The organism is Pedobacter sp. T50_32 (assembly GCF_057652195.1).
The window spans coordinates 922,745-980,415 of record NZ_JBYFBY010000002.1 but is presented as its reverse complement, the minus strand read 5'-3'; the positions used below and the strand labels follow the sequence as shown (position 1 = coordinate 980,415).

General features: G+C 38.0%; 53 protein-coding genes and 1 pseudogene (2 of these 54 running past the window's edge). 30 read left to right on the top strand and 24 right to left on the bottom strand.

What is annotated here, in order from left to right; genetic code table 11:
* The 5 genes from AC23ME_RS09575 to folP form a co-directional block, all read right to left on the bottom strand.
* Positions 1–1,264, bottom strand: the 5' portion of a protein-coding gene (locus tag AC23ME_RS09575; protein ID WP_487727536.1) for an ABC-F family ATP-binding cassette domain-containing protein. Its footprint begins 362 nt before the window's first position; 1,264 of the gene's 1,626 nt are visible here — the first part of the coding sequence; the start codon lies at positions 1,262–1,264; its stop codon lies off the left edge, out of view.
* 232 nt (positions 1,265–1,496) lie between these two features.
* Complete coding sequence (locus AC23ME_RS09570) at positions 1,497–2,237, bottom strand: EcsC family protein (RefSeq protein WP_487727535.1); 741 nt, start codon at positions 2,235–2,237, stop codon at positions 1,497–1,499.
* Positions 2,238–2,395: 158 nt separating this feature from the next.
* Positions 2,396–4,909: a YfhO family protein gene (locus AC23ME_RS09565; RefSeq protein WP_487727534.1), complete on the bottom strand. Its 2,514-nt coding sequence runs from the start codon at positions 4,907–4,909 to the stop codon at positions 2,396–2,398.
* Between the two features lie 242 nt (positions 4,910–5,151).
* Complete coding sequence (gene cdaA, locus AC23ME_RS09560; protein ID WP_487727533.1) at positions 5,152–5,943, bottom strand: diadenylate cyclase CdaA; 792 nt, start codon at positions 5,941–5,943, stop codon at positions 5,152–5,154.
* Positions 5,944–5,994: 51 nt separating this feature from the next.
* The gene (folP, locus tag AC23ME_RS09555) at positions 5,995–6,846 is read right to left on the bottom strand and encodes a dihydropteroate synthase (RefSeq protein ID WP_487727532.1); all 852 of its coding nucleotides are present in this window, start codon (positions 6,844–6,846) and stop codon (positions 5,995–5,997) included.
* Positions 6,847–7,016: 170 nt separating this feature from the next.
* Here folP and AC23ME_RS09550 point away from each other — a divergent pair, with 170 nt between their 5' ends.
* The 6 genes and pseudogenes from AC23ME_RS09550 (at position 7,017) to AC23ME_RS09525 (ending at position 11,731) form a co-directional block, all read left to right on the top strand.
* Positions 7,017–7,559, top strand: coding sequence for a DUF1599 domain-containing protein (locus tag AC23ME_RS09550; RefSeq protein WP_487727531.1), 543 nt, complete (start codon positions 7,017–7,019; stop codon positions 7,557–7,559).
* Positions 7,560–7,585: 26 nt separating this feature from the next.
* Entirely contained in the window at positions 7,586–8,332 is a 747-nt protein-coding gene (locus tag AC23ME_RS09545; RefSeq protein WP_487727530.1) for a phytanoyl-CoA dioxygenase family protein, read from the top strand.
* Between the two features lie 147 nt (positions 8,333–8,479).
* Positions 8,480–9,631, top strand: coding sequence for a BT_3928 family protein (locus AC23ME_RS09540; RefSeq protein ID WP_487727529.1), 1,152 nt, complete (start codon positions 8,480–8,482; stop codon positions 9,629–9,631).
* A complete protein-coding gene (locus AC23ME_RS09535; protein ID WP_487727528.1) occupies positions 9,631–10,686 on the top strand; it encodes an ABC transporter permease in 1,056 nt (351 codons plus the stop codon). Before AC23ME_RS09540 ends, AC23ME_RS09535 begins: the two co-directional genes overlap by 1 nt.
* 168 nt (positions 10,687–10,854) lie before the next feature.
* Positions 10,855–11,169 (top strand): annotated as a pseudogene (locus tag AC23ME_RS09530) (four helix bundle protein); the annotation flags it as partial.
* 55 nt (positions 11,170–11,224) lie between these two features.
* Complete coding sequence (locus AC23ME_RS09525; RefSeq protein WP_487727527.1) at positions 11,225–11,731, top strand: shikimate kinase; 507 nt, start codon at positions 11,225–11,227, stop codon at positions 11,729–11,731.
* 121 nt (positions 11,732–11,852) lie between these two features.
* On the opposite strand, the gene AC23ME_RS09520 is transcribed toward AC23ME_RS09525, so the two are convergent.
* The 4 genes from AC23ME_RS09520 to AC23ME_RS09505 all read right to left on the bottom strand — a co-directional run bounded on the left by AC23ME_RS09520 (position 11,853) and on the right by AC23ME_RS09505 (position 17,050).
* On the bottom strand, positions 11,853–12,248 hold the full coding sequence (locus AC23ME_RS09520; protein WP_487727526.1) for an acyl-CoA thioesterase: 396 nt from the start codon (positions 12,246–12,248) through the stop codon (positions 11,853–11,855).
* A gap of 256 nt (positions 12,249–12,504) precedes the next feature.
* On the bottom strand, positions 12,505–13,491 hold the full coding sequence (locus tag AC23ME_RS09515; protein WP_487727525.1) for a metallophosphoesterase family protein: 987 nt from the start codon (positions 13,489–13,491) through the stop codon (positions 12,505–12,507).
* Between the two features lie 345 nt (positions 13,492–13,836).
* Positions 13,837–15,195 carry a tetratricopeptide repeat protein gene (locus AC23ME_RS09510; RefSeq protein WP_487727524.1) on the bottom strand — a complete coding sequence of 453 codons (1,359 nt, stop codon included), beginning with the start codon at positions 15,193–15,195 and terminating at the stop codon, positions 13,837–13,839.
* Positions 15,196–15,343: 148 nt separating this feature from the next.
* The gene (locus tag AC23ME_RS09505) at positions 15,344–17,050 is read right to left on the bottom strand and encodes a M28 family peptidase (RefSeq protein ID WP_487727523.1); all 1,707 of its coding nucleotides are present in this window, start codon (positions 17,048–17,050) and stop codon (positions 15,344–15,346) included.
* A gap of 759 nt (positions 17,051–17,809) precedes the next feature.
* On the opposite strand from AC23ME_RS09505, the gene AC23ME_RS09500 reads away from it, so the two are divergent.
* Both AC23ME_RS09500 and AC23ME_RS09495 read left to right on the top strand, forming a co-directional pair.
* Complete coding sequence (locus AC23ME_RS09500) at positions 17,810–20,401, top strand: AsmA-like C-terminal region-containing protein (protein ID WP_487727522.1); 2,592 nt, start codon at positions 17,810–17,812, stop codon at positions 20,399–20,401.
* Between the two features lie 345 nt (positions 20,402–20,746).
* Complete coding sequence (locus tag AC23ME_RS09495; RefSeq protein WP_487727521.1) at positions 20,747–21,775, top strand: quinone-dependent dihydroorotate dehydrogenase; 1,029 nt, start codon at positions 20,747–20,749, stop codon at positions 21,773–21,775.
* Here the strand turns inward: AC23ME_RS09495 and AC23ME_RS09490 are convergent.
* Positions 21,772–22,209, bottom strand: a complete 438-nt coding sequence (locus AC23ME_RS09490) for an SRPBCC family protein (protein WP_487727520.1) — start codon at positions 22,207–22,209, stop codon at positions 21,772–21,774. The two genes, AC23ME_RS09495 and AC23ME_RS09490, sit on opposite strands and share 4 nt — an antisense overlap.
* Positions 22,210–22,380: 171 nt before the next feature.
* Here AC23ME_RS09490 and AC23ME_RS09485 point away from each other — a divergent pair, with 171 nt between their 5' ends.
* Positions 22,381–22,701 carry a hypothetical protein gene (locus AC23ME_RS09485; RefSeq protein WP_487727519.1) on the top strand — a complete coding sequence of 107 codons (321 nt, stop codon included), beginning with the start codon at positions 22,381–22,383 and terminating at the stop codon, positions 22,699–22,701.
* Positions 22,702–22,789: 88 nt separating this feature from the next.
* On the opposite strand, the gene AC23ME_RS09480 is transcribed toward AC23ME_RS09485, so the two are convergent.
* Positions 22,790–23,344, bottom strand: coding sequence for a hypothetical protein (locus tag AC23ME_RS09480; RefSeq protein ID WP_487727518.1), 555 nt, complete (start codon positions 23,342–23,344; stop codon positions 22,790–22,792).
* 257 nt (positions 23,345–23,601) lie between these two features.
* Between AC23ME_RS09480 and AC23ME_RS09475 the strand changes: the two genes are divergently transcribed.
* Both AC23ME_RS09475 and AC23ME_RS09470 read left to right on the top strand, forming a co-directional pair.
* Positions 23,602–25,083, top strand: a complete 1,482-nt coding sequence (locus AC23ME_RS09475; protein WP_487727517.1) for a hypothetical protein — start codon at positions 23,602–23,604, stop codon at positions 25,081–25,083.
* 71 nt (positions 25,084–25,154) lie between these two features.
* Positions 25,155–26,540, top strand: coding sequence for an exonuclease domain-containing protein (locus AC23ME_RS09470; protein ID WP_487727516.1), 1,386 nt, complete (start codon positions 25,155–25,157; stop codon positions 26,538–26,540).
* 213 nt (positions 26,541–26,753) lie between these two features.
* Here the strand turns inward: AC23ME_RS09470 and AC23ME_RS09465 are convergent, their stop codons facing one another.
* The 4 genes from AC23ME_RS09465 to AC23ME_RS09450 all read right to left on the bottom strand — a co-directional run bounded on the left by AC23ME_RS09465 (position 26,754) and on the right by AC23ME_RS09450 (position 28,289).
* A complete protein-coding gene (locus AC23ME_RS09465; RefSeq protein WP_487727515.1) occupies positions 26,754–26,963 on the bottom strand; it encodes a hypothetical protein in 210 nt (69 codons plus the stop codon).
* Between the two features lie 26 nt (positions 26,964–26,989).
* Positions 26,990–27,175 carry a YtxH domain-containing protein gene (locus AC23ME_RS09460; RefSeq protein WP_487727514.1) on the bottom strand — a complete coding sequence of 62 codons (186 nt, stop codon included), beginning with the start codon at positions 27,173–27,175 and terminating at the stop codon, positions 26,990–26,992.
* A gap of 136 nt (positions 27,176–27,311) precedes the next feature.
* Complete coding sequence (locus tag AC23ME_RS09455) at positions 27,312–27,752, bottom strand: DoxX family protein (RefSeq protein ID WP_487727513.1); 441 nt, start codon at positions 27,750–27,752, stop codon at positions 27,312–27,314.
* A 99-nt stretch (positions 27,753–27,851) separates the two neighbouring features.
* Positions 27,852–28,289 carry a hypothetical protein gene (locus AC23ME_RS09450; RefSeq protein WP_487727512.1) on the bottom strand — a complete coding sequence of 146 codons (438 nt, stop codon included), beginning with the start codon at positions 28,287–28,289 and terminating at the stop codon, positions 27,852–27,854.
* A 95-nt stretch (positions 28,290–28,384) separates the two neighbouring features.
* Between AC23ME_RS09450 and AC23ME_RS09445 the strand changes: the two genes are divergently transcribed.
* From AC23ME_RS09445 to AC23ME_RS09435, 3 genes are all read left to right on the top strand, one after another.
* The gene (locus AC23ME_RS09445; protein ID WP_487727511.1) at positions 28,385–29,383 is read left to right on the top strand and encodes a fumarylacetoacetate hydrolase family protein; all 999 of its coding nucleotides are present in this window, start codon (positions 28,385–28,387) and stop codon (positions 29,381–29,383) included.
* Between the two features lie 59 nt (positions 29,384–29,442).
* A complete protein-coding gene (locus tag AC23ME_RS09440; protein WP_487727510.1) occupies positions 29,443–29,841 on the top strand; it encodes a four helix bundle protein in 399 nt (132 codons plus the stop codon).
* A gap of 63 nt (positions 29,842–29,904) precedes the next feature.
* The gene (locus tag AC23ME_RS09435; RefSeq protein WP_487727509.1) at positions 29,905–30,792 is read left to right on the top strand and encodes a flavin reductase family protein; all 888 of its coding nucleotides are present in this window, start codon (positions 29,905–29,907) and stop codon (positions 30,790–30,792) included.
* A gap of 147 nt (positions 30,793–30,939) precedes the next feature.
* Here the strand turns inward: AC23ME_RS09435 and AC23ME_RS09430 are convergent, their stop codons facing one another.
* The 4 genes from AC23ME_RS09430 to AC23ME_RS09415 form a co-directional block, all read right to left on the bottom strand.
* On the bottom strand, positions 30,940–31,476 hold the full coding sequence (locus AC23ME_RS09430; RefSeq protein ID WP_487727508.1) for a C40 family peptidase: 537 nt from the start codon (positions 31,474–31,476) through the stop codon (positions 30,940–30,942).
* Positions 31,477–31,615: 139 nt separating this feature from the next.
* Positions 31,616–32,317 carry an SDR family oxidoreductase gene (locus AC23ME_RS09425; protein ID WP_487727507.1) on the bottom strand — a complete coding sequence of 234 codons (702 nt, stop codon included), beginning with the start codon at positions 32,315–32,317 and terminating at the stop codon, positions 31,616–31,618.
* Positions 32,318–32,353: 36 nt separating this feature from the next.
* Complete coding sequence (locus AC23ME_RS09420; RefSeq protein ID WP_487727506.1) at positions 32,354–33,088, bottom strand: hypothetical protein; 735 nt, start codon at positions 33,086–33,088, stop codon at positions 32,354–32,356.
* Between the two features lie 65 nt (positions 33,089–33,153).
* Entirely contained in the window at positions 33,154–33,324 is a 171-nt protein-coding gene (locus AC23ME_RS09415) for a hypothetical protein (RefSeq protein WP_487727505.1), read from the bottom strand.
* A 137-nt stretch (positions 33,325–33,461) separates the two neighbouring features.
* Between AC23ME_RS09415 and AC23ME_RS09410 the strand changes: the two genes are divergently transcribed.
* Positions 33,462–34,016 carry a PhnA domain-containing protein gene (locus tag AC23ME_RS09410; RefSeq protein WP_487727504.1) on the top strand — a complete coding sequence of 185 codons (555 nt, stop codon included), beginning with the start codon at positions 33,462–33,464 and terminating at the stop codon, positions 34,014–34,016.
* 105 nt (positions 34,017–34,121) lie between these two features.
* On the opposite strand, the gene AC23ME_RS09405 is transcribed toward AC23ME_RS09410, so the two are convergent.
* The 3 genes from AC23ME_RS09405 to AC23ME_RS09395 all read right to left on the bottom strand — a co-directional run bounded on the left by AC23ME_RS09405 (position 34,122) and on the right by AC23ME_RS09395 (position 37,809).
* The gene (locus AC23ME_RS09405) at positions 34,122–35,906 is read right to left on the bottom strand and encodes an aromatic amino acid hydroxylase (protein WP_487727503.1); all 1,785 of its coding nucleotides are present in this window, start codon (positions 35,904–35,906) and stop codon (positions 34,122–34,124) included.
* 271 nt (positions 35,907–36,177) lie between these two features.
* Positions 36,178–36,657 (bottom strand): GtrA family protein, encoded by a 480-nt coding sequence (locus tag AC23ME_RS09400; RefSeq protein WP_487727502.1) that lies wholly within the window; start codon positions 36,655–36,657, stop codon positions 36,178–36,180.
* A 66-nt stretch (positions 36,658–36,723) separates the two neighbouring features.
* The gene (locus tag AC23ME_RS09395) at positions 36,724–37,809 is read right to left on the bottom strand and encodes a calcium:cation antiporter (RefSeq protein WP_487727501.1); all 1,086 of its coding nucleotides are present in this window, start codon (positions 37,807–37,809) and stop codon (positions 36,724–36,726) included.
* 161 nt (positions 37,810–37,970) lie between these two features.
* On the opposite strand from AC23ME_RS09395, the gene AC23ME_RS09390 reads away from it, so the two are divergent.
* Together AC23ME_RS09390 and AC23ME_RS09385 are read left to right on the top strand one after the other, a co-directional pair.
* Complete coding sequence (locus tag AC23ME_RS09390; protein WP_487727500.1) at positions 37,971–39,173, top strand: C40 family peptidase; 1,203 nt, start codon at positions 37,971–37,973, stop codon at positions 39,171–39,173.
* The gene (locus AC23ME_RS09385) at positions 39,173–39,517 is read left to right on the top strand and encodes an arsenate reductase family protein (RefSeq protein ID WP_487727499.1); all 345 of its coding nucleotides are present in this window, start codon (positions 39,173–39,175) and stop codon (positions 39,515–39,517) included. Before AC23ME_RS09390 ends, AC23ME_RS09385 begins: the two co-directional genes overlap by 1 nt.
* 35 nt (positions 39,518–39,552) lie before the next feature.
* Here the strand turns inward: AC23ME_RS09385 and AC23ME_RS09380 are convergent, their stop codons facing one another.
* Positions 39,553–41,037, bottom strand: a complete 1,485-nt coding sequence (locus AC23ME_RS09380; protein WP_487727498.1) for a glycine--tRNA ligase — start codon at positions 41,035–41,037, stop codon at positions 39,553–39,555.
* Positions 41,038–41,522: 485 nt separating this feature from the next.
* On the opposite strand from AC23ME_RS09380, the gene AC23ME_RS09375 reads away from it, so the two are divergent.
* The 11 genes from AC23ME_RS09375 to AC23ME_RS09325 all read left to right on the top strand — a co-directional run bounded on the left by AC23ME_RS09375 (position 41,523) and on the right by AC23ME_RS09325 (position 51,547).
* A complete protein-coding gene (locus AC23ME_RS09375; RefSeq protein WP_487727497.1) occupies positions 41,523–42,572 on the top strand; it encodes a patatin-like phospholipase family protein in 1,050 nt (349 codons plus the stop codon).
* Positions 42,573–42,648: 76 nt separating this feature from the next.
* Positions 42,649–43,569: a glycerophosphodiester phosphodiesterase family protein gene (locus AC23ME_RS09370; protein WP_487727496.1), complete on the top strand. Its 921-nt coding sequence runs from the start codon at positions 42,649–42,651 to the stop codon at positions 43,567–43,569.
* Positions 43,570–43,571: 2 nt separating this feature from the next.
* The gene (locus AC23ME_RS09365) at positions 43,572–44,279 is read left to right on the top strand and encodes an ATP-binding cassette domain-containing protein (RefSeq protein WP_487727495.1); all 708 of its coding nucleotides are present in this window, start codon (positions 43,572–43,574) and stop codon (positions 44,277–44,279) included.
* A gap of 64 nt (positions 44,280–44,343) precedes the next feature.
* The gene (locus AC23ME_RS09360; protein WP_487727494.1) at positions 44,344–44,886 is read left to right on the top strand and encodes a hypothetical protein; all 543 of its coding nucleotides are present in this window, start codon (positions 44,344–44,346) and stop codon (positions 44,884–44,886) included.
* 133 nt (positions 44,887–45,019) lie between these two features.
* Positions 45,020–45,544, top strand: coding sequence for an outer membrane beta-barrel protein (locus AC23ME_RS09355; RefSeq protein ID WP_487727493.1), 525 nt, complete (start codon positions 45,020–45,022; stop codon positions 45,542–45,544).
* 82 nt (positions 45,545–45,626) lie between these two features.
* Positions 45,627–46,268 (top strand): porin family protein, encoded by a 642-nt coding sequence (locus tag AC23ME_RS09350; protein ID WP_487727492.1) that lies wholly within the window; start codon positions 45,627–45,629, stop codon positions 46,266–46,268.
* A gap of 93 nt (positions 46,269–46,361) precedes the next feature.
* Positions 46,362–47,090: a gliding motility-associated ABC transporter permease subunit GldF gene (gldF, locus tag AC23ME_RS09345; protein ID WP_487727491.1), complete on the top strand. Its 729-nt coding sequence runs from the start codon at positions 46,362–46,364 to the stop codon at positions 47,088–47,090.
* A gap of 17 nt (positions 47,091–47,107) precedes the next feature.
* Positions 47,108–48,766, top strand: a complete 1,659-nt coding sequence (gene gldG, locus AC23ME_RS09340) for a gliding motility-associated ABC transporter substrate-binding protein GldG (RefSeq protein ID WP_487727490.1) — start codon at positions 47,108–47,110, stop codon at positions 48,764–48,766.
* 34 nt (positions 48,767–48,800) lie between these two features.
* Positions 48,801–49,925: a DNA polymerase III subunit beta gene (dnaN, locus tag AC23ME_RS09335; protein ID WP_487727489.1), complete on the top strand. Its 1,125-nt coding sequence runs from the start codon at positions 48,801–48,803 to the stop codon at positions 49,923–49,925.
* A gap of 215 nt (positions 49,926–50,140) precedes the next feature.
* The gene (locus AC23ME_RS09330) at positions 50,141–50,824 is read left to right on the top strand and encodes a VTT domain-containing protein (RefSeq protein WP_487727488.1); all 684 of its coding nucleotides are present in this window, start codon (positions 50,141–50,143) and stop codon (positions 50,822–50,824) included.
* A 96-nt stretch (positions 50,825–50,920) separates the two neighbouring features.
* Positions 50,921–51,547 (top strand): hypothetical protein, encoded by a 627-nt coding sequence (locus AC23ME_RS09325; protein ID WP_487727487.1) that lies wholly within the window; start codon positions 50,921–50,923, stop codon positions 51,545–51,547.
* Positions 51,548–51,616: 69 nt separating this feature from the next.
* On the opposite strand, the gene AC23ME_RS09320 is transcribed toward AC23ME_RS09325, so the two are convergent.
* Positions 51,617–52,573 (bottom strand): zinc dependent phospholipase C family protein, encoded by a 957-nt coding sequence (locus tag AC23ME_RS09320; RefSeq protein WP_487727486.1) that lies wholly within the window; start codon positions 52,571–52,573, stop codon positions 51,617–51,619.
* A gap of 135 nt (positions 52,574–52,708) precedes the next feature.
* On the opposite strand from AC23ME_RS09320, the gene AC23ME_RS09315 reads away from it, so the two are divergent.
* The gene (locus AC23ME_RS09315; protein ID WP_487727485.1) at positions 52,709–54,079 is read left to right on the top strand and encodes a dipeptidase; all 1,371 of its coding nucleotides are present in this window, start codon (positions 52,709–52,711) and stop codon (positions 54,077–54,079) included.
* A 401-nt stretch (positions 54,080–54,480) separates the two neighbouring features.
* Positions 54,481–57,671, top strand: the 5' portion of a protein-coding gene (locus AC23ME_RS09310; RefSeq protein WP_487727484.1) for a SusC/RagA family TonB-linked outer membrane protein. Its footprint extends 16 nt past the window's final position; the window shows 3,191 of its 3,207 coding nt (coding positions 1–3,191); it begins with the start codon at positions 54,481–54,483; the stop codon falls past the right edge of the window.

Below are 57,671 nucleotides of genomic sequence, written 5' to 3'. Positions count from 1 at the left end.
GCACAAATTGCTCATCAGCATCAGTTCCAGAATACTCACGTAACCAATCTACCAAGTTCTCATCTTTGTTGGCAAAAAACTCAGTGTTGTCGTTAGGAATATCAGCTATGCTAATTGTTACACCAAATTTGAACTCACCAGTGTAATCTTTATCTGTACCATTTAATACATCGTAAAATGCTGCCGTAGCTAAGCTGTTTTGAGAAAGCACCGCAATTTTGTCGCCTTTGTTCACCATGAAACTAATGTTGTTAAACATTACTTCACCATTTAGCGTTTTACCTAATTTTTCTACTTGTAAAATTTGGTCTCCAGCCTCACGAGCGCCATTATTGTTGAACATAATAGCTGGGTATTTGCGGCTAGATGCTTTAATCTCAGAAATATCGATTTTATCTAACGCTTTCTTACGCGAAGTTGCTTGCTTAGATTTAGAAGCATTGGCGCTAAACCTGCGGATAAATTCCTGCAATTCTTTTACCTTATCTTCTAGTTTCTTGTTTTGGTCAGAGCGTTGTTTCAAAGCCAACTGAGAACTTTCGTACCAGAAACTATAGTTACCGGTGTAAATGCTCATTTTGCTGAAATCGATATCCACGATGTGTGTACAAACCGCATCTAAAAAGTGCCTATCGTGACTTACCACCAATACAATGTTTTGGTAATCGGCCAAGAAGTTTTCTAACCAAGCAATCGTGTCTATATCCAAATCGTTGGTAGGCTCATCCAGCAATAAAATATCAGGATTACCAAATAAAGCTTGTGCCAATAACACTCGTACTTTTTGGTTACCATCTAGTTCTTTCAGTAATTTATGGTGAAATTCTTCCTTAATACCAAGGTTACTCAACATAGTAGCAGCATTGCTTTCCATGTTCCAGCCATCCATTTCGGCAAAAAGATTTTCCAGCTCACCAGCACGTTCACCATCTTTTTCCGTAAAATCTTCCTTCATGTAGATGGCGTCTTTTTCTTTCATGATGTCGTACAATTGCTTGTGTCCCATCATTACCGTTTCAATTACCGGAAACTCGTCGAACTCGTAGTGGTTTTGCTTAAGCACAGCCATACGTTCGCCCGGTGTAAAAGCTACCGTACCGCTAGTTTGCTGCACATCGCCAGATAATATCTTCATGAAAGTAGACTTACCTGCGCCATTTGCGCCAATTACGCCATAGCAATTGCCATGCGTAAATTTTAGGTTAACATCCTCGAAAAGTGTACGTTTTCCGTAACGTAGCGATAGGTTTGAAACTGAAATCATGTTGCTGAAAAATAAGCCGCAAAGGTACGCAAAAAAGGTGGAAGCTGAAAGAATTAAGGTAGACGGTGTTTTTTTGGAAAACAGAACTTGTAGCACTTGGCAGTTGTAGCCCCGCTTTTCGCTACTCCCGATGAAAAATCGGGATCCGCTTCAATCGGGTTTAATTAACAAAGGCACTACTTTAAATTGATGCAATTAACAAAGTTTAGTGCTAGATTGTCAAGTTATTACACTATCGAATTAAACCACCCTCGGTTTTAAGTTTTCGCATTCTATAGCACATCATGGCAGTTTTACCAAGCTTTTTAATGAGGTGATAATTGGCGACAGCACCAACAGCGGCACCAACAACAGGAAGTAATTGCGCTAGTTTCGCCAAATCTATATAATCACGATATTCCTGCTGGAAAGTTTGCCAATCGAAGCCATCTCCTCTTTCGGGTAGTAAAAAGAGTTTGTCTTCCCAGTTTTCCATTTGTGCCAATACTTTCTGGCTACCTACTTGGCTAGAAAAAGCCATTTGAAAAATATGCAGAATGTATAAACGTTCTCTAAAATCGCTAGTGTCAAAACCATAAAGTGCAGCAATTTCATAAAGTAGTTTAACCTTGATGGCAATTAATATCGGGAAATCTGCCATGCTCATTAGGAAGCCGCCAGCACCAGTAATGCCACCTTCGGCTGCGCCAGTTTTACAATAACTGTCAATTTTTGCCTTCACTAAAGCTTCCCTATGAATTAAACTCATTTCTGCGGGAGGCATGTTAGAGCTGGTAATTTCTGAACCAAAAAGTACTGCTTTCACCATCTGTTTAATGGCAACGGTAATTGCTTTATGTATTTTCTGCGGAATATAGCTGTTGATTTTCCCCTGAACTTTTGTGGCAATATTTCCCATCAGCGACGGTTTTTTCATCACTTCAAGTTTCCAGAATTGGAGCTCTAACTCTATTTGCTGATGGTAGTTGTTCATGGTGGTTAATTTACAACAGCTTAGAGGTTAAAAAGTTGGTGAATGTTACAGTTAACCACAAAACATTCAAGAAGTAGTTACTATGAGCAGTGTAATAAGTCGGGAACAAAAAAGCCCTCCGATAAAAATCGGAGGGCTTTAGCTCTATATAAAGTGTTTTATGCTGCTTTTTTCTTTTTGGTTTCGCTGTAGCCCGCAAAGCCTAAGCAAAGCACCAATAAAATAGTTCCAGCTAATGAAATTTTCTCGCCTGTATAGTAAGATTTAGGCTCAAATTTAAATTCTACTTTGTGGTTTCCGGCAGGTAATTGAGCAGCTCTAAGCACGTAATCAGCTCTGAAATATGGTTTTTGTTCGCCATCAATATACATGTTCCAGCCTTTATCGTAGTAAACTTCAGAAAAGACTGCAATTACATCTCTAGGCGCACTGTAGCTATATTCCATGTGATCTGGATGGTATTTCTCTAACTTGATAAATGCAGTTGGATCAGCACCTAAACGAGTAGTATCTAACAGTTTTTTGTACTGTTCATCAACAATAGCTTCCTGTTTTGGATCGAAACTGCTGATGGCTCTCATCTCTTCATCAGCATTTTTTACGAATTGTACACTTTTAACTATCCAAGCATTGCCCAAAGCGGTTGCGTTCCTATTCATCTTGTACGAACCATTTTGAGGGTCTTGCGTAATGAAATATCTGGTATTCAACATATCCAGCACATCTTGGTTTACGCTCTTAGAGAATTGATGCTGAATTAATTCATCGTATCTTTTAAGTTTTGCAGCATGGTAACCTCCAATGGTTTTGTGGAAGTTAGAAATACTAGCATCACTGAAAGTATTTACTGTTTGATCGTAAACTCTATAATGAGGGTCTTTATCGCTCAAAATCAGATTATCTATATCTCTTGGTTGGAAATAATTCGCCAATGTAGATTTGCTTTCGAAATTATCTTTGTTTAAATATTTTCGGTCTACTTGCCACATATCAATTAAAACAGCCACGGCTAATAAGCCAAAAGCCAGATTTGCATTCAATTTTTTAGTAATGAAGGCCCAAACAATACCGTAACCAATTGCTATAAACAAGAAAGCACGGAAGGCATCTGCACGGGCAATTGCAGCACGATCTTCTACCAATGCGTTAGCCAGCTTTTGCGCTGCCGCAGCATTGTTTTGTAGTGTTTGTGTTAATGCCTGTACTATTTCAGCATGATTGTTTGTTTTGAAGCTGAAGAACAAAGTAGGGGCAATTGCTACAATTAGAGCGAAACCGCCGGTTATTGCTGCCGACCAAGTTAATTTTTTAATCAATTCTTTTTGCTCTAGTTTTCCTTCTTGCGCCTCTTTTAGAGCTAAGAATGCTAAAATCGGCACCATTAAACCAACTACTGCCAATATTGATTCTACCGCTCTAAATTTGTTGTAAAGTGGGAAGTAATCGTAAAATAAATCAGATACTAATGGGAAGTTTTTGCCGAATGAAAGTAAAATGAACAGCACGGTTGTTGCCAAAATCCACCATTTTAATCGGTTGCGGACTATAAACAATCCGAAGACGTATAAGAAACATACAATAGCTCCAAAGTAATATCCGCCAGAAGTTCCCGGTTTTTCGCCCCAGTATTCTTGCATGTTAAAGCCACCTGCGTATGGGCTTTGCGCCAATTGTTGTATAATTTGGACGGTTTGACCAGGATCGCCACCGGCAAAATCTGCTGAAACTGCTTTGAATAAGTTACTTTCTGGTTTTACTAGCTCGCTAATGCCGGTAGCGCCACCATATAAGTTAGGGATTAGGAAAGTAAAGCTTTCGCCTACGCCTTGACTCCAAGCGTAAGCATAATCTTTGCTCATACCAGCTTTTTCTTTTGTACCTGATTCCGTAGAAGTCAAGTTCGATTTGCCACGGTTAGTTTCTGCAGCATATTCTGAGGTTGTCCAAAGTAAACTGGCATTAATCATTACAGCAATTACTACTGAGCCAGCTAAATAACCAACAGCTTTACCAAAGGCTGGTAAAGTTTTGTTTTTGTAAGCTTGGTATAATTCTATCCCTACTAAAATTAATAACGAAAGGAATAGATAATAGGTCATTTGTACGTGGTTAGACCTAATTTCTAGCGCTAAAAACATTGCAGTCAAACTTGCGCCGAGCAAATATCTGCCACGCAAAGTCATCAAAATACCTGCAATTATTGGCGCAAAGAAACCGATAGCTAAAGCCTTGTTGCTATGCCCTGTAGCAATTAATACGAAATTATACGTGGTAAAAGCGAAGGCAATGGCACCAGCGGCTGCCAGCCAAGGGTTAACCTTTAAGGTAATGAAAAGAAAATAGGCGCCTACCAATAGCAACAACACAGTTCCAACTGGATTTGGTAAGGCTTTTGTGATTAATGCGATGCCGTAAGTTGCTCCATTGTAGGCATACTGTACCCAAATTTGATAAGTCGGCATACCGCCAAACATCTGATTGGTCCAAAGTGGTCCTTTGCCATCCTTATCTTTGTACTCCATGATTTCTTTTTGCATGGCTTTAGACTGGATAACATCGCTCTGCGCTGGTGCTTTACCCTGCAAAACTGGACTGAAATAGACGAAACAGATAACAACAAATGCTGCTAGAATGGCTAAATGGATGCCATTTTTATTGAACCAATTATTCATATTAAATTTTAACTCAGCCCAAAAATAGAAAATTGAAGGAGATTAAGAAGAAAAAGTTTGTGAAGGAGGGGGTGCAATTCCATTCATCTTCCGTCATTCCCGTGAAAACGGGAATCTTAAAGCATTTTACCTGTCTCTATCCTTGTTTATCGCATTACGATTCCGTATCAAGCAAGGAATGACTACATCATGTCTGGTTGTTGCAACTTTGAAACATTCCAACTTTCCAACATTTCAGTTACCTAAAAATCCTTATTCAGCAACTTCTCTAACTCCCCAAAAGAAACGTTCATGCGCACACGGCCTTGCTTGGCGTACGAAATTTCTCCAGTTTCTTCAGAAATAATTACAGCTACTGCATCTGTAGCCTCCGAAACGCCAATGCCAGCCCTATGTCTTAATCCGAATTGTGCAGGTAATTTGTTGTTATCGGTTAAGGGAAGGATGCAGCTTGCACTTTTGATTTTGTTTTCGGAAATTACCACTGCACCATCGTGTAAAGGACTGTGTTTTTGGAAAATACTTTCTAGCAGTCTTTTAGAAATCTTACTGTCAATTAACTCGCAGCTATTGGTAAAAAATTCGTCATCATAATATTTTACAAAAACCATTAAAGCACCAGTACGTGATTTCTTCATGCTTTTACAGGCATCGATAATAGGTTTGATACGTAAAAGGTTATCTTGCTCTGCACTTTTGTTGCCAAATAAATACCCCCACCAAGCTTTATTTTTTTGTAGAAAAGTTGTTTTGCCGAGGTGTAATAAGAAACGTCGTATTTCGGGTTGGAAGATAATGACCATGGCTAAAATACCAACGCTCATGAATTTATTGATGATGGCTTCCAGCAATTCCATGCGGAGGCCTTTTACAATATAATATACGAGTACGATGATCACCATACCCAATACCAAGTTAACCGCTAAGGTGTTACGTATGAGGCTATAAATGTAATAGATGAGAATGGCTACTAGAGCGATGTCTATGACGTTTATCCAGGTTATATTTAAAAAATCGAAGTCAAAAATTTCCATTGTTGTACAAGATAGGTATTCTCGGTTAATTGTTTAAACTGTTTGAATCGGTTAACCAAGCAATTTTACCAACTCCACGCATTCCTGGGCTTCCTTTACATCGTGTACTCGCAAAATGTTAGCACCTTTGAGTAGGGCAGTGGTATTAAGTACAGATGTTCCGTTTAAAGCATCTTCAGTTTTAATGTTTAGTGCTTTGGTAATCATAGATTTTCTGGAGAAACCAACCAATAAAGGCAATTCGAAGAAGTTGAGCATTTGCATATTCCTCAAAAGCTCGTAGTTATGATTTAAAGTTTTGGCAAAGCCGAAGCCCGGATCGAGGATAATGTCCTTTACACCCAAAGCACTTAAAGTTTTGATTTTTTCGCTGAAATAGCTGAAAACTTCCTTGGTTACATTTTCGTAGCTCGGACTGTCTTGCATGTTCTGTGGCGTGCCTTTCATGTGCATCATAATGTAAGGCACTTGGAGTTTTGCCACGGTTTCGAACATTTTGTCGTCTAAATTGCCAGCGGCGATGTCGTTAATGAGGTGTGCTCCTGCGTTAATGGCTTCTTCAGCAGCTTTTGCTCTAAAAGTATCTACTGAAATCAACGTTTCTGGGAATGCTCTGTTAATGGCTTCAACTATCGGAACCAAACGTTCAATTTCTTCAGTTTCACTCACATCGGCTGCACCTGGGCGAGAAGAATAAGCACCTACATCTATAAACTTTGCACCAGCTTCAATGAATTTTTCAGCTTGCGTTAAAGCTTCATCTACATTACTCACACGGCTTTTGTTATAGAACGAATCGGGAGTGATATTTAGGATAGCCATTACTGAAGGTTTGCTTATGTCGATAAGTTTGCCTTTGCAGTTTAGCGTTTGTTTTCGGTTTAAAAATGTATCTTTAGCCATCAGTTAACAACGGTTACGTAGAGATGTCTTAATAAGCGTTTCGTCATTTCGAACGTAGAGAGAAATCTGTTTTTAAGCCTTTCAATGTGCTAGATTTCTCCTCGTTCCTTGTCGAAATGACGCGATTTTTATCGCCTCTACGGTTTCCAAAATTAAATATTTTAATTGTTTTGGCAGCAAATACTTCTTTAGAATACGATCAGGTGATAGCGGTTTGCAAATCGCTTTTTATTAAGAAAACAAAAGATTACGGTACCGCTTGGCGCATTTTACGTCCGGCTTCTATTACAGACCAAATCTTTATCAAAGCGCAGCGCATTAGAACTTTGGAAGAGAAAAAAATCTCTAAAGTAGAAGAGGGAGTGGTTTCTGAATACATCGGGATTATCAACTATTGTGTAATGGCTATTTTGCAATTGGAGTTGGATAAAGATGAGCCCAATGAACTGGCGGTTGATGTAACTGAAGCTTATTACAACGAGCGTGTGCAAGAAACCAAAGATTTGATGATGGACAAAAATCATGATTATGGCGAAGCTTGGCGTGATATGCGTATCAGTTCTTTAACGGATTTAATTCTGATGAAGATTTTGAGAGTGAAGCAAATCGAAGATAACGATGGACAAACTCTAGCTTCTGAGGGGATTAAGGCTAATTACCAAGATATGCTGAACTACGCAGTTTTCGCGTTGATTAAATTGGGAGTGGGTTAATTAAGTTAAAAGCATAAAATCGAGAGTTGAAAGTCGAAAGTTCACATTCTTTAAAGCAAAACCATTTTTCAACTGCGAAATTTGAACTGGAAGAAACTGGATTTTCGGTGCTAAACAACGTCTATACTCCAAAAGAGGTAGAACAAATAATCGCGGTAATAGCTACCGCAGATAGTGATAAAGCTACCTTTAGAAAATCGGAAGATTTGTTTGCCATTAGGCAGTTCTTGAAAGAAATTCCAGCAGTTGAAAGCTTAGTTTTTAACGAAAAGTTGAAACAGTTGTTGGCAGAAGTATTTGGAGATAACGTTTTCGTCGTAAAGAGTATCTACTTTGACAAGCCCGAAAAATCAAATTGGTACGTGTCGTATCATCAAGATTTGACTATTTCAGTTGATAGAAAGGTAGAAATGGAAGGTTTCGGCCCTTGGACTGTGAAGCAGCAACAATTTGCAGTGCAACCTCCGTTGGCAATTCTGGAAAGAAATTTCACTATCAGAATTCATTTAGATGATACGAATAACGATAATGGAGCTTTAAAAGTTATTCCAAAATCGCATCTTAAAGGAATTTACAGACCTGAAACAATTGATTGGAATATAGAACAAGAAGTAGTTTGCGAGGTTGAAAGTGGAGGAGTGATGTTGATGAAACCTTTGATTTTGCATAGCTCTGGCAGAACCACCAACGGACAAAAAAGAAGAGTAATACACATAGAATTTTCAGACGTTGACTTGCCTAAGGGACTTCAGTGGTCGGAAAGATTAAATTGAAGTAGATACATAAGCAGCGTGTGCTTGCTTAATAAATTATCGTCATTTCGAACGAAGAGTAACGTAGTGAGAAATCTAGCAAAATGCTTAACGAATTGTTAGATTTCTCCTCATTCTTCGTTCGAAATGACGACAAAAGTAAAAAATATGAAAAAAGCACTTTTTCAGTTTTCTAAATGGTTTGTAGGCATTCTGTTTATTTTTTCAGGATTGATAAAAGCCAATGACCCCTTAGGTTTTGGGTACAAACTACAAGAGTATTTCGAGGTTTTCCATATCAGTTTCTTAAACGGCTGGGCAACTGGAATAGCGATATTGCTTTGCATACTAGAAATTCTATTTGGCGCACTTTTATTATTTGGTATTTTTAGAAATTTCGTAGTAAAAGGACTTTTAGCCACCATCATCTTTTTTACTTTTCTAACATTTGTTTCGGCGGCATTTAAGGTAGTTACGTCTTGCGGTTGCTTCGGAGATGCCATTCCGTTAACACCTTGGCAGTCCTTTTCAAAGGATGTGGTATTGCTAATTCTAATTGTGTTTATTTATCTCAACAGAAGTTTAATTAAACCTATTTCTGAAAAACCAGGCGTACAAAGTGGGATATTTGGTGGGGTTTTCACAGCATCTTTGTTGTTTAGCACTTTTACTTATACGAGATTGCCTATTATCGATTTTCTTCCTTACAAGGTTGGCTCTAGTATTCCTGAGAATATGAAAATTCCAGAAGGAGCACCAGTTGACGAGTACCTTATTATGTACGATTTGAAGCACAAGCAAACTGGGGAAACTAAAACCATGAGTGACAAAGATTATCTGGCGAAGGAAGTTTGGAAGGATGACAACTGGGAAGTAATAGGTTCTCCATCTAAAAAGCTCATTAAAAAAGGTTATGATGTAAAAATCAAAGACCTGATGATTACCGATGCTTCGGGAACAGATTACACGAAAGAGATTGTCGAAAATCCTTATTATAATTTAGTAGTTGTAGCCTATAATTTGAATGAGACTAACGAAGATGCGATTGCAGAAGCAAATGCTTTGGCTTTAAATGCGACGGAACAATTTAACATCCGTACAGTATTGTTAACCTCCAATTCGGCGAAAGATGCAGAACAATTTAGCAAACGAATGAAACTGTTTATGGAAGTTTTTTATGCTGATGCTGTGCCGCTGAAAAGTATGGTTCGTGCTAACCCGGGAGTGTTGTTGTTAAAAAATGGAGTGATTGTGAATAAATGGCACTACAATTCCTTACCTTCATTTGATAACTTCACTGAAAAATATTTCGCTAAATAATGGGCATCTACGCACTCAGAAAATTATTGTACGGATTGGCTGTAATGGCTGGTGTAGTTGCAGTAGTGTTTGTTTTGTTCAATATCCTGCCAGGAGACCCTGCTCGTATGACAATGGGGCAACGTTCTGATGTACAATCACTGGAAGCTGTGAGAAAAGAGTTCGGCTTGGATAAATCTAAACCAGTGCAGTTTTTCTTGTACGTGAACGATTTATCTCCAGTTAGCGTTCACGAAAATACGCCAGAAAATCAAGAGAAATATGGCTATGCGAAACTGTTTAGTATTGGAGATGATGCGTGGGTTTTAAAGAAGCCATACTTACGTCGTTCTTACCAAACCAAACGTGATGTTACTGCTGTTTTGGCCGAAACTGTTCCTAATACATTTGTTTTGGCGCTAACAGCGATGATTTTCGCAACAATTATTGGTGTGTTTTTAGGTGTGCTTTCCGCAGTTTACAAAGGCACTTGGATAGATAAAGCTGCCAATATGTTCGCCATTTTGGGAATATCAGCTCCTGCTTTCTTCGCTGGAATTATCATAGCTTGGTTCTTCGGTTTTGTACTATCCGATTATACGGGACTGAATATGAGTGGCAGTTTGTACAGTTACGACCCATTTGAGGGAGAAGTAATGACCTTGAGAAATTTATGGTTACCGATGATTACTTTAGGCTTACGGCCGCTGGCAATTATTGTGCAATTAACCCGCAGTGCGATGTTAGATGTGCTTTCTCAAGATTACATCCGCACTGCAAGAGCAAAGGGTTTATCTCGTAAAACGATAATTTATAAACATGCTTTAAAGAATGCCTTAAATCCGGTAATTACTGCAATTTCTGGATGGTTTGCTTCTCTGTTGGCGGGTTCGTTCTTTGTAGAATATATTTTTGGATACAATGGTTTAGGTAGAACTACAGTTTATGCGCTAGAAATGTCAGATTTCCCTGTGGTAATGGGCTCTATCTTGTTCATCGCCTTTGTATTTGTGGTGGTAAATATCTTGGTAGATTTGCTTTACGCTTGGATAGACCCGAGGGTGAAATTAGCATAGATGGGTGGGTTAATTGTTTAAACTGGTTAACTGGTTAATTGTTGATTTACGTTACGAATAATTGTTAAATTGCATTATACAGTTAACCAATTTCACAATTTAAACAGTTAACCCAAAATGCATATCTACTCTTTTGAAAAACTAGAAACTTGGTAAAAAGCCAGGGTATTTAGGAAGGAAATCTATCTCCTCACTAAAAAATTCCCTAGAGAAGAAATATTCGGATTAGGTAGCCAAATAAAACGTTCGGCAAGTAGCATTGGCGATTGCTTAGCTGAAGGCTCAACAAGAATTACAGCCAAAGATAAGGCTCATTTTATTACGATGTCTTATTCTAGTGCTATTGAAACCGTTAACCATATTGTTGGCGCATTTGATTTAGAATTTATTACGGAAGAGGAATATGAATACTTCAGATTGAAGTTAGATGAGATAACCAACAAGTTAAATGCATTAAAAAACTCAATACTAAAAAACGGCTAAGCTAATATTCAGGACACAATTAACCAGTTAACCAATTCAAACAATTAACCCAAAAATGAAGATTTTCCTAGTAGGATTTATGGGCTGCGGTAAAAGCACCAAAGCAAAACAGTTAGCAAATCTATTAGAATGCCCTGTAATTGATATCGATGCGGTAATAGTAGCTCAGCAGAATATGAGCATAGCTGATTATTTTGCAGCTAATGGCGAAACCGCTTTTCGTCAACTAGAGAATGAAATATTGAAGTCTTTTGATTATCCAGAAACCTGTGTGGTGGCGACTGGTGGTGGTTTGCCTTGTTATTTCGATAACATGGAATGGATGAACCAAAACGGTATCACGGTTTATTTGGAGATGACACCTCCGCAACTGGTTTCGCGTTTGCACAATAGAGAAAAGCGACCTTTGTTGAAAGGGATGGATGATGAACAGTTATTAGCGTTTATCATTGGTAAGTTGGACGAGAGAAATGTTTTTTATTACCAATCGCAAGTTGTTATCAATTCATTTGATTTAGAACCAAAAGCCTTGTTGGAGGAAATAGAGAAGCTGAAGAAATAGTTTATTCCTTTCAATTCGCTGTTCCTTTTTTAATGATAACATTTAGTGGATTTTCCACTTCCGTTGATATCGATTTTCTCTCCCTGTAGGGAGAGATGTTCAAAGGACAGAGAGGGTTCAACTACCCCAAATTCTCTAACTTCTCATCCATTTTCCGGATTTTTGTTTTGCCGTGAGGACTAGGTTCACTACGCTCATTTACATTTACAAAAACCATCTTATCAATAGTTAGGATTGCCATTTTGGTTATTTTATTTCTTACTTCACATTTTAGCGTAATCGATGTACGTCCAAACTCAGCGGCAGTCATTCCCATTTCTACAATGTCGCCCAGTTTTCCAGAAGAAACAAAGTTGATTTCGGAGATAAGTTTGGTTACTACACGTGGTGCTTCTAATTGGCACATCGCATAGATTGCGGCTTCTTCGTCAATCCATTTTAACAAGCTGCCTCCAAAAAGGCTACCATTTGGGTTTAAATCTTCGGGCTTAATCCATTTACGAGTGTGGAAATTCATTGTATGTTGTTTTTTGAGGCTAATTTAAGGTTTACTTATTTGATTTAAGAAGGCTGGATTAATAAACCTCTCTTTAAAGCTATCGCATGACAAATATTAATAAATACTATTTTCCTCCCCCTTAATCCCCCTCCAAAGCGGGATACATGACGCTTAGGCATTCTGTATATCCCCCTCTTCGAGGGGGCAGGGGGAGGAAAATCTGCTTACAAAACGTGATGATGTGAACATCTCCTCAAAAGACGAGAATTTAGGATTACAATTTTCTTGCTACATCTTTCCTCAAAACACCATTAAACCCTACAACGGTGTCGGGTAATTGAGAAAGTTCGATGGTTTTACCAGTATTAGGAATGTAGGTTTTATAAGTGAACTGTTTCGCATTATGAACCGGAACCTCGATAATGGTATAGGCTCTCGTTGCAGGTCGAGTATCTCCTAAAAGCGGTCGTGGCCCTTCGCCAATGCAGCCAGCATTCAATAATCTTAACTTATTAGAAGAGGCAGGGAAATAAGCATGTTGGTGACCGCTGATATACAAATCGATGCCATGCTTTTTGAAGAAATTGGCGGTATTTTCACTGTCGGCTAAAACTTCGCCTGGTTTGTTTTTGCTAGCCACAATAGCGTATAAAGGCAAATGACCTAACAGCACACGTAGTTTTGCTTTCTTTGCCGTCTTAGATTGCAGTTGTTTTTCCATCCAATCGAATACTTCTTGCGGTACTTTTGAGCCTGCAGCATCCCAACTAATAAAGAAAATATCGTTTTGCTGATAACTGAAATAGAAAGGGAAATGTGTTTTGTCGATATATTTTAACCCTAACTGATGTTGTCTGCTTAACCAAAATTCTTGTGCCAATTTGCGGTCTTGTTGGTAAGATGGCGAAGCATCGTGGTTGCCAACCGTGAAGCCAAAAGGCACTTTCATTTGTTGGATTGGTTTTAGCACGTTTTCATCGAAGCTGCTCCACATGGCTTGCGTTTGTTCTGCTGTAATTGATGCTTTTTGTCCAGCAACCATATCACCTCCACATAAAATGATGTCAGGTTTGATGCTGTCTAATTCTTTCAAAGTGGCATAAACATCTGGATTGTATTTGGTAGAGCCGTAACTAGAATTTAAATCGCTTATTACCGCAATTTTGATAGTCTTTTGTTTTGGTTTGTCTTGATGTGGCTGTTGCCAAGAGGAACAGATAAATGTAAGTAGGAGAAGAATGGTAAAGGTTGCGGCTTTCATTTAGCTAAGATAGGCAAATGCTAGGTTTTGTTGCAGTGCCGTACGATAATAAACCCAATTGCAGCGGTTATACTTTTTGCTGCGTCATTTCGACGAGGAACGAGGAGAAATCTGTTAGTTAATAGTGCTTGGCTGTAGATTTCTCTCTGCGTTCGAAATGACGGCAAAAGAACACAAAAAGATAAAAGCGAAAAGTGGGACTGCAATTGCCGATGCGGGAAAAAGCACCTTTTCAAAAACTATTTGCTATAACTACTCAGTTTACCAGCAATGCTTTTAATGGAAGTATCAAGCTCTTGTGCGGACTGTAAAAGTGCGCCTTCGGTTTCTAAATAGCTGGTGCATTTATCGTCGCTCATTTGTACCACGGTTAATTATGCCCAAAATGTTCGAAAGATGTTTTCGTACCTCGTGGGAGTTAATGAAAGACAGTTCATTATTAAGTTTGTCGTAAGCCAATTTATTGAACCTTTTGGTGGCCAAAACCGTTCTGTAGAGTAGAAATAGAGCTAAAATAATCATGGCACCAATGGTGATAGACAGCCACAAGTAGTTCTTTTTTACTTTTAAATCTTTTTCTACCGAAGCATACCTGTCCTTAATTTCATGATATTTTACAAAGGCAGTGATGTTGTCTGTTTTGAGCTGTTTTTCGGCGTATAAACTAACTTTTTCTGCATTTTTCTGGTAATACAAAGAGGCCGATTTGTAATCTCCTTCGCTGAGATAAATGTCGCTGAGCATTTTGTAGAGCTTGCTGCTCAATAGCGGTAGGTTCTTCAAATCTCCCGTGGCAAGCATTACTAAAATAAACTTCTTTGCACGTGGTATTTCACTAAATGTAACCAATGCTTTGGCGTAATGATAACCACTCATAAGCTCGTCATCGTCTTTTGGACTATTAATTACTTTTCTAATTTCTTCTATGGCCGCCGGATTTTTTGCTAGCAACAACTTCATGTAGTTTAACCGATGAAAAGCGATGGAACTATCAGCTAATTTTTCAGTTCCTGCGAAGGCTTTTTTTGTGTAATGATGTAGCGAGTCTGCGTTATTTAGGTAGAAGTAAACAATGGCCAAATTTTTATAGAGCAACGGTTTTACTAGCTTAGTTTTCTTCTTCTGGGCTAATAAAATGCCCTTGTTTAAAGATTTAATGGCTTCGTTATATAAGCCGGCTTTGAGGTATAAATCTGCCAAACCTATATAATTAATGATACTATTTTTATCGCTATTTTTTCTTTGCGCCAACAGTTTATCAATTACCTGATAGTTTTCTATAGCTACCGAATAGTTTTCTAGACCAGTTTCGATGTTGGCCAGAAGTGAAAGAAAACGCACAAGCATTTCTTCTGGAATTTGAGGCTCGTTTAAACCTTTTTGAACAAATGATTTGGCTTGGTTTAGATGGAGAAGATTTCTGGCACTATGTGCTTCTATCTCGTAAATTAAAGCTTGTTTATCTGGAATATCACTTTTTGAAAGTGCAGCAATTAGGATAGATTTATTTTTTGGAATACTATCAATGTTGGCATCAATAATATACTTAGTAGTGAGTTCATAAATCTGCTCGGCAGCTTCGTTGGCTGGTAGTTTTAGCGCAGAAGAAAGCTTAGAAGATAAGTTTTCGTTGGCCTGCGCCGAAGTTGACAATAGTAGAAAAACCACTATCGAAACAACAGATTTTACTGTAAAGGTATTCATGAGGGATGATTTTCATTGGTTAGTAGATGTAAAATAAAGAAATTTTTTAACCAACTGCAAATCAGTGCTTTTGTGCGGTTTTGTTTGTGCTGTAATAAAAAAGCGCCGTACATAAATGAATGCACAGCGCTTTTTACAAACAGAGAACTTACTTCGAGAGTTCTGCTAAATATTCTTGCGTTTGCTTCTCTACCGCCAAAGTAGCTACCTTAATGCTCGAACCTACTCTTGTTGTTTTTGGGTCTACCGCTAACTTGCCGATGGTAGCTAAGGCATCTACGTACCATTTGCCCCAAACTTCAATAATTTGCTTTTCATCTTTGGCAGATTTACCTTCTGCAATTGCTTTTTTACTTAACTCAAACTCAGTTTTTAAACGCACCAACGCATCTTCTTTAACTTGAGTAACAGTTGCTGATGCCGTATTTTCATCAGCAGTAATTAATGTGTAGGCTGCAGTTAATGCACTAACGCCAACGTTTTTCATCGTTTTGGCAGAAACCTTATCAATTCTATCGTTGTCTGTGTGGTAAAACACATCCGTAAAATGCCACATCAGCAAGCCGGGAATTTTATTCTGCAAGAAAGGCGTATGGTCGCTACCACCTTCAAAGGGATTAAACTTTACCGTCCAATTGGCAAATTTGCCTTGTTCTTTGCAAATGTCGAACACAAAATCGTTGAAATAATGCGGGAACAAATCCTTTTCTTTCACATCTCCAGCGCCCCATTCAGAGTGTTTGTCTTCGCCTCTGGTCCAAATTGCAGATGGGTCTGGCATTTTTTCTAGCAAGAAAGTACCGCCAGTTTTCTCGGTGTCTTCGCCCACCATATCCAAACTCATTCCCCACAAAATACCTTTTGCACGAGCGCTGTCTTCTACAATATAACGTTTGGTCGAAGTAATTTCATCGCCCCATAAAAAGGTTAAACTACGCTGAGGTTTTAACTTGCCGCCTTTCACTAATTGTGCGGTTAGGCGAGCCATTTCAGCTAAAGTCCCAACGCCCGATGCATTATCGTTAGCACCTGGTTCTTGTACGTGAGCACTGTAAACGAAACGTTCCTGTGGTTTTACGCTGCCACGAACATTTGCCACAATGGTTAATTCTTCGGCAGGGTAAGTTTTGGTAGTGATGTTCACTTTCAAATCTACTTTGCCTTTTAAGCAAGCTTCTTTCAGTTTTTCTTTAGATGCGTACGATAAAAACAAAGCCCAAATGCCTGCATTGGTCTGCATTGGACTGAACTGAATTGAAGTGGTATGTTTAGTAGGTTGGTTGTAAGTAGGAAGCGAAAAACCTAAAACACCAATAGCTCTAGCTTTAGCAGCTAAACTTACTAAACGTTGCGTAGGCATATCGCCAAATACGATTTTACCTTTCAAATCTTTGCCTTCTAAATCTTCTTTGCTGGCTTTGTTTATAAAAACCACTTCGGCGGTTACGCCTTCTGCAGCAGTAGAAACACAGTTAATAGGTATCATGTTTCTGTTGGTTTTGAACGACTGCAATGGCGCACTTTCGCCAACAATGCTGATGTTTGCGTCCACAGGCTCCCAAGCATCGCGTTTCATAGCTCTTTTTTCGATACGGTAGGTGAGAGGAGCTTCAAATTCGTCCTTCTTTTGCAGAACGTAGCCCGCTTTTTTCAAGATATCTTCTACTCGGTAAATACTGGCATCGAAACCTTTATTGCCCGGTAAACGGAAAAATTGCTCTACAAAAGCGGTAGTTTCGTAAGCGTTTTTCTCGTTAAAACCAGCTCTGGTTAATTTAAAATATTGTTCTTTTTGGTTCTGTGCCGTTGCATTGATGGTCAGTGCGGCTAATACAATAAAAAGTAGTTTTTTCATGTTAATGTTGTAGGATGCAAAAGTAGTATAATCGGGGGGTAAAATAATCAAGCGCCAATAATCAATATTCAAAATTGTATAGATGTTGATTAAAAAGGTTTGAAAAGTAAATTTGGTGATACTATTAAGGTGCAGTCCCGCTATTCGCTTTATCCCGATAAAATCGGGATGCTCGCTACTATCGGGTTTAATAAACAAAAGCCTTGTTCAACTATTAACCAATGTGGCTAAAGCCTAAAACAAATTGCATAAAAACCGTTGGCTAAAGCCAACGGCAATTGACTTGCAGATGCTCTATATGATTTGCAGGATGTACATTTTTACATTCATTGCCGTTGGTTTCAACCAACGGATATAGAAAATAAATAACTAAAAAAGCTGTGCCATAAAGATTAGAACAAGAGGTAAATTGGCAAGTGTTTTGCACAGGTTTGCGTTTAATAAACCCCGATTGAAGCGGAAATGCTTTTTGTGCGTCATTTCGAAGGAGGAACGACCGAGAAATCTGTTAGTTAGTGAAACATAGCTTGTAGATTTCTCACATGCGTTCGAAATGACGGCAAACAGAAGGCAAAAAGATTACAGCGTAAAGCGGGACTACATTTGCCATTGAAACCGGAACGAGCGTTTTCAAGAGAAAAAAACCAATAAATCAATAACCAATCATCAAATTCCAATTACCAAAAATCTAAACATCCAAAAAACCAAACATCTATAAATCAACGAAAAAACATATTTTTGTTTCACAAATAACACACCATGAAAAAAGTATTAATTACCATCGCTATCGTTTTCGCCGTACTGCTAATTTCTGCGGCGGCTGTACCTTATCTTTTTAAAGACCAGATTGTTGCCAAAGTAAAATCGGTTATTAACGAGAAAGTAAATGCCAAAGTAGATTTCAAAGAATTTGACCTGACCTTAATTCGTTCCTTCCCGAAAATGGGTATTCGTTTAAACGATTTATCGGTTATTGGTGTAGACAGTTTTGCGCAAGATACCCTAGCCAACATTAAACAACTGCAGCTCGATTTGAATTTAATGAGCGTAATTAAAGGCGAAACCTACGAAATTAATGCAGTGAGTTTGCAAGAACCCACCATTTTGGCAAAAGTACTGAAAAGTGGCAAAGCAAATTGGGATATTATGAAACCAGATACTGCTGCAAAACCCGGCGATACGGCTAGTACTGCATTTAAAGCTGCGTTAGAAAAATACTCGATTGAGAAAGGAAAAATCACTTATGACGATGCATCGTTGAATTTCTTTTTGCAAGCCGAAAACTTGAACCATAGTGGTAAAGGGAACTTTACGCAAGATATTTTTACGCTAACCACTTTATCTGATATCGAAAAATTGACGGTAAAATATGGCGGTATTCCATACTTAAATGGCGTTGTTTTAGATGCGAGTTTGCCTTTAGAAATGGATATGAAGCAAATGAAGTTCACGTTTGGCGAAAATAAAATCAAACTGAACGAATTGGTGCTTTCGGCAGTGGGTTATTTGGCAATGCCTAATCAAACCGATATGGTAATGGATTTAAAATTTGATGCACAACAATCTGATTTGAAGAACTTCCTTTCGTTAATTCCGGCAATTTATGCCGCCAATTTTAAGGATATGGAAGCGACTGGAAAATTTGGCGTAGATGGTGTAGTGAAAGGAACTTACAACGAAAAAACTATCCCAACTTTTAATTTGAACTTGGGCATTGTAGATGGAAAAATCAAATATCCATCGTTGCCATCTGCTATCAATAACATTCAAGTGAAAGCAAATATTGCTAACCCAGACGGAGTTTTAGACCATACGGTAGTGAACATTCCAGCTTTCCATTTAGAGTTTGGTAAAGCACCTTTGGATGGACGTTTGTTGGTGAAGAACCCAATGAGCGACCCATTTGTGGATATGGCTTTGAAAGGAAACTTAGATTTGAAACAACTGACTACAATCTTCCCATTGAAAGACATGACGATTTCTGGCGTGGTGTTGGCTGATGTTCAGGCTGCAGGTAGAAAATCATCTGTAGATAAAGGGCAATACCAAGATTTTAAAGCTTCGGGACAAATGCAGGCGAGCAATTTCGTGTACGCTGGTAAAAATGTACCAATGCCGGTAAGTATCCCATCTGCTAAAATGACTTTCAGTCCGAAGAATATTACCTTGAGTAATTTGGTAGCGAAGCTTGGTAAAAGTGATTTTGATGCAAATGGTTCAATAAATAACTACTTGAATTACGTTTTCAAAAAGAACCAATTGTTGGAAGGTAATTTCAATTTATCATCTAATTATATTGATGTAAATGAGTTGATGGGACCGAAAACTACCGAAGAAACTAAAAAGGAAGAAGTGCCATTGACTGTTTTTGAGGTGCCAGCGAATATCAATTTCAATATGGCTTTAAAAGCAAACCAGTTGAAGTATGATAAATATGATATCAAGAATGCAAAAGGAGCGTTGCAGGTAAAGGATAGAACGGTTTACTTTAAAAATTTAGGTATGGATATGGTTGGCGGAACTGTCAAAATGAATGGTTCGTATGCGACTATCAATCCTAAAAAACCGAAAGTGGATGTAGATTTTGGAATGGAGAAAATTGATATTCAGCAGGCGTTTAATATGTTTAATACCGTGAAGTTGCTGGCGCCAATTGCGCAATATGCTAAAGGTAGTTTCTCTACCAATTTGAAATTCAATTCTGATTTGGACGAGAAAATGATGCCGATTTATTCTTCTATTAATGCAGAAGGTTTAGCAAATATCATTCAAGCGGTGGTAGATGGTTTTGAACCCGTAACTAAATTGGCCAATACTTTAGGCGTAACCGAGATGAAGAAACTAGAGGTTAATGATTTGAAAACGAAGTTCAGAATTGATAACGGTCGTTTAATTGTAGCGCCTTTTGATATTAAAGTTAAAGGCATAGCTATGAATGTGGCGGGTTCTAATGGTATAGACCAATCTATGGATTACGATTTGATTTTGAATGTGCCAAGGGCGATGTTGGGCACGAAAGCTAACGAAGCTGCAAATTCTGCAATGGCTGCGTTAAACAGTAAGTTGGGCACAAACGTATCTATGGGCGAAACCATTAAAATTAATGCGGATTTGTTGGGTACTTTCTTAAAACCGAACATCAAGCTAAAATACGGCGCTGGCGACGGAACTGCTAGTGGTGCTGCAAAAGCAGTGGTTAATCAGGTAGTTGCCGAGAAGAAAGCAGAGCTAGAAGCTAAGGCAAAAGAGAAAGTAGATACTTTGAAGAAAAAAGCAGTAGAGAAAGCGACTAACGAAATTGGTAATAAGCTGAAAGGTTTGTTTAACAAGAAGAAAAAGGATACGTTATAGGGTAGTAAAATTGTAGCTGTGTAAACTTCGTAAGTTTTAAGAACTTACGAAGTTTTTTATGTGCAACTTACATGAATTAGATGAATAAGGTCTGCGTGTTTACGATGTGTCAGTTCAAATATATAGCTACTCGTAAGTGCAGTAGCGTTGTAAAATAAACCTTGGCGAAGCGGTTTCCCGATGTTAAGCAATGATTTTAATTCTTAATCTTTTGCTTAGGTCTTGCACAGGCTGCCATCGGGATTAGCGAAAGCAAAGGACTGCTTTTGCCAAGTGCTGTGCAGGCGCTTTTCTAAATTTAAATTAAGGAAATGTTAAGCTTTGCTTTTTTGCTATCTTCGCATCATGTATCGTTTGGTAAAACCTGTATTCTTCAAATTCGACCCAGAAAATGTACACCATTTTGTGGTAAAACGCCTTAAATGGTTTAATGATGTGTTTCCTTTTGGCAAATCGGTGCTGAGGGGAAGTTACGATGTAAGCTTTAGGGGCTTAGAACGTGAGGTTTTTGGACTAAAGTTTAAAAATCCGGTAGGTTTGGCCGCAGGTTTTGATAAAAATGGAGAATACGTAGAAGCGCTGAGTAATTTGGGTTTCGGTTTTATTGAAGTAGGTACGGTGACGCCTTTGCCACAGCCTGGTAATGATAAACCTCGTATGTTCCGTTTGCCAGAAGATGCTGCGCTGATTAACCGCATGGGCTTTAACAATAAAGGTGTAGATACGATGGCAGAACGTTTGCGCCTATTAAAGGACAGACATCCGGAGATTATTGTGGGTGGGAACATTGGCAAAAACAAAAACACACCGAATGAAGATGCGGTTTACGACTATATCAAGTGTTTTGACAGGTTGTTTGATGTGGTTGACTATTTCGTTGTGAACGTAAGTTCTCCAAATACGCCAGGGTTGCGTGCATTGCAAGAGAAGGCGCCTTTAATGGAACTGTTAAACACTTTGCAAAAGCGTAATTGTAAAAACAGCATATCTCGACCAATTCTATTGAAAATTGCACCAGATTTAACCGATGAACAATTGGATGACATCATCGAGATTGTGAAGGAAACAGCGATTGCAGGTGTTATTGCCACTAACACAACCATTAGCAGAGAGGGTTTGTATGCTCCAGAAAACCTCAAAGGTGAAATGGGAGGTCTAAGTGGCAAGCCGCTAACCAATCGTTCTACAGAAGTGATCCGTTATTTATCGGAAAAATCTGGCAAGGCTTTTCCAATTATTGGTGTAGGTGGTATTCACTCTGCTAAAGATGCAGAGGAAAAGCTAGCTGCCGGAGCTTCGTTAATACAGTTGTACACTGGGTTTATTTACGAAGGTCCGGGATTGATTAAGCGTATCTGCAAAGCGCTAGCTTAATCTTCTTCACCTTCCAGGTGTGCTCTTAAGCTGGTATGTAAAATGTAATTCCAACCTTCGGTAAAGCTTTCTTTGGAGAAGTCGGTTCCGCCTTCGGCTAGCGTTTGCACATCAGAATGTACCAATCTTACAATGGTTTTGTCGCCTTTGTCCATCAATTGCCAGCATACTAAAGAGTTTCCAGGATAATTGTCGTAACGCCATGAGTATGCTAGTTTTTCGTTTTCGGCAACTTCCGTAATTTCACATAAGTGTAAGTATTGTGGTCCACTATCTGGTCCGCCCATAAAGTCGAATTTAAAGCCAACTTTAGGTTCAAATTTTTCAATGTCGAAATACCATTTTTTCATTTCATTGGTATCTGTTAAGGCAGTCCACACTTTGGCTGCGGGAGCGTTAAAAGTTCTCTCCACTAAGATGCTTTCTTTTTTCATCTGCTTAAATTTTTAGTTTCGGCTATGCTCAGCTTTAGATCTAACAATTCAAGTTTTATTTTGATTGTATTATTTTTAAGTGGCTGATTTTCATGAATAAAAAAATAATCTCAAATGTTATTTGGAATTATTCTAAATAATTAGCTATTTGCAACATCAGCTCTATTTAATATGTGTAAAAAAACGATGATTGCAAATTCTGGCGATATACAGATTACGCAATGCAATAACTGTAAAATGATTAATGTTTGGAAGCCCGGCTTACTGCTCAGCTTTTCGTTTAATCAGTTTTACGAGTTTACTAACGTGGCTAGGCAACTTAATTTCGATAAGTTTTTCGAATACAGTCCAGATGGTAATAGAGTTGTGATCTTAGCTACGCCGTTTCCAGATATTTGTTTGAAGTTTACCAGAGCAGAACTGCATGATTTCGTACATGCCATAGATGAGGCGATGTATATGCATCGGGTGTACGAAATGGTGCATCATTAGATTTTTAATATTTGGTTGTTTTTAACGAATGAAGGGGCTTTTGGGCCCCTTCGTTATTCATGTTCTTTGTGTGCAATTCTTAATGTTTTTATTTGCCTTTGCTAATCACGCTTGCTACTGCCTCACTGTCTAATTCGTTATCACCATAGTTAAATATTGCTAAGCTGTGTTGCATTTCAAATTCTAACACATTACAGTTAAAGCTGTTTGGTTCAATGGCGTACATCACAAATAAACCGCCACCAGAATTTGGACAAGTAATACATCTAATTACGGTTGTACAGGTTTGGTTGGCTAAGGCTTGCCATTCTGCCATGTGAGCAGCAGCATAGGCTGATATTTCCGACCAACAACCTTTACTTGGATCTACAGGTTTAACATCATCCAGTACGGGAACAAATACGTTGTTTTTGGTCGATACTTTTTTAATGATTACTGGTTCTCCTTTTTTGCTCAAGGCTGCTTTTAGCTCTACTTTGCTGCCAACTAAAATGGCATTTTCTGTTGTGCCTCTTTCTGCGGCTACTTTAATAGCTACAGAAAAACGCTCGTCTTTCTGAAGTTCTTCTACATCTTTTTTACAGGCGAAAAAAGTTACCAGCGCTAAGGCTAAAATTCCGATGATTTGAATACGATTTTTCATAATTTTTAAGTTTTATTAAATGACGATGAAATGATTACAGAAACTTTTCATTAATCATTTAAGGTTAATATTCATTGTTGTTTCACTGAGATATCAAGTACACCTTAAAGTTGTTACCCCTGTTTTCGAAAAAATATTGAAAATCAGTTGATATGTTTAATTTGAATTATGAGTTTTACTCTTTTTTAGAGTTGATTAGCAAAGGTTTATAGGAATATTTTGTAGGTTTGTTACTGAAAATTTTTACGCTTCATCCTATGTTTTTAAGAAGCTTTAAGCCGATCCTACCTATACTTTTTATTTTTTCTACTGCCTTTGCTCAGGTAACTAAGCAGGATATAGACAGTTTAAACACTCGTGCAAAAGATGTAACGGATTTCGATTCGAGTATTGCGCTAACGGATAAGGCAATTGAAGCTGCGAAAAACATTAATTATACTAAAGGTTTAACTGCAGCGGTATTAACCAAAGGTGTACATCTTTTTAACAGAAACCAGTTCGAAGAGGCACTTCGTTTTCTGAATGATTGGGAAAAAGTGATTTTACAATCTGGAGAATTCGCTAAAATGTCGCATCTCTATGCCTTGAGAGGAAATTGTTATAGTAGATTGTTTTTTTTTGATAAAAGTAGAGAGTGCTTAAACCAAGCTTTGATTTACGCTGCGCAAATTACTGAAAGTCAAGCTAAAAATAGTAATCTAGGTAGAGTTTACGCCATTTTTGCTAATAATATTACAGGTAATACTGAAATTCCACTAAATGTAGATTCATTGCTGTACTACCGTAAAAAGTCTTTCTTTTATGGCAATAAGATAGTTGGAAAAGGTAATGCAAAGGCTCTAGCATTAATTCAGGCTGTAGGTATTGGTAGAGCTTATTCCATGAAGAAGAATTACGATTCTGCTCATCATTATTTCGATTTATCTCTAACATTAGTAAAAGAGCATAACCTAGAAAAGTACGCAGTAGAGATTTACATGGGCTACGGCGAAATTAATATAGCTAAGAAAGAACTCGATAGAGCGGTTATCAACTACAAGAAAGCATTGAGTTTAGCTGTTCGTACTAAAAATATTGGAAATATTAAAGCGTGTAATCAGAAATTGGCTTGGCTTTACGAAGAAATTGGTAATCTTGAAAAGTCGCAAGAGCATTTAAAGGAATTTAGCAAACTTACGGATAGTCTAATTCCTGTAGATAGTCGTGCAATGAAAACTGCCTCAGAAATGATTGTAGAAGATAAGGAGGAGGTTTTTGAAGACAAGAAAACGAATTATACTTTACTTATTGTTATCTGTATTTTAATTACTTCTGCGCTAATTTATTTTTGGGCGAAGTTTAGTAAGCGGCATAAAAGAGTAGACCAGTTATTGAAAGAGAAACAGCAACATCTTGAGGAGAAGTTGGCTTATCTTAAAACGAAAAAGTTAAATGATAAGGTGGAAGATGATGTACTTAAGGATATTATTAATTTGGCAATGGCTAATGACCCAGCCTTCCTGATTAGATTTCAAGAATTCCATCCAGTATTTATACAGAAATTAATGGAGCAAGCACCTAATTTGGTGACTTCAGATTTACTGATTTGCGCACAGTTACGCCTAGGTTTCTATACTAAAGAAATTGCTAGGTATACCAAAACGTCAGTTCGTTCCGTAGAAGGAAAAAAATATCGCATTAGGAAAAAACTAGATATTCCTGCTTCAGATGATATCAATGTTTGGGTGATGCAGCTTTAAATGAAATTATTTAGCTAAATAAACTTGAATCTCTGCTTGTTTTTACTAATAAAATTAGTAATATTTGCGGTATGGCAAAGGTAGCGAAATCTAAATCTCTAAATTCTGTAGCAATAAAATATGCAGTAGTGGATATAGAAACTACTGGGGGCAGTGTATCTAATAGTAGGATAACCGAGATTGCTATTCTATTGCATGATGGTAATAAAGTAACAAAGCGTTGGAGCCGATTGGTTAATCCTGAAATGCCAATTCCTTTACATATTACTGCGTTAACGGGGATAGATGAAGCCATGGTGGCTAATGCTCCAACCTTTGCGGAACTGGCTGATGAGGTTTACCAGTTATTATCTGATTGTGTTTTTGTGGCTCACAACGTCAACTTTGATTACTCTTTTTTAAGAGGACAGTTAGCTGCCTGCGGCTTAACATGGAATGCAACTAAGCTCTGCACAGTTCGCTTGTCGAGAAAATTGATACCAGGGTTGCCATCTTATAGCTTGGGTAAACTTTGTAGCGCTGTGGCTATCGAGTTAAAGGATAGACATAGGGCCATGGGAGATGCTGAAGCAACCGCTATTTTATTCGGTATGTTGTTAGCGAAGGACGAGAAGCAGCTCATTAAAGGAATGATTTCGAAAGCATCTCCAGAACAACGCTTGCCACCCAACGTGCCCGAGGCCGATTTTAAAGCTTTACCAGAAAGTGCAGGTGTTTACTATTTCCATAATCGTGGAGGTAAGGTGATCTACGTGGGTAAGGCAATCAATCTTAAAAAAAGAGTAGCCTCGCATTTTAGTGGTAATACTGACAGCGCAAGAAGACAACATTTTTTACGTGATATTTATGCCATTTCGTTCGAACGCTGCGGCTCCGAATTGATGGCTCTGCTTTTGGAATGTGCGGAAATACAGCGTTTGTGGCCGATTTATAATAGTGCCCTTAAACGTTTTGAGGCAAAATACGGTTTGTACCATTATGTAGCTGTTAACGGTTATAGTTATCTGGCAGTTGGTCCCTTGCCTAAACAACATCAGTCAGTAAAAACTTTTGATAGAGAGGTAGACGGACTTAATTATTTGGCAGAAATGTCTGAGAAGTTCCAGATAGATCAGCGTTTTTGTCGCTATGGTAAAGCTTCAGTGTTACGTTCTGAACAGGAAATGCCAGCATTGACGGTGCATAACGAAGCGGTGGAGCAGTTGCTAGCACACATTGCCACAGCCATGCCAAGTTTCATGATTTTGCAACAGGGAAGGGCAAACGAAGAGCAGGGTTGTATTTATGTAGAAAAAGGTAGTTTCTGTCGTATGGGATATGTAGATGCGCAGCAATCCCTTGATGAAGTTGAAATTAAAGAGCACCTGCAGGGGTACAAAGGCAATCATTATATCTTGCAACTAGTAATGGGCTATGCACAACGATATCCCGCTAGGGTGAAATGGTTAAGTAATTAGGCTAAAAATGTTATTTTTTGAGCAGATCTTGCCATTTTCATCTTCTGAAACTACAGCATATATAAAAAAATGACTTTCTATATTTTATTCAATGAAAAAGCCCACAGACATCCGTCTCTGGGCTTTAAACCAAACAAACTATTTCTTTGAAGAATACTTTAATAACCGATAAGTAATAGAAAGGTTTTAAAAAAATTGAAAAAAAAATCAGACTTAATTATCATCGTCATTTTCATCGCCTTCCTCGTCAAAAGCCTCTGCCAATTGCGTTCCCTCACCGTCAGCAAATTCTTTTTCTTGTGGTGTGTAATCGCTATCGTCACCTTCAGAAGCATCCGTCGATTTATCTTTTGATCTACCTACTTGAAACTGTTCCAAGTTCGATACTTCCTCATCCTCTGGTTCTATATTATGAGTGTTCATTAGCACCTCCTTTTAAATTATGTTTACTACAATGCTTGCGGCACTTTGCCTTCTTCTAAGTCGGCTTTGATAGATTTAGCTGTATCAATCCACTCGGGAGCTTTTTCTTTAATTTCATCAATTTTTGTTCTTCCAAATGCGTCTGGTTTAGTCAAGTATTCAAACGCTTTGTAAATTGCGATGCCTATTAAGGCGTTCTTAATAAATCCCATATCTATTTAATTAATGTATTTAAGATATAAACAGTTGTAGGTGGAAACCGTTTGCGGTATTAGTACCTGATTTGAAAAAGTATTTGGCAGGTGGGTATGTGGTTAGCAGTATGAAATGAACAAGTTAACGAATGAACTACCCAATCCTTCTTTTAGACTTAAGGTAACGGAACGCACCAGTACTCCATAATGCCCAAGCAATTAATACAGGTTGGAAAAATAACCTAGCTAGTCGTGCTTTATCAGTGTTTAAGCCAAAAGCATCACGTTGGTTAAGGTATTGCGCAATGTTTCCCGGAAATACTGCGATATAGAACAGCGCTAGCACAATACCAACTTTCGGGCGTTCTTTTTTATAGAATAGCATGGCTAAACCTAAAGCAATTTCGGCCACACCAGAAAGTAATACAGTCGTGTCTTTATCTATGGGCACCCAATTAGGTACTTGTGCTTGAAATTCCTTCCGTTGAAAGGTAAGGTGGCCAATGCCTGCCAAAACCATAAAAAGCCCAAGAGCTATTCTTGCACCTTTTTGCAATTTATTAGTACTTGGGCTTTTAGTCAAAGTTGTCTCCATATTTACATTAACCGCTTGCTATAAGCAATTGTTTGTAAATCAGATTTTAATTGATGGCTTAACCATTATACAGTGTAAAGAATAACAAAAAATAGTTAACTATTTAAACTTGATCACTTCTACCTTGATAGTAAAATCGTCTGTAGTTTTCTCGTTTACCTGTCTATTCAGCTCCGAAAACACTACGCCGTCTGCGCCAATCTGCATTGCTTTTTGAATCACCTGCTTTCTAGTTTGTTCCTGACTGGATTCCGACCAGCCGGTACGGGCATTCATGTGTCCAATCACTTCAAAAGGTCTATCAATATCCTTTGTTGCGTAATAGCTTTTTACCATTTCGGTGGGCGGATACTTAGTCCCGAAATAATTTGGCGCATACATGGAGCATGCAGCAAGACATAGCCCAATGCCTAGGGCAACGAATTTCTTAATTGGTTTCATAATGTGGCTCTTTTGTGTGTTTTCCAAGATAAGAAATATAAGTTTAAACTGATACTTATCATTCAACAGATTTTGGAAAACCCATAATGCTTTCATAGCTTTGAACACATCCAATTATAAACCATCTCCAATAAATATTGTTGTTCCATTGGGATGTGGATTTTACATCGCTAACTAAAAATATTTATAAAATGAAGCTTGTATCCTATAAAACAGAAGATAAAGAGCATTTAGGCATTTACGCCAATGGTCATATTTACAATCTTAATTCTTGTGATAAATTGATACCCGATAACATGAACGCTTTTCTAGAAGGTGGCGAGCCTTTAATGGAAAGAGCGAAGAAAGTTAATCAGGAGATTTTGGATGGCTCACTTTCTCCAAAGGAAGAAGTTTTTTACGAACTTTTGGCACCAGTTCCGCATCCAACTTCTTGTAGAGATGGCTACGCTTTCAGACAGCACGTGGCTGCGGCTCGTAGAAACCGCAAGGTAGATATGATTGCCGAGTTCGACCAATATCCGATTTTTTACTTCACTAACCATAATGCTATTCAAGGTCCGGGCGAAATTGAATGTATGCCAGACCATTTCCAAAAATTAGATTTTGAGTTGGAAGTAGCTGTGGTCATCGGTAAAAAAGGTCGTAACATCAAAGCTTCAGAAGCCGATGAATACATCGCTGGTTACACCATCATGAACGATATGAGTGCCCGCACTTTGCAAATGGAAGAGATGTTATTAAATCTCGGTCCGGCAAAAGGAAAGGATTTTTCTACCGTAATTGGTCCGTGGTTGGTAACGCCAGATGAATTGGAGCAATATAAAGTAGCTGCGAAAGATAATCACGTTGGTAATGCTTACAACCTAAAAATGACCTGCAAGGTTAACGGCATCGAGGTTTCTAGCGGCAACATGGCCGATATGGATTGGACTTTTGCGGAAATTATTGAGCGTTGCGCTTACGGCGTAGATATTTTGCCTGGCGATGTAATTGGTTCTGGAACTGTGGGTACTGGCTGTTTCTTAGAGTTAAACGGTACAGGTTTATTGAACGACCCTAACTATCAAGTGCAATGGCTACAAGCCGGCGACCATGTAGAAATGGAAATTACGGGTTTGGGCGCATTGAGTAACAACATCACCAAGGTTGATACTGATTTTTCGATACTAGCTTTGAAAAAAAGCTAGTGTTGTAAAGTTATAAGGTTGAAAAGTTGGAATGTTGTTTTGCATAACTCATAAACTTAATGGCGAAAATAGAAAGGTTTGAGGATTTAGAAGTTTGGCAAATTGCGAAAGAAATTGCAGTTGAAGTTTATCGGATTTCTGATTTAGAGCCTATCAAGTCGGACTTTGGATTGAAGGACCAAATTAGACGGGCTGCGATGTCTTTATCCGACAATGTCGCTGAGGGATTTGAATACAATAATAATCCAGACTTTATTCGGTTCCTAGTTTATGCAAAAGGCTCGTCTGGAGAACTAAGGAACAAACTAATTATACTATTCGAATGCGAAAAAATAAATAAAGTAGATTACGAAAATTTGTACAAAAAATCAGTTGAGTTTTCCTCGAAAGCAAAAAGTTTCATCAGTTACCTGAAATCCTTCGAAGCACAAAAGAAACTAAATGCGAAAAACAAATAACTTATTTACATCCTGCATTAAAACATTTCAACTTTCCAACTTTAAAACGTTTCAACTTTTATCATGCTGACACTAAAATGCGAAGACCTTTCTCCAATGCAATTGCAAAATTATTTGCAGTACGCCATTGCACCACGTCCTATATGTTTGGCTTCAACAATTGATGCTGAGGGAAACGTTAATCTCAGTCCGTTTAGTTTTTTTAACTTATTTAGTACAAACCCACCTATTTGTATTTTTTCGCCAGCACGTAGGGTACGAGATAATACCACCAAGCATACGCTAGAAAACGTAAAAGAGGTAGGAGAGTGTGTCATCAATATTGTGAACTACGCTATGGTGCAACAAACAAGTTTGTCGAGCACAGAATACGGACAAGGCGTAAACGAGTTTGAAAAAGCAGGTTTTACCATGGAAACATCGCATTTGGTTAAACCGCCAAGAGTTGCCGAAGCACCCGTTCAATTGGAATGCGTTGTTAATCAAATTATCCCTTTGGGAGACCAACACGGTGCTGGAAATTTAGTATTAGCTGAAATTAAAGTCATCCACGTTAAGGAAGAAATTCTAGACACAGAAGGTAAAATTGACCAACAAAAAATAGATTTAGTAGCTCGTTTAGGTGGGAATTGGTATAGTCGTGTAACACCAGAAAGTTTGTTTACGGTTCCAAAACCGTTAACCACATTGGGAATAGGCGTAGATGCTTTGCCACTTTCCGTTCGTCGCTCTAAAATACTTACTGGAAATGATTTGGGCTTGTTAGGTAATGAAGAACATTTACCAAGTGACGAAGAAGTTTCAGAAATGCAATGGAATGCAAACGTGAAAGATATTCTAGATGCTACTATTGGCGATGAAACGAACAGAGAAAGAGAATTGCATGCGTTTGCCAAAGAACTAATTGCTTACGGTAAAGTTGCAGATGCTTTGAAAGTGTTGTTGCTTTAAGTAGTCCGGAAGTCAGGAACAGTATCGAGAATAAACTTTAGGGAAACCTAGTTTTTGCGGGCCAAGAAAATCATCTGAAATCTGCGGAGAAAATCTGCGTTAATCAGCGGGGGAATCAAAACTGGAAATTGCGAATTGGAAATTGAATTACTCCATCACAGTAACCGCCTTTAAGAAACGGTTTTTGTAGTAGCCTTCTAAATCGGTAATAGTTACGCCTTTAGCTTTACCAGAAGAAGAGTGAATAAATTTGATTTTTCCTTCTTCGTCGATAGAATAGATGATACCAACGTGACCTGGTCTTCTAACTTTAGAATTAGAACCTGTGAAAACTAAAACATCGCCAACTTTAGCATCAGCCAATTTAATAGCTTTACCTTTTTTAGCGAAATCTGCAGAAGAACGAGCACCAGTAAAACCAAATTGTTTGTAAACGTAGCTCACAAAACCAGAGCAATCAAAACCAACCGCAGGGTTACTAGAAGCATAACGATATCTAGTTCCAATTAGTGATTTAGCAAAGTCCATGATTTTGTTTGAAGTAGAATTAGCCACCGCCGGGATGCCGCTAATTACCTTCTCCATCATCTTTTGATACTGCATCGTTAAAGACACATTGTCCTGAGCTTTAGAGCTGAACGCAATACTACCGAGCAATAAGATGGTTAAGAGTATTTTCTTCATTGTTTCAAACTTAACTAACCAAAGCTTTAGAACCAAAAAATGTGGAAAACTAATTGGTTGTTAGATTGTTTAGCTGCTTCATTGTGTGTTGCCTAGCATCATGCTATAAAACTGCTAACTGAAAATTGAAAACTGCCAACTAAGGAGTTGTCACTGCTACAGGCAATACTTTTCCATTAAAAAACTTATGTCCGGTTCTTGCAAAATCAGCCACATATTTACCCATTTCAAAAGCCATTACTGGACTTTCGTAACCTGGGAAAGCTGCTTCCAACATTTCTGTTTGTGCAGAACCTAAAGCCAAACAATTGATTTTAATTCCAGTAGCAATTAATTCTTGCGCCATGCATTCAGTTAGCGTATGCAAAGCCGCTTTACTTGCAGAATAGGCCGCTAATCCTGGGAATTTCACACTGCCTTGAAAACCACCCATACTACCGATATTTACGATATGTGCACCCGCACTCATAAAAGGCAACGTGTAACGTGTCATTTTAAAATGGCTCATCACGTTATGTTCCAGCATCTCCGCTAAATCAACTTCTGTAGTTTCTAATAAAGGTTTGTTAATTAAAGCACCCGCGTTGTTAATCAAAATATCTACGGTACCCAATTTTTGTTCAATGAAAGGAATAAGCGCATTATAGTCATCATTTACTAAATCAAAAGCTACGGGTAAAAGTGTGCATTCTGGCGTAATGCTTTTTGCAATTTCGTGCAATTTACGTAGTTTGTCTGCAGAACGAGCAATGCAAACCACCTTGTTTTTTGTGTCTAAACTAAGTTCTAAAGCTGCTTCGAAACCTATGCCGCTACTTGCTCCAGTAATGATGATATTCATGAATAAAAATCTTTGTTGGCCGCAAAGATAGAGATTTTATGGCAGTGGAGTAACGCTTCTAAACATTCCCGACTTTTCTGTTCCTAGCCAAACATGTCTTTTATTATCAATGCCCACACAAAGTTTGTTGCCATAGCCTACTATATCTCTATTGAGTATAATTTCTTGTTGATGGTGTGCGGCAGGAGCAATATGCGTATGATACAACTTTCCTAAGCCCGTATATAGCATCAGTTTGCTAAATGTGCTGCCTTTTAAGTCTGGACTAGCAGCCATATGATCTGGTACACAGCAATCTGGTCTATTGGTATTGTCTGAGCTATTTGAGGTCATCCAAGTGAAATTATGCCACTGATAAATCCTTGTATTTGCCTTAACCTTACTAGGTAATATTTCTGACCCAGCGCAATTATACAATTTATCATAACCATCTTGAATAGGAATGACAGCAGTTGCGACGAAGGAGTTTTTTGAAGCTAAGAACATCACTTGCTGGTCACGATGAGTGTCCGTTTTTTCTGGATTTTGCTGTCGCGAAACGAAACCGTCAAGACCAGCATCATCACTGAAACTGTTGATTACGTAATCATGAAACCAAAAGCTATGGTTGTAGTGATATTTAACAGGGAACTTGGGTCTGTTCCCTTTTCCATCATCATAGCTAGGTGTAATAATTATTGGTTTCTGCCATTTATTGTTTTCTTTCTTAATGATTACGTGGCGCAAATGGTTGTCGCCATTATGCAGAAAATTTGCGCCTAAAAATATCACGTCTTGTGTAGGGTTTAATGCTAAACTTTGAATAGTAGTATCATTATTGGTAGTGGGATAACTTTTTACTCCATAAAACCAATACCATCGAGGGATGTTTTTTCAAATTGAATAGTCAATGTAGGCTCGAGTTTTTTTTCTTCTTCCTTTGGCGTTGGTTCTGGTTCAGCTTTTTTATCACAGCCGTTTAATAGAAACAAGCTAAGGATAGCCAGAAATGCGATGTGTTGTTTCATCTGAATTTTCATTATAGTGAATAAAATTAAGCTTGCTAGCTACATTATCTCATCCGTATTTTTCGGTATTTTGATATTCGTCACTCATTTGATAACCGATTTCTTTATCGATACCTTTGCGTTCCAATTAAATAAAGATGTTAGAAAAACTAAAAGAACGCAGCGAAGGATTGTGTGAATTGTGTAGTAAAAACGAAGCGACAGCTAGCTATACGGTAAGCCCGAAAAAAGAGGATGCAATTGAGAACCAAGTTGCATTATGCGAAGAATGTGCTGCAAATATTGAAGCAACCGACCAAAGTTTTTACTGGCGTGTGGTAGAAGGCAGCATTTGGAACCCAGAGCCAAGTGTGCAAGCTTTGAGCTATCGTGTTTTACAAAACTATAAGGATGAAGATTGGGCTAGCGGCGTATTAAGTATGGTCGATTTAGATGAAGATGTGATGCAGTGGGGATTGAGTGGATTGGAAGTGGCTGCGGTTCATACAGATGCTTTTGGTAATGTGTTGGAAAACGGAGATACAGTAGTTTTAACCCAGGCTTTGGATGTTAAAGGAACAAGCTTTAGTGCGCCAAAAGGTACAGTGGTTAAGAAAATCAGGTTGGTTCACGATAATCATGAACAGGTTGAAGGAAAAATCAATGAGCAAATGATTGTGATATTGACGAAATACGTAAAGAAGAATAATTGATTTTGCTTCCGTCATTTCGACGATAGGAGAAATCTAGCAACTATCATTAGCAATTTGCTAGATTTCTCTTCGTCGTTCCTCCTCATCGAAATGACGAAGAGCCTATTAATCCTCCACAGCAATTAATTGCGTAACCGGATTAGCGATAACATGAAAACCATCATTGATTAATTTCGTTAACTCTTTCTCGTTAGCCGCTTTCATTTCTAAATAAATCCTTACTTCATTTTCTAAAGCCGGATTGCTAGCTGTATGATGCAAAATCTCTAAAATCTGCAAAGCGGCAAGCCAATCGTAGCGGAATTTAGTTTTCAATTCGTTAAAAATGTCTGCTAATTTCTCTGTGCCTTCGCCAGCCTCACGAATATCTCTCACTTGTTGATACAAGGCATGCAAACGTTTTGTGCCTTCATCGTAAACAAGTTTGTGAGTTAACTGCTCGCTAATATGGGTAATTTCTTCGTAAGCATCTTTATCGGCAGCACCGTTAAAAACTGATACGATTTGCTCGCCAATAGCCATATCATAAGTTCCCCATTCTGGTTGGAACAAGATATTTCCATTTGCTTCTTTTACGGTACAATCTTCAAAGGCAATTAATATCGTTTTATCGCCTTTGCGGATGATTTCTTTTACTACGCCATTCACATTAATGCCACTTTCAAAAGTTAGCATTCCACGCTCGCCAACTTTAATACCCAAAGCAGTTAAGTCTTCCAATGTATGGTCTTCCAGCAATTTTTCTATAGCTTTTAACTTGCCAACTGGCGATGAAAAACCGTCCTTATGGTAATGTTTGCTGTGTCCTTCTAGTTCTTTTCCATCAAAAGCCAATGCAGATTGACCAGTAGTTTTAATGAAAGTTACTTCATCATCTTTGCTGATACCAACATCTGTAAACACGCCTGTAACTTGCAAACCAGAGCTGTAAACCGCCGTGCTTGGGTTTTTACATTCGATGGCTTTTAAAATACTTTCGGAGCCGCCACGTCTAAATGCCATGGTATTGGCGAAAGCTTCTAAAACGTCAATCAGGTTTTGGAAAGTTGGCGTTACAAACAGTTGTGGCTGCTCTTGCGTAATGTCGTAAGAGTAATTGATGGTGTTAATATCGTACCAGAGCTTCTTGATTTTCGGGTCCATACAGGTAGCACTTTCTCCAATTGACGAAAGTAAACCCGCACCGTAAATCTTCGGATTTTCCAATGTACCAATTAAGCCATATTCAACTGTCCACCAGTGTAGACGGCCTAATAAAGCCATTTCTGATGGTTCGCCCATGTTTTCTGCAATGAACTTTAGTTCCTTTTCTGCTTTCGCGATTTCAGCTTCATCTACATTTACGGCTTCCTTTAAAATCGAAAGTCTGCGGATGGCTTCGTAAAGCTCAAAATCTTTGCTAGAAAACATCGCTTTTGCACCGATTGAACCGAAATAACTTAGGTAAGCATTGTAATCTGTATCTGCAATAATAGGGGCGTGACCAGCACTTTCGTGAATAATGTCTGGTGCAGGTGTATATTCAATATGGTTAATTTGGCGGATATCGGCTGCAATTACCAACACTCTATAAGCTTGGTATTCCATAAAGGCCGCTGGTGGAATAAAACCATCAACGGTTACGGCACCCCAACCAATTTTGCCCAAATTGTCGTTCATGGTTTGCAAATCGGGAATATACTCGATACTTAAACCAGCCCTGTTTAAGCCTTTAATGTACGGATAATAAGCTACGTGCTTTAGATAACTATAGTTTTGACGCATTACATAACGCCAAACCGCTTGGTCAATTGGCGTGTATTTCTCATAATTTTGCTCTACTATAAATTGCCTTAAATGTCTAGGCAATTTGGCAACTTGCTCATTATTAAAGTCGTTAAAATCGCTCATTTATACATCTTGTTAATTGCACTAAATTAGCTGATTTGGGCTAGGATTGCAAGAAAATACTACTGTTTTAGTAGAAAATGACAAAGATTACTTATTTTGATTTGAACCATAAAGATGTACAAGGACATTTTAGGCTTCTGGTTTTGGTTTGTCTAGCAATGATTTTTGTAAATAGCCCTGATTGTAGCGGAAATATCCCGATTTTATCGGGAATTGTAGCGGAAAGCAGGACTATCGGGAAATAGCAGCACTAGCTTTGCGCTTCAAAAAATTAGACATCCTTTTTTACCCTGAACGAGAAATATTTTTGTGAGAAGTAACTGAATACAGCTAAAACTATTGTAATTAAGCCTTTGGAGATTGATGGGTAAAATTGAAAACCTTCTACCAAAATTTTCATTAGGGCATAATTGAGTAGGATATTAGTACAGAAAACTGTTCCGTATCTAAATAACTGAATGCGTCCTTTGAGGTTAGATTGTGTAAAAACTAAATACTTATTGAGCAGAAAACCTAGCAGAAAAGTAAATACGGCTTCGAGTCCTAAAGCGGCAATTGGAGCGGTAATTAAATAGCCATCTAGGCGGATATCTTGTTGTTTTAGGATATAATTATAGATAATGAAATAAGCTACAATACTAGAAGCAGCGGTGAAGCCGCCACTTGCCAAATACCTAAAAGTGCCGATAGAAAACCAATTTTTAAAGGGAGGATAGAAAAAATCGATGATGCGTAGCGCTAATTTCCTCATCCCTTTTTGTTGGTTAATTGCTTGTTTAACATTTTTGCTGCGTGGTTTCTGTCTAAAAATTGAAGCTTAAGGTGCCACAATGGTGAACAGATAGGCAGCAAAAATAGTTAATAATACACCGCCCTGCAATATGTTAGTTCTACCAGATCCCAATGATAGCATAATGGTAAATAATGACAGCAGCAATAGGGTTACGGATTTGGTATCGATGCCCAGCGTAATGGTCATGCCAGATACTAGCGACACAATAGAAACCGCAGGGATGGTAAGTCCGATGGTTGCCAGCGCAGAACCTAAAGCCAAGTTTAAACTTGTTTGCAGTCTGTTTTTTCTTGCAGCTCTGTAGGCCGCTAAGCCTTCTGGAAGTAAAACTACTGCTGCAATAATTACACCTACTAGCATTTTTGGAGCACCAGCGCTAATTACTGCGTTTTCGATATCTGGAGCTAGGGTTTTTGCTAATAAGACTACAATGCCTAAACAAACTAGCAATAATAATCCGCTGCTTAAAGCTACCGCTCTTGTAGGAGGTTCGGCATGCGCTTCGATTCCTTTTTCGTCGTTATCTGGTGGTAAAAAGAAATCTCTATGTCTTACGGTTTGGACTAAAACAAATGTGCCATATAGGATTAATGAAATAATAGCCACAAAGATAAGTTGGGCATCGTTATAAAAAGGACCTGCAATGCTAGTGGTGTAATTTGGCAACACCAATGTAAGCGTTAAAATGGCTGCGAGGGCAACTAAAGCTGCTTTAACACCATCTAAACTGAAGCGTTGCTGCTTAAATTTAACACCTCCGGCCAACAAACAAATGCCGACCATACCAGTGAGAATAATCATCACTGCAGCAAAAACGGTATCTCTAGCCAGTTCTTCTGTACCAGGACCTCCTGTAAGCATTAAAGAAACGATAAGCGATACTTCGATGGTAGTTACTGCTAAAGCGAGGATTAGTGTTCCGAAAGGTTCACCAACTTTGTGTGCTACCACCTCTGCATGGTGAACTGCTGCCAAAACACTGCCAATAAGAAGCGTAACTAACAATATTGTTCCAAAACTGCCCATGCTGTCGAGAGGCAGAAAGTAGGCTATCCAAGCTAAAATAGGTAGGGCAATTGTCCAGAGCGGAAGAGGTAATTTTTTAAGCATGTCGTTCAATTATCGATATGAGTGTTTTGGGTAATTTTCAAAAATATAGAAATTGCATTCTTAAACAAGTTATCTGTGTAAAGATTAAATTACTAAAATGTAAGTAAAAATTTAAGTTGTAACTTAGTTCAGAACAAAATCCACCTCACTAACACAAAAAAATGAAAAGATGTTTTTTCTTTTTGGCTTGTAGCGTCTTCACGTTTGCTGCATCTGCCCAAATAGATACTTCGGCTTACAGAGCAACAGCTAATACCATCCAGAAAAAATATGCCCCAGATAAACGTTCTGTGTATTTTGATGTTCGGTTTAAAGGTGATTCGGTTTTTGTAGAAAGTACATCTGAACAGGCTGTGACTGCTTTCGGAAATTCCTTTTCAGCAAATGAGAAAGCAAAGCTGATGTCGTCTGTATTACCGTCGAAACAGTTGAAAGACCAGATTTATGGCGTAACCACGATATCGGTAGCTAATAATAGGAGCAAGCCTTTTCACGGCGCAGAGCTGATGACGCAGACCTTGTTAGGTACACCTATTCAAATTTTGAAAAAGCAGGGCGGATTTTATTTAGTGAAATCTCCAGATGGTTATTTAGCTTGGACTGATGGTGGTTCTATCGCTTTGATGAATGAAAGTAAGTTTAAGGAATGGCAAGCTGCAGAGAAAGTGGTTTACGTAAACGATTACGGACACGCTTTGGCAAAGACAGATGTTGGCACTGCAAGAATATCTGATTTGGTGAACGGTAATATTTTGAAAGTTTTGGCAGCTGAAGGTTCTTTTACTAAAGTAGGTTTTCCAGACGGGAGAGAAGCTTTTGTGCCTACAAAAGACGTAACCGATTATGGAACCTGGTTAAATAGACCAATCCCTAACGCTGACGCAATTTTGAAAACTGCGCAAACCTTAATTGGTGTACCTTATTTATGGGGTGGAACCTCAATTAAGGGTGTCGATTGCAGTGGTTTTACTAAAACTGCTTACTTTTTAAATGGCGTGATTATCCCACGTGATGCATCACAGCAAGCTTTAGTTGGCGAAAAACTGGATGTAACGGAAAACGATTCGGTGAGTGTAGAAAAATGCTTGAAAAATCTAAAAGCTGGAGATTTGATGTTCTTCTCAGCCGCGAAACGCAGAGGCGTTAACGGTGGTCGTATTAGTCACACCGCAATTTATATGGGCAACGGTGAATTTATCCAATCTGCAGGGATGGTGAAAATTAGCAGTATTTTGCCTACAGCAGCAAATTACGATGAATATCAAACCGAAACCTTGGTAGGCGCAAGGCGGATTTTAACACAGATCAATCAGCCAGAAATTACTAAAGTAGAAAAGCACGATTGGTATTTTAGCAAGAAGTAATGAGCATTACAATTTATCATAACAGCAGATGCAGCAAAAGCAATACTGCGTTAAAAGAAATCACACAAAGTGGAGAACCTTTTGAAGTGGTTAATTATTTAGAAACTGTACCTAGCATTGCAGAGTTGAGGTCTATTTTAGCTAAACTAGATTTGAAACCTTTTGATATTGTTCGTAAAACGGAGAAAATTTATCTGGAGAAATTCAAAGGCAAGGAACTGTCTGATGAAGAATGGATCAATGCACTGCACGAAAATCCAATTTTAATACAAAGACCAATTATCGTTAATGGCAACAAGGCAGTTATTGCGAGAAGCGAAGAAGCGATTGATAGTATTCTATAAAGAAAAAGCCCCAAAATTTGGGGCTTTAAGTATTACTAGTTGCTTAACAAGCTTCTCCAGCTTACCTTGCTTTCAATTGTCCAATGCAAATCTTTAATTTCAATACGTTGTTGCTCCATCGTATCTCTATGACGTATCGTAACCGTATTGTCTTCTAAAGTTTGGTGATCTACCGTGATACAGAAAGGCGTACCCACGGCATCTTGTCTACGGTAACGTTTACCAATAGCATCTTTCTCTTCGTAAATACAGTTAAAATCAAATTTCAATGCATCCATTACTTCACGAGCTTTTTCTGGTAAACCATCCTTTTTAGTTAAAGGGAAAATAGCCGCTTTAATTGGCGCCAATGCTGGGTGTAAACGCAATAAAGTTCTACTGTCTTGTCTTTCTGGCGTACTCAAATCTTCCTCTTCCAATGCGTTAATCATCGTTAACAAGAACATTCTATCTAAACCAATCGATGTTTCAATTACATAAGGAACATAGTTGCCATAAGGTTTTCCGTTCTCATCCAATTCAGCATCAAAATACTGCATTTTCTTACCGCTAAACTCTTGGTGTTGCGATAAATCGAAATCAGTTCTACTGTGAATACCTTCAACCTCTTTAAATCCAAATGGGAATTCAAATTCGATATCTGTAGCCGCATTTGCATAGTGCGCCAATTTTACGTGGTCGTGGTAACGATATTTTTCTGCTGGCGTACCCAAAGCTTTATGCCATTTCAAACGAGCTTCTTTCCAGTATTCGAACCATTTTTTGTCTTCACCTGGACGAACAAAGAATTGCATTTCCATTTGTTCAAACTCACGCATACGCATAATGAACTGACGGGCAATTACCTCATTTCTAAAGGCTTTACCAATCTGTGCAATACCGAAAGGAATTTTCATTCTTCCCGTTTTTTGCACGTTCAAGAAATTTACGAAAATACCTTGTGCGGTTTCGGGACGTAAATAAACTTTTTCACTTCCATCTGCCATAGCGCCAAACTGCGTATCAAACATCAAGTTAAACTGACGTACATCGGTCCAGTTTTTAGTGCCACTCACCGGACAAGCGATTTCATGCTCCTCAATTAATGCTTTTAAACGAGGTAAATCCTCTACTTTCAAAGCATCATCCATATCAGCTTGCAATTTTGCAGCTTTTTCAGTTTTGCCGTCTTTCTCGTATTTGGCAATCTTGTCTTCCAATAATTGGTCGGCACGATAACGTTTTTTCGAATCCTTATTGTCAATCATCGGGTCGTTAAAACCATCAACGTGACCACTCGCTTTCCAAATTTTTGGATGCATAAAAATTGCAGAATCAATGCCTACAATGTTTTCGTGCATTTGCACCATTGCTTTCCACCAATAAGTTTTAATGTTGTTTTTCAACTCCGCACCCAATTGTCCGTAGTCGTAAACTGCACTTAAACCATCATATATTTCGCTGCTTTGAAACACAAAACCGTATTCCTTTGCATGTGATATTACATTTTTAAAAAGTTCGTCGTTATTTTTCTGAGCCATAGTGCGCCAAAGATAATAAAAAAGGTAGAGGGTTTAAAGGCGTAAAACTTAAGGTTTTTGAAAAGCAATTTTAGTACTAATCTGTTCCGAAAGCCCTGCACTTCGCTACAATCTTTTTGTGTTAGCGTAACTGCTATCCGTTGTCACGCTGAGTTTATCGAAGCGTCTACTAGTTAGCAAATATCCTTCGACGAGCTCAGGATGACACCACAAAAAGTATTTCCGCTGCGGTCAGGTTTAATTAACAAATGATAACATTTCAAACTTTGCGTTCTTTGCGAAACTCTTCTGTCCTTTGCGTTAAAAACGGATAATCAACTAGTATGAATTTAGGTGGTGAAAAAATAAACGCAAAGTTTTTTGAAGCTTTTGCGAAGCACCGCAAAGAAAGATTAAAACTAATGCGAGTTACATCTCTTATTGGGTTAAAAAAGGAATAAACCTAATTTTTTACTACTTTCGGTTGTTTACAAAGAAATAGATAAATGAAGAGAATACTTTCCATAGATGGCGGTGGCATTCGCGGGATTATCCCAGGGATGATGTTAGTAGCTTTGGAAGAACGCATTCAAAAAGCAACAAAAAATCCAAATGCCCATCTCATAGATTATTTCGATTTCTTTGCCGGAACCAGCACTGGCGGTATTCTATTGTCTATACTTTTGTGCCCAAGCGACGAAGATCCTCTTAAACCGAAATATACTGCCAAACAAGCATTAGATATTTATTTAGAACACGGCGAGGAAATTTTTTCAGCAAAACCATGGCGACGCTTTTTGAGTAGGTTTGGCTTATTGAGCGAACTTTACGACGCTACCATTTTAGAAAAAGTATTGTACGGCTATTTCGGTGACAAGAAATTAAGTGAGTTGTTACGGCCTTGTATCATCACTGCTTATGACATAGAACTGCGTAAAAACCATCTATTTCGCCAGCAAAAGGCAATATCTCACGGCGATTCACGAGATTTCTACATTAGAGATGTTTGTCGGGCAACATCTGCAGCACCAACTTTTTTCGCCGTTGCAGAAGTTTTCTCCCTGGCAAAAACTCGGTATCCTTTAGTAGATGGAGGTGTATTTGCGCATAACCCATCTTTATCAGCTCTGCTAGAAGTAATAAAAAGTCACAACACTTATAAAATAGATGATATTTGGATCTTGTCTTTGGGTACAGGCTTATCAAAAATCTCCTACAATTACGAAGATTTTAAGAAGAAGAGAGCAATTTCCATCGGTCCTGCATTGGTAGATATTATGAGCAGCAGTTCCGCAGAAAGTACCAATTATTTCCTCAAACAGTTGTTCCATTCAGTTAAAAAAATCAATAACTATATTAGGATAGAGCCAAGCAATCTTTCGTCCATCAACTCTTCTATGGATGCAGCTTCTAAATCCAATATTCAAAAAATTGTATCGCTTGGCGATAAATTGGTGAGTGAAAATGAAAATCTATTAGACCAAATCGTAATTGGACTTATTGAAGATAAACCGGATAAAAAAGAAGAGTCTGTTTGGAACTTCTTAAAGAGGTAACAAGCTTGAAACTTAGCGTTGTTAAATTTCTCAGGTGGTAAAACAAAAACTACCTTTGCATATCAAATTTAACAACGTGAGAAAAATACAATTTCTAGTTCTTGCCATTGCTTTATTGGGTATTGCGTGCATCGCTCCAAAGCAAAATCATTATATCAGTTTTAAAACAGCAAAAGAGTTTCAAGCTTTTTTAAACAGAAAAACTAAACCTTATCCATTATTAAGTGCACATCGTGGCGGGCCAATGTCAGGTTTTCCAGAAAATGCCATCGAAACTTTTGAAAATGCAACCACTTATCAACCCGTAATTATCGAGTTTGATGTGGCGTTAAGCAAAGACTCTGCACTAGTAATTATGCATGATGACAAATTGGACAGAACTACCACAGGCACAGGTTTGGTGTCTTCTTATACTTACAACGAACTGCAAAAACTTAGCTTGAAAGATGATGATGGGAAGGTAACTAACTTCAAGATCCCGACATTGGAAGAAGTGTTACGTTGGGGGAAAAACAAAGTGCTTTTCACTATTGATATCAAGAGAGGGGTGCCTTACGAAAAAATTATCGCTGCGGTACGTAAAACCAAATCAGAAACTAATTCCATCATCATTACTTACAATGCAAACCAAGCTGCAAAAGTACATGAACTGGCGCCAGATTTAATGATTTCCGCAACGGTTAAAAGTCCAGAAGATTTGGAGCGTTTGAATAAAATGGGCGTGTCTAACGATAAAATTATAGCATTTGTTGGTGTTGCCGAGCCCAACAAAAGCCTTTACGATTATTTGCATAACAAAGGCATAAGCACTATTTTGGGCACTATGGGCAACTTAGATAGAAGTGCAAAAGCTAATAAAAACAAACAAGTGTATCGTAATTTAGTGGCCAATGGCGCCGACGTACTTTCCACTGATGATGTAGTCTTGGCTGGCGAACAGCTAGATGCCTACAGAAAAGAGAACCATTTAAATTTAAAGAACCTAAAACTGCAATAAAATTGAGCGTAGTAGTAAAAAGTTTAGCCAAACACTATGGCGAGCAAAAAGCGGTTAATCAAATTAGCTTCGAAGCAAAACCTGGTCGAATTTTAGGTTTTCTTGGTCCCAATGGTGCTGGTAAGTCTACCACCATGAAAATGCTTACTGGTTATTTGCAACCTACATCTGGCGAAGCCGAAATAGCAGGTAAAAATATCCAATTAGAGCCATTGGAAGTGAAGAAAATGATTGGATACTTGCCAGAGAACACGCCTCTGTATATGGAGATGTACGTCCGCGAATTTCTGGGATTTGTTGCAGAAACATACGGGTTGAAAAATATTGCTCAAAAGGTAGAAGAAGTAATTAAGTTGGTTGGCTTGACGCAGGAGCAGCACAAAAAAATCGGAATGCTTTCTAAAGGATATAAGCAAAGGGTAGGTTTGGCACAAGCTATTATCCATCAACCGCAGGTATTAATTTTAGATGAGCCAACATCGGGACTGGATCCAAATCAGTTATCCGATATTAGAGCGTTGATTAAAAATTTGGGTAAAGATAGAACCGTAATTATTTCTACGCACATTATGCAAGAAGTAGAAGCGCTTTGTGATGATGTGATTATCATTAACAAAGGCACTTTAGTAGCAAATTCATCGATAGATGATTTGAAAGAGAAGCATGCTCAATCATCCTTAGAAGATATTTTCAAGAAACTAACCCTTTAATCAATTTTATAACCCATTAATCAGGAGGAATTCTTTGGATTTAAAGGATTATCAACATACCATTATGAATCATAGAAAATTTGCTGTACTACTTTTTATCACGCTCTCATCAGTTATTAAAGCTCAATCTCAACAAGTTAGAATTACCTTGTCGCCAGAGATTAATTTGCCTACAGGCAATGCATCAAGCATGACTGGAATTGGTTTTGGCGGAAGTGTAAAAGCGGAATTGGGTATTGCAGAGAGATATGCCATAACCGCAAACGGAGGGTATAATTTATTTATCACTAAAAGAGTCTTCGGTACTAAATTAGATAATATACAGGGTGTACCAGTAAAATTAGGTTTAAAGCATTATCCTACTCCAGATTTTTACATTGAAGGGCAAGCGGGTGCAGCTTTTAGAGTGGGTAGTTCTTCTCAAACTTCTTTCGCTTGGTCGCCTGGGTTTGGCACCTATTTTAAAACAAGCAGTTCTGGAAATAAACTAGAGTTTGGCTTAAGATATGAAGCTTGGACCAATACAAGTTACGGCGCAACTTCTACTTTAAAAACTACAAGTTTCAGCTTCATTGGATTAAAGTTAGGCTACGTTTTTGGTTTGTAGCTTTCTAAAGAGTAAAAATAATTGCTTGGTATTCATTGTTTTGTAAAATTTTAGATGTGATAATGTAACGATTGGCAATATTGTTGTGTCTATTGGAGCAGTTTTATTAATACACAAATTTAAATTACTTAAAATGAAAAAATTACTATTATCATTAGCTCTTGTAGCTGGCTTAGGTTTAGCTGCTAATGCACAAACTAAAGACCCTGCAATGAATGGTTCTAAAATTGGTGTTGGTGCAGATTTCGCGTTCCCAATGGGAGATTTCGGAGATTTAATGGATTTTGGTTTCGGAGGTTCTCTTAACTTTCAAACTCCAATAGCTAACAAATTGAACTTCGTTGGTGAGGCTGGCTACTTGAGTTTTAAATCTAAAGAATTCGCAGGACAGACTTTTAGTATTGGTTCTATCCCTTTGAAAGCAGGAGTTAGATATTTCTTGGCAGAAAATTTTTACGCTCAAGGTCAATTAGGTGCTGCAATTTCTACCGAAACTAATGGTAAGACAGGCTTCTTGTATGCGCCTAGTGTAGGTGTAGAATTTCCAGTAGCTGATAAAATGGCTATCGATTTCGGTGCTCGCTATGAGGGTTGGTCGTACAGCGGAGGAACTAACTCGTTCATCGGTTTAAGAGCCGCTTTAAACTTCGGTTTATAATCTAAATAAAAATTGAAAGTTCACCATCTCAGTGAACTTTCAATTTAAATAACCATTTAACATTAACAATCAAAAAAACAAAATGAAAAAAATCCTTCTATTATTAACCCTCGCAGCTGGTTTAACTACAGCTGTAAACGCTCAAGACAAACCTGTATCTTTTGGAGTTAAAGCGGGTGTGGCTTTTCCTAATCTAACGTTCTCTGCAATGGGAACTTCTGTTAGCCTTGATTCGAAAACAACATTCTATGTTGGTGGTATCGCTGATATCAAAGTTTCTAACATGTTCTCGGTTCAACCAGGTTTAACTTTCATGAGTAAAGGAACAAAGTCTGGTGATGCTTTTTTTGGAGAAGAAGGATCTGATTTATCGGGTTCTATCAATATTTCGTACTTAGAATTGCCAGTAAATTTAGTAGCTAACTTTGACGCGGGCTCTGGTAAGTTCTTTGTAGGTGCTGGTCCTTATGCGGCTTATGCTTTATCGGGTAACGGTAAAACAGGCGATACTAAGGAGGATATGCCATTTGGATCTAATGATGGGGAGTTCAAAAGATTTGACTTCGGATTAAACTTTCTAGCTGGTTACCAGTTAACTAATGGTTTAAACTTTCATGCTGGTTACGGCTTAGGGTTAGGTAAAATAGTAAATGATGAAAATTCAGGAGTTAATTTAGCTACCAAAAACAAAGTTTTCTCAGTTGGCTTAGGTTTTAACTTTTAAGAAAAGCAAATTATAACCAAAGCCCCGACAATTTTGTCGGGGCTTTTTTGTTTTAATAGATATTGTATAACTTCGGCAATCCTATCACATCGCATGCTAGCAGTATTTAAGAGAGAGTTATTCAGTTTCCTTAGTTCATCCATGGCCTACATTACCATCGGTATATTCTTACTGGCCTGCGGTTTAATGTTTTGGTTTTTCCCAGATACTTCAATTTTAGAATACGGTTATGCAGAAATGGACGGCTTTTTTGCCTTAGTTCCATACTTGTTTATGTTCCTTATTTCCGGCATCACTATGCGTTCTTTTGCCGAAGAAAGAAAAGAAGGTACTTATGTTTTGTTAGCCACTCGTCCGCTAACCGATTTACAAATTATATTGGCAAAATATTTAGCTTGTATGGTTTTGGTGCTTTTTTCTTTAGTGCCAACTTTGATATATTATTATAGCATTTCGCAGTTGGGCTTGCCCAAAGGGAATATAGATGCAGGAGCAGTGATTGGCTCGTACTTGGGTTTGTTCTTGTTGGGCAATGCATTTACTTCAATTGGTATTTTTGCTTCATCTGTCACCAAAAACCAAATCATAGCATTTGCTGTGGCAGTTTTTCTTTGCTTTTTTACTTATAGCGGTTTCGATTCGATAAGCCGAATTGGCGCTTTTGAAAGTATTTCTAGCTTACTAGTTAATTTAGGAATAGCCGAACATTACCAGTCTATCAGTAGAGGTGTTTTGGATACGAGAGATGCTTTATATTTCATCACTTTTGTGGCTTTCTTTTTAGGTTTAACCAAATTAACAATAGGAGGTAGGAAATGGTAAGACCAAAAACCAAAGGGTTGAAATTTTTGCTACTTGTTGCGGCTTTGATTGTGCTGAACATATTAGCTCAATTTGCATACACGAGAGTAGATTTTACCAAAGAGAAACGGTTTACTTTAACCGAAAAAACTAAAGAAACTTTAGAGCAAAACAAGCACGATGTAGAAATAACCATTTTTTTAGATGGCGATATGCCGGCAGCTTTTAAGCGTTTGCGCAATGCTACTAAAGATTTGCTATCCGATTACAAGGCCTATGCAAATGGGAAATTCAAGGTTGTATTTGTAGATCCAATTTCTGGGCTAACGATTAACGAACAAGATACCGTTATTCAGCAGTTGTATGAAATGGGGATTAAACCTACAAACATCAACATTAAAACAGATGCTGGGTTTTCTGAAAAACTGGTTTTTCCAATGGCTTTGATAGAAAGTAACGGGAAAAGGATGCCAGTTAAATTGCTTCAAAATTTGGGTGGAGAAGCATCTAACTACGAAGAAAGCATTAATAATTCCATCAAAAATTTAGAGTATGTTTTTACTTCATCGTTAAAAAAAGTAATTACTGGTTATAACCCGAGAATAGGTTTTACCGAAGGCAATGGAGAGCCAAACGATTTACAGTTGTATGATGCCATGAGCACTTTGTCTGATAGTTATGTGGTGGGCAGGGTTAATCTAGATTCCATGACTAAAGAAGGGCTGGATAGCTTGAAAATGCTGGTGATTGCCAAGCCAACCAAACCTTTTACGGAAGCTCAAAAATACAAAATCAACTATTTCGTGATGAAAGGCGGGCATGTGGTTTGGTCTATCGATCAAGTGCGTATGGATTTGGACAGCCTGCGCAGCGGACGATCTTTCATGGCAGCTAATAACTCGCTCAATTTGGACGATATGTTGTTTGAATACGGTGCACGTGTCAATTACGACATCATTGCTGATGTAAATTGCGCTGAAATTCCTGTTGCAATGTCTGGTGGCCCTCGGGGCGATATACAACTCGCACCTTGGCTTTATTTTCCAATTTTATTGCCAGATACAAGCAGTAGCGTAGTGAAAAATTTAGACAACATTAAAAGCGAATTTGCTAGCACTGTAGATACTATTGGAAGCAAAAACGTAAGTAAAAGGATCATTTTACGCACTTCACCATACAATAAAGTTTATACTTCACCAAAAATGTTTAACCTACAAATGGTTGAAGAACAGCCTACAGAAAAGGAGTTCACCAGTCAGCCGAAAGATGTAGGTGTATTGTTAGAAGGAAATTTTAAATCGGTATTTTTGAATAGACCAGTTCCTGAAGCGATAAAAGAGAAATTTGATTTGCCAGCGCAAAGTAAGCCTGCGAAGATGATTGTTTTAGGTGACGGAGATATCTTCCGCAATCAAGTGGCTGGTGATGGTTCACCTTTTCCACTCGGTTTTGACAGGTACACGCAACAGAATTTTGGCAACAAAGCATTGCTTTTAAATATTGCAGATTTTTTCACTAATGAAGACAATCTTATCGCCCTGCGAAATAAGGAAGTTACGGTTAGACCATTAGATAAAACCTTGGTACGCACCGAAAAAACGAAATGGCAGCTCATAAACACCGCTTTGCCAATTTTGTTGTTAATATGTTTCGCAATTTTTCAACATTATTATCGTAAACATAAGTATGCAAAGTAAAATTTCATACTTTTGATTCTATATATAACAAACTATGAGATTTATAGTATCCACATCGACTTTATTAAAGCATTTACAAACGGTTAATGGTGCTTCTAGCAGCAGCACGGTATTGCCTATTTTGGAGAATTTCCTGTTTGAAATTAAAGAAGGAAATTTGACTATCTCTGCTACCGATTTGCAGACAAGCATGACTACTTCTTTAGCAGTTGAATCTAAGGAAGAAGGTAAGGTAGCTGTTCCGTCTAGAATTTTATTAGATACTTTAAAAACGCTTCCAGATCAGCCTATTTCTTTTAACGTAGATGATAATAACTTCGCTATAGAGATTAGCGCTGGTGATGGTAAATATAAATTGAGCGGCGAAAACGGCGAGGATTTTCCTAAAATTCCAGTTGTAGATAATGCTTCTTCGGTAAATCTTCCAGCATCTGTTTTAGCTGAAGCAATTACCAAAACGATTTTTGCAGTAAGTAATGATGAGTTGCGTCCAGCAATGACTGGTGTTTTTTGTCAGTTGTCTCCTCAAAACATCACTTTCGTAGCTACTGATGCTCATAAATTGGTTCGTTATAGAAGAAACGATAGCAAGGCTGATAAAGCATCTTCGTTTATTTTGCCTAAAAAAGCATTGACTTTATTAAAAGCTGCTTTACCAAATAGCGATGTAAATGTATCTGTTGATTATAATGCTACAAGTGCATTTTTCAAATTTGAAAACATCAATTTAATTTGTCGCTTAATTGATGAGCGTTATCCAGATTACGAAGCTGTAATTCCGGCAAATAATCCTAATAAGTTGGTGATCGATAGAGCTTTATTTTTGAATACCTTGCGTAGGGTAGTAATTTTCGCTAATAAAACTACACATCAAGTTCGTTTAAAAATTAACGGTAGCGAGTTGCATATCTCTTCAGAAGATTTAGATTTCGCTAACGAGGCTCATGAGCGTTTAAGCTGCCAATATGATGGTGAAGATTTGGAGATTGGTTTCAATGCTCGTTTCTTGATCGAAATGTTGAACAACTTAAGCGGCGAAGAAGTAACTTTAGAGTTGTCTACACCGAATAGAGCAGGTTTGTTAATTCCTCAAACTAATGATGAAAACGAAGATGTTTTAATGTTAGTAATGCCTGTAATGTTGAATAACAGCTACTAAGCAAAAATTAAAACATACTTTAAAATATATAAAAGTCCGAATTAAACACTCGGACTTTTTGCTTTCTAGATTATCGGTGCACGTCATAACATTATGCAGGCAATAGACCTCTAATGCTGTTTTAATTAATCTTTACATAAACAATACAACAATTTAGCAATTTAAAAACCCAACTAATACCCATATTGCTTATTTTAGCGCAAAATTTAAACACATTGGAAATACTAGATTTATTTATAAGCTTACTTACCGATACGAAAGATACGCTAAGTGCAATAATTTATGAATATAGAACTTGGACATATCTAATTCTATTCATGATTATCTTTGCCGAAACGGGATTTGTGGTTACACCTTTTTTACCAGGAGATTCGATGTTGTTTGCTATGGGTGCCATTGTTGCCGCTGGAAATACTGGATTAGATATCTGGTTTTTGAGTTTCATTTTAACTGCTGCAGCTATTTTAGGTAATACCTTAAATTATAGACTAGGTAAATATTTCGGTATCAAGGTGTTTAAAGAAGAGAATAAGATACTCAAGCTAAAATACTATCATCAGTCGCACGAATATTTCGAAAAGCACGGTGCTGTAGCTATCGTTTTTTCGAGGTTCTTGCCAATTTTTAGAACTATTGCTCCGTTTGTAGCTGGTGCTGCAAGAATGGAGTTTGGTAAGTTTACCTTATATAACATTATTGGCGGTTTTGCTTGGATTTTCAGCTTGTCTTTTGCTGGTTACTTACTGGGTAAAATTCCGTTTGTAGAGAAAAATTTCGAAGTAATTATTGTAATAATCGCTGTGGGTACATTTGCTCCTGTAATTATTGCGGCGCTTAAATCGTTGTTTAAGAAGAAGCCCATCGATAAGCAAATAGAAGAAGAGATTAATCCTGAATAGTGCTGTTTGTTTAGTCTTTAAAAAGAAATGATGTGATTAGAGATATCTTTTGTAAATTCGAATAGGCATTTATTCGAAATTTCAAACTTTATTGATATGATAAAAAAAGGCTTATTGATAATTATTGCATTTGCCATGCTTAGTTGTAAAAAGGACGGCGATGGACTTTCAACTGCTAAAAAGGATTATTCTTTCTTTTTAAGACAATCGACTCAAACATTCCAAGGAAAGCTTGATAATGTAAACTTTTCATGGGTTTATGGATGGAATCAATCTCAAAGTATGAGCGGTTATGAAAATGGAAATGGTATTTGTGATCCGAATGATCCAGTAAGAACTGTACTATTTGGATTAACCTCAGAAAGTGATTTACAGACTAGATTTACAATTTATTCTCCCAAGTATAATTCTGAATCTGAAGCCGAATTTTCTAAAGTATTTAGCTTAGGGAAAAAAAAGTTAGGCAACTTTAGAACCGACTTTTATTTGTCAATTAATAAAGGGAATAAGGTTTACCAATCAAATAGCTTAAATAACGCAGATGAAATTGAAATACTGAAAACACAAGAATTTACAGATGATATCGGTAAAAAAATCAGAGTTTGGTTTAGTATTGATGCAAAGCTATCTTCTTGTGATTGTCAAAAAAATAATTCTCTTCTAACAGAAGGACTTATGATAGCAGAATTTTATGGCTATAAAAAGGATTTACAAGGGCTCTAGGCTTTTAAATATATATGATCAAAAAGGCTTGCTAAATCAGTAAGCCTTTTTAATTTGATATCTTCCTCTTTAATATTCTCTACCAATAATTTTTCCTTCCTGATATTTTTTGTCAACCTTTTCAGCTTGTTGTTTATCTTCTATGGTAGCTTCAATTCTAATCATATTTCGTAGGTCTGGCTGTCCGGCATCAACCCATGCAGAGTACCAGTAAGAACCAACCTTAATAATCGATGATCTCATTTGTCGCTCAACCATACCATTCATCATATCTGAATAAGCTTTGGTGTAAGCTACAGAATATTGCTTCATTACATTTTTTCCACGCATCGAAAAATCATATTTCTGGTCGGCAGGAAAAGTTTCGCTCAACTTTTTTTCAAAACTTAACACTGTGTCTACCATCGTGTGTGCGTTTTTTACAATTTTCCAAGCTTCCTTTAGCGGATCTTCAATGTAGTTAGCTTTGCCTACTAGCAAGTTATAGTTTTTTGCAAACAACTCTGGTACTCTCGATTCCCAAAAACCATGTATGCCTACCTGATTGGTAAGTTGCCCATTATAGTTTCTCGTAGTGTGTAGCGGTACGTGTGCATCACCAATATAATGTCCCAGATCAGCAGAATATCTTAAGATTTTCAATGAATCACGTTCTTTAAACGCTCTCACCAAATTGTTGTAAGTGCGCTGTATTTGCCAAGGTACAATACCTTCTTTGCCTAAATGTTTCGCTCCGTATTTGTTCACAGCATCGTTCCATTTTTCGGGAATACTGTCTATGTGGCTTTCATAATTTTCAACATCAATAAAATGACGTGGTGCCTCTGCTGTATCTGCATAACGTCTTTTGTCTGGATCAACCGCGTGCTCGGTAATGTATTTATGATTGTTTTTGTAGAAGCCAATCATGCCGTCTGGTAATGTGAAAATTGCCAGTTGATTAATTCTTTTGTGAGCATAAAACCCCCAAGAAGATAGCAGCACAACAGCACTAATTAATAAAAGGCACAGGGAAAGTTTCTTCATTGCTCTACAATTTGTAAGTATGGTAAAAATAAGAAAATCACTTATCTATAAGGTTAACTATCACAACTTTTTTATGACTTTGATTAGTCGGAAGCTCTATTCAAAATGTCTATATTTGCTCAAAATATAAATCTTATGCAAGAAATAAAGAAATATGTAGAAGATAACAAGCAGCGTTTTTTAGACGAGCTTTTTGAATTATTGCGTTTTCCTTCGGTAAGTGCAGATCCAAAATATAAAGGTGATGTTTTAAAGACGGCCGATTTTGTTGCTCAAAAGTTAAAAGAGGCTGGAGCTGATAAGGTAGAAATTTGCGAAACTGCAGGTTATCCGATTGTATATGGTGAAAAAATTGTAGATCCTAGTTTGCCAACGGTATTAATCTATGGTCATTATGATGTGCAACCAGCTGATCCGCTAGAGCTTTGGAAAACCCCACCTTTCGAACCTACAGTACGCGATGGTAAAATTTACGCTCGTGGTGCTTGCGACGATAAAGGGCAATTTTACATGCACGTAAAAGCTTTCGAATTAATGATGCAAACCAACACTTTGGCTTGTAATGTTAAGTTCATGATCGAAGGTGAGGAGGAAGTAGGTTCTGCAAACCTTGGTATTTTTGTGAAAGCTAATACCGAACGTTTAAAAGCAGATGTAGTTTTAATTTCTGATACCTCGATGATTAGCATGGAAAATCCATCTATCGAAACGGGCTTAAGAGGTTTAGCATATATGGAAGTAGAAGTGGTTGGTCCGAACAGGGATTTGCACTCTGGTGTTTACGGCGGTGCGGTTGCTAATCCGGCTACTATACTTTGTAAAATGATTGCTTCCTTACATGATGAAAACAATCATATTACCATTCCAGAATTTTACGATAAAGTACAAGAATTAAGCGATGCAGAAAAGCAAGCTTTGAATTCGGCACCGTTCGACTTGGAAGAGTATAAAAAAGACTTAGATATTGATGCCGAGTGGGGTGAAAAAGGTTATTCTACTTTAGAGCGTACCGGTACAAGACCAACTTTAGAGGTAAATGGTATTTGGAGTGGTTACATTGGCGAAGGTGCTAAAACGGTGTTGCCAAGTAAAGCAAACGCTAAAATTTCTATGCGTTTGGTACCTCATCAAAACTCAGATGAAATCAGTGAGATTTTTGCCAAGCATTTCGAAAAAATTGCACCAAAAGGGGTTAAAGTTACAGTTACACCGCATCATGGAGGCGAGCCTGTAGTTACACCAACAGATAGCGTGGCTTACCGTGCTGCAGAAAAAGCAATCGAAGATAGTTTCGGTAAAAAACCAATTCCTACGCGTGGTGGCGGAAGTATTCCAATTGTAGCGTTGTTCGAAAATGTTTTAGGGATCAAGTCTGTGCTGTTTGGTTTTGGCTTAGATAGTGATGCATTGCACTCTCCAAATGAGAAGTACGATATCTATAATTATTACAAAGGCATAGAAACCTTGCCTTTGTTTCATAAGTACTTTGCCGAACTGAATAAATAGGTTTATTTATAATGTGTTTTAAAAGCCTTTCGATATAAATCGAAAGGCTTTTTTATTTTTTTAAAGTTTAAATAAATGTTTTTTAAGTCAATTTTAACGATTTGTTAATATTGACTTTATTTTGTCTCCGTAGGTTTGTTGTAGTTAATTACAAATTTCAATAATTATGGAGTCAAACAATTCTTCTTTAATTCCGCCTTTTGGTGGTATTCGTACTAAAAATACACATTATGCTTGTCTGATGGGCTGTAGATAGGTGAAAATTTTTTTGCCTATAAAGTTTCAAAATGTTTTTTTTAATTTTTATTTTGTTTTTTAATGTTTAATTATTTTACTTTGATAGAGGTTGTGTCATTAGATGTGCAGCTCTTTAAACCAAAGTATAAACCAAACTTATCGTTATGCAGAAAAAGTATTTCATAAGTTTTTCGAGATTTAAACCTATTGTTGTGGCTATTTTGTGGTTGGGAATGTGTGTGAGTGCTTTTGCGCAACAAAACGGATCGATATCTGGAAAAATTTCTGATGAAACTGGCGGAGTGCTTACTGGCGCCAGTGTTAAAGTGGTTCAGCTCAATAGGGTGGTAACCACAGATGTTTCGGGTAATTATAAAATGCAGTTACCCGCTGGAACTTATACACTCGAAGTTTCATTTCTTTCATTTTTGAAACAAAAGAAAGAAAATGTAGCAGTTAAGGCTGGTGCCGATACCAAAGTGAATTTTTCCCTGGTAGAGGATCGGAGTGTGCTGAATGAAGTTGTGGTTACAGCTTTAAATATTGAGCGTAGTCAAAAAGCGCTGGGTTATGCGGTGACTACTATTGGTAATGAGCAGCTTACAGAAGCGCTATCCAATAACTGGACGGATGCGCTATCGGGAAAAGTTGCCGGCTTAAACCTTATTCGTTCTAACAGCGGACCAACTGGATCTAGCTCTATTATCTTACGTGGCGAAAATAACCTTACAGGTAGTAATGATGCGTTAATAGTTATAGATGGTGTAATCATAAATGGCGGTAGTGGGCGTATGAGTGGCGGTTCGGGCGCTTATTTAGATGAAACTGTGGTTGGTTACGGAAGTAGTTTAGAAGACATTAACCCAGATGATATTGAAAATGTAACAGTTTTGAAAGGGCCGGGAGCAGCGGCATTGTATGGCTCTCGCGGAGCAAACGGTGCAATTATCATCACTACAAAATCTGGTAAAAGTAAGCAGAAAGGTATTGGTATTAGCCTTAACAGCAATACTAGCTTTGCAGCAATTAACAGAATGCCATCATTGCAGTATGAATACGGTCAGGGTGTAGATGGTGCCAATTACTTTTCTTACGGTGCATCTGAAGACGGTGCAGCCACCAATAGAACAACCAACGCCTTCGGGCCGAAATTCGATGGTCAGTATTTTTATCAGTACGATCCGGTGACCAATGCTCAAGGAACAACGAGAACGCTTTGGAGGCCTTACAAGGATGAAGGTTTTAATGATTTTTTCGAAACATCAAAAACGTTTACAAACAGTGTTTCTATTGATGGGGGAACCGATAAAACAACGGCTCGTTTTTCTTATACCAACGTGGCCAATACTTGGATTATTCCGAACACTGGCTACGATAGAAATACAGTGGCAATGTCCATTAATTCTAAACCATCTAAAGGATTGCAAATTACATCGAAGTTAAACTACACAAGTAAAACTTCAGATAATCTTCCAGCAGGTGGATACAATAACCAATCTATTATGTACGGTTATATCTTTTGGGCACCAAGTGCGCCAATATCGTGGTTACGTAATTATTGGGTGCCCGGCAAAGAAGGTGTTACTCAAAACACGCCGTTAACTACAGGCCCAGATAATCCCTATCTAATTTCTTACGAGATGTTGAATAAGCAGAACCGAAATTCGATAACTGGAAATATTGCTGCCACTTATGATGTAACTAAAGAGCTCAGCTTGATGGTGAGAACGTCTATGGATATGGCAAATGATGTTCGTTCGCAACAGCGCCCTTTTGATACGGAGAAATTTAGAAAGGGAATGTATCGTACGCAAGACATTATCTCCCGTGAGATTAATAGTGACTTTTTGATTAAATACAAGAAGAAATTTAAGAGTGATCTAGATGTTACGGCTTCGCTTGGTGGTGCAATTTTGCGAAACTATTATAACCGAAATGAGGTTAGAGCAGATTCGTTGCTTTTTCCAGGTGTTTTCACGTTTGCAAATAGTGCAGGCCAATTGTGGACTAATCCTTACCGTGCTAGCTACGGAATTAATAGCGTGTACGGTTTAGTTACAGCTGGATACAAAAGCTATTTGTTCTTAGATTTTACCTTTAGGAACGATTGGAGCAGTTTGTTGGCAACTCCAACAAGTCGCGATAATATTTCTATTTTCTATCCATCTGTTAACGCCAGTTTTATATTTTCTGAGGCATTAAAATTGCCATCAAGCATCAGCTATGCTAAATTACGGGCATCTGTTTCTGGTGTAGGTAGTGGAAGTACGGTGCCTTACCGAACAGCATTTTCTTATGCGGCAGACCCATCATATTCTGGAGGTTTGTATAACCAAACGGGCTTAAGCAATTCAAATTTACAGCCGTTGTATACCTATAGCTTCGAAACAGGTGTGGAGCTACAATTATTTAACAACCGCTTAGGTTTAGACTTTACAGTCTATAGAGCAGATACGAAGGATCAAATTTTACCGTCGCTATTAGACCGAGCCTCAGGATTTGGAACTGTGTTGGTAAATGCGGGGAAAGTTAGAAATAGCGGGATAGAAATAGCGCTGAACGGCTCTCCGGTAAAGGTGAAAAACGGGCTGACCTGGAACATAAATGCTACTTTCTCAGCCAATAGAAATAAGGTGATGGAATTATCTGATAACCTAGAATCTTTTAACCTGCAAAATGGTCCGGGAAGTAACGGATTTATTGTGGCCTATGTGAATGGAAGTATGGGCGATTTGTACGGACGTGGCTATTTAAGGGCGCCAGATGGTCAGATTATTTATGAGAGTGGTATGCCTATGTTGTCGAATGATTTGTTGAGGTTGGGTAATACCATGCCGCAATGGAAAGGGAGTATCCAAAACCAGTTCAAATACAAAAACTTCTCTATGGGATTCCTTTTTGATGCGCAATATGGTGCTGTTGCCTACTCTTTAACACAAGGGAAAATGGCGGTACAAGGTAAAACTACTTCAACTTTGGCAGGAAGATATAATGGTATTGTTGGTGATGGGGTGATGCTTAATCCAGATGGAAGCTACAGTCCCAACACGGTAGTGGCCGAAGACTTGTCTGCCTATTATGATGCGCATTTCGGGATTAGTAACGTAGAAGGATCAACTTTTTCTACAGATTTTATCAAGCTAAGAGAAGCTAGGTTAGATTATACGCTAAAAGCGAAAACGGCTAAGAAGTTAGGTCTGCAAAGGGCAACTCTTGGTGTGTTTGGAAGAGATTTGTTCATTTTCTCTACTTGGCCAGGTTTTGATCCTGAATTCGGAACCTTGAGTGGTTCGGATATTAACAGAGGTTTTGAAGTTGGGCAGTTCCCTTCAACCAGAACATTTGGAGTTAACTT

Excerpts from the sequence above, each read along its gene's own strand:
- AC23ME_RS09570 (WP_487727535.1), bottom strand. The coding sequence starts at position 2,237 with ATGAACAACTACCATCAGCAAATAGAGTTAGAGCTCCAATTCTGGAAA.
- AC23ME_RS09565 (WP_487727534.1), bottom strand. The coding sequence starts at position 4,909 with ATGAATAATTGGTTCAATAAAAATGGCATCCATTTAGCCATTCTAGCA.
- cdaA (WP_487727533.1), bottom strand. The coding sequence starts at position 5,943 with ATGGAAATTTTTGACTTCGATTTTTTAAATATAACCTGGATAAACGTC.
- folP (WP_487727532.1), bottom strand. The coding sequence starts at position 6,846 with ATGGCTAAAGATACATTTTTAAACCGAAAACAAACGCTAAACTGCAAA.
- AC23ME_RS09540 (WP_487727529.1), top strand. The coding sequence starts at position 8,480 with ATGAAAAAAGCACTTTTTCAGTTTTCTAAATGGTTTGTAGGCATTCTG.
- AC23ME_RS09535 (WP_487727528.1), top strand. The coding sequence starts at position 9,631 with ATGGGCATCTACGCACTCAGAAAATTATTGTACGGATTGGCTGTAATG.
- AC23ME_RS09525 (WP_487727527.1), top strand. The coding sequence starts at position 11,225 with ATGAAGATTTTCCTAGTAGGATTTATGGGCTGCGGTAAAAGCACCAAA.
- AC23ME_RS09520 (WP_487727526.1), bottom strand. The coding sequence starts at position 12,248 with ATGAATTTCCACACTCGTAAATGGATTAAGCCCGAAGATTTAAACCCA.
- AC23ME_RS09515 (WP_487727525.1), bottom strand. The coding sequence starts at position 13,491 with ATGAAAGCCGCAACCTTTACCATTCTTCTCCTACTTACATTTATCTGT.
- AC23ME_RS09510 (WP_487727524.1), bottom strand. The coding sequence starts at position 15,195 with ATGAATACCTTTACAGTAAAATCTGTTGTTTCGATAGTGGTTTTTCTA.
- AC23ME_RS09505 (WP_487727523.1), bottom strand. The coding sequence starts at position 17,050 with ATGAAAAAACTACTTTTTATTGTATTAGCCGCACTGACCATCAATGCA.
- AC23ME_RS09500 (WP_487727522.1), top strand. The coding sequence starts at position 17,810 with ATGAAAAAAGTATTAATTACCATCGCTATCGTTTTCGCCGTACTGCTA.
- AC23ME_RS09495 (WP_487727521.1), top strand. The coding sequence starts at position 20,747 with ATGTATCGTTTGGTAAAACCTGTATTCTTCAAATTCGACCCAGAAAAT.
- AC23ME_RS09490 (WP_487727520.1), bottom strand. The coding sequence starts at position 22,209 with ATGAAAAAAGAAAGCATCTTAGTGGAGAGAACTTTTAACGCTCCCGCA.
- AC23ME_RS09485 (WP_487727519.1), top strand. The coding sequence starts at position 22,381 with ATGTGTAAAAAAACGATGATTGCAAATTCTGGCGATATACAGATTACG.
- AC23ME_RS09480 (WP_487727518.1), bottom strand. The coding sequence starts at position 23,344 with ATGAAAAATCGTATTCAAATCATCGGAATTTTAGCCTTAGCGCTGGTA.
- AC23ME_RS09475 (WP_487727517.1), top strand. The coding sequence starts at position 23,602 with ATGTTTTTAAGAAGCTTTAAGCCGATCCTACCTATACTTTTTATTTTT.
- AC23ME_RS09470 (WP_487727516.1), top strand. The coding sequence starts at position 25,155 with ATGGCAAAGGTAGCGAAATCTAAATCTCTAAATTCTGTAGCAATAAAA.
- AC23ME_RS09465 (WP_487727515.1), bottom strand. The coding sequence starts at position 26,963 with ATGAACACTCATAATATAGAACCAGAGGATGAGGAAGTATCGAACTTG.
- AC23ME_RS09460 (WP_487727514.1), bottom strand. The coding sequence starts at position 27,175 with ATGGGATTTATTAAGAACGCCTTAATAGGCATCGCAATTTACAAAGCG.
- AC23ME_RS09455 (WP_487727513.1), bottom strand. The coding sequence starts at position 27,752 with ATGGAGACAACTTTGACTAAAAGCCCAAGTACTAATAAATTGCAAAAA.
- AC23ME_RS09450 (WP_487727512.1), bottom strand. The coding sequence starts at position 28,289 with ATGAAAGCATTATGGGTTTTCCAAAATCTGTTGAATGATAAGTATCAG.
- AC23ME_RS09445 (WP_487727511.1), top strand. The coding sequence starts at position 28,385 with ATGAAGCTTGTATCCTATAAAACAGAAGATAAAGAGCATTTAGGCATT.
- AC23ME_RS09440 (WP_487727510.1), top strand. The coding sequence starts at position 29,443 with ATGGCGAAAATAGAAAGGTTTGAGGATTTAGAAGTTTGGCAAATTGCG.
- AC23ME_RS09435 (WP_487727509.1), top strand. The coding sequence starts at position 29,905 with ATGCTGACACTAAAATGCGAAGACCTTTCTCCAATGCAATTGCAAAAT.
- AC23ME_RS09430 (WP_487727508.1), bottom strand. The coding sequence starts at position 31,476 with ATGAAGAAAATACTCTTAACCATCTTATTGCTCGGTAGTATTGCGTTC.
- AC23ME_RS09425 (WP_487727507.1), bottom strand. The coding sequence starts at position 32,317 with ATGAATATCATCATTACTGGAGCAAGTAGCGGCATAGGTTTCGAAGCA.
- AC23ME_RS09415 (WP_487727505.1), bottom strand. The coding sequence starts at position 33,324 with ATGAAACAACACATCGCATTTCTGGCTATCCTTAGCTTGTTTCTATTA.
- AC23ME_RS09410 (WP_487727504.1), top strand. The coding sequence starts at position 33,462 with ATGTTAGAAAAACTAAAAGAACGCAGCGAAGGATTGTGTGAATTGTGT.
- AC23ME_RS09405 (WP_487727503.1), bottom strand. The coding sequence starts at position 35,906 with ATGAGCGATTTTAACGACTTTAATAATGAGCAAGTTGCCAAATTGCCT.
- AC23ME_RS09400 (WP_487727502.1), bottom strand. The coding sequence starts at position 36,657 with ATGAGGAAATTAGCGCTACGCATCATCGATTTTTTCTATCCTCCCTTT.
- AC23ME_RS09395 (WP_487727501.1), bottom strand. The coding sequence starts at position 37,809 with ATGCTTAAAAAATTACCTCTTCCGCTCTGGACAATTGCCCTACCTATT.
- AC23ME_RS09390 (WP_487727500.1), top strand. The coding sequence starts at position 37,971 with ATGAAAAGATGTTTTTTCTTTTTGGCTTGTAGCGTCTTCACGTTTGCT.
- AC23ME_RS09385 (WP_487727499.1), top strand. The coding sequence starts at position 39,173 with ATGAGCATTACAATTTATCATAACAGCAGATGCAGCAAAAGCAATACT.
- AC23ME_RS09380 (WP_487727498.1), bottom strand. The coding sequence starts at position 41,037 with ATGGCTCAGAAAAATAACGACGAACTTTTTAAAAATGTAATATCACAT.
- AC23ME_RS09375 (WP_487727497.1), top strand. The coding sequence starts at position 41,523 with ATGAAGAGAATACTTTCCATAGATGGCGGTGGCATTCGCGGGATTATC.
- AC23ME_RS09360 (WP_487727494.1), top strand. The coding sequence starts at position 44,344 with ATGAATCATAGAAAATTTGCTGTACTACTTTTTATCACGCTCTCATCA.
- AC23ME_RS09355 (WP_487727493.1), top strand. The coding sequence starts at position 45,020 with ATGAAAAAATTACTATTATCATTAGCTCTTGTAGCTGGCTTAGGTTTA.
- AC23ME_RS09350 (WP_487727492.1), top strand. The coding sequence starts at position 45,627 with ATGAAAAAAATCCTTCTATTATTAACCCTCGCAGCTGGTTTAACTACA.
- gldF (WP_487727491.1), top strand. The coding sequence starts at position 46,362 with ATGCTAGCAGTATTTAAGAGAGAGTTATTCAGTTTCCTTAGTTCATCC.
- dnaN (WP_487727489.1), top strand. The coding sequence starts at position 48,801 with ATGAGATTTATAGTATCCACATCGACTTTATTAAAGCATTTACAAACG.
- AC23ME_RS09325 (WP_487727487.1), top strand. The coding sequence starts at position 50,921 with ATGATAAAAAAAGGCTTATTGATAATTATTGCATTTGCCATGCTTAGT.
- AC23ME_RS09320 (WP_487727486.1), bottom strand. The coding sequence starts at position 52,573 with ATGAAGAAACTTTCCCTGTGCCTTTTATTAATTAGTGCTGTTGTGCTG.
- AC23ME_RS09315 (WP_487727485.1), top strand. The coding sequence starts at position 52,709 with ATGCAAGAAATAAAGAAATATGTAGAAGATAACAAGCAGCGTTTTTTA.